Here is a 56,432-nt window from a genome sequence, read left to right as displayed (position 1 = left end):
CAGCAATAATTGTCCGGTGGCCGGCGGATAGGCGCGCAAAGACGCCCAAACACAGGCCTGAAAGGGGGGAAATGGATGGCTCAGACTACCACCGCAGGCCGGGCTTCGGAATGCTTGTCCCCCACTTATTCACAAAAACATCCACAGCTATTGCACAGGCCGGTGAATTGGCGTAGCTGTCAGGGCTTGACGCGAGGGGGTACACCTCTCTAAAATTTCCGGTTCTTTCCGTCCCATTCATACGAGAGGCCCACATGGCCACCAAGCGCACCTTCCAGCCCAGCAACCTCAAGCGTAAGCGCGACCACGGCTTCCGTGCCCGTATGAAGACCGCTGACGGCCGCAAGATCCTGTCGCGTCGCCGCGCCAAGGGCCGCAAAGTCCTGAGCGCCTGATTGCCATGCCGCATCCAGCGGCAGACGCAATCCATTCGACAGTGAATACTGCAGACCCGCGCAAGCGATTCCCTCGCTCTGCGCGGGTTCGCACGCGTGCCGAATATTCAACGGTCTTCAACGGCGCCCGCCGTGTGTCCGATCCGCTGATGACCCTGCACTGGCTGCCGGCAGACCGGCCGGCCAGGCTGGGTCTGGCGGTGTCCCGCAAGGTCGATCCGCATGCCGTCGGGCGCAACCGGATCAAGCGCGTGCTGCGCGACGCCCTGCGTCAGACACGAACCGACATCCAGCCAGGCGACTTCGTCGTCGTGGCCCGTAGTGCTGCGCGTAACGCCAGCAACGACGACATCCGCCAGGCCTTTCTGCGCCTGTTGCGGCGCCTGCGCGCATTGCCCGCGCCGGGCGTGGACGGCACAATGCCGCCGCCTGATGGCATCGCCATTTCTTCCATCACCGAGCCGGCACCGCGTCCCGGCCCCGCTGAGCCTGCCTGCTGATGAACCAGACCCGTGTATTCCTGATCTTTGCCTGGCTGATGGTGGCCGTGCTGCTGTGGATGGAGTGGAGCCGTGAAAAGGCCGTTCCGGCCCCGGCACCGACCACCAGCTCGGCACCGGCCGCCGCACAGAGCGTTCCGGGCGCGACCCCGGGCAGCATCCCCAGCGCAACGGTTCCCGGTGCCCCGGGCCAGCCGGCGGCACAGGCCCAGGCCGCCGCCACGCCGTCCGCACAGCGCGTGACCGTGACCACCGACGTGCTGCGCCTGCAGCTCGATGGCGGCCGTGTGCTGGATGCCGAGCTGCTGCAGTTCCCGCAGAGCAAGGACGAGGGCAGTCCGCCGGTGCGCCTGCTGACCGAAGACCCCGCGCATCCCTACAGCGCGATCAGCGGTTGGGCCAGCGAAGACAAGAACACCCCGGTGCCGGGTGCCGACGGTTTCAAGCTGGTCGGTGATACCCGCGACTTCGTGCTGGCCAAGGGCCAGAACGAACTGCAGATCCCCTTCGTGTGGACCGGCGACAACGGTGTGACCATCAAGCGCACCCTGACCGTGGGCCGCAACGAGTATGCGATCCGCTTCAAGGACGAAGTCAGCAATGCCGGTGCCGCGCCGTGGAACGGCTACGTGTACCGCACCCTGGACCGCACCCCGACGATCCTGTCGCGGAGCATGACCAATCCGGATTCGTTCAGCTTCAACGGTGCCACCTGGTACGACAACGACAAGAAGTACCAGCGTCGTGCGTTCAAGGATTACCTGGACGATGGCGCGCTGAACCAGAACATCACCGGCGGCTGGCTGGCGATGCTGCAGCACCACTTCTTCACCGCCTGGATCCCGCAAAAGGACCAGACCGCGCACTACGTGCTGTCGCAGGTCGCCGGCCGTGACCTGATCGAGGCGCGTGGCCCGGCCTTCACCGTGGCCCCGGGCCAGTCGACCAGCACCGAGGCCCGCCTGTGGGTCGGCCCGAAGCTGGTCAACCTGATCGCCAAGGAAGACGTGCCGGGCCTGGACCGCGTGGTCGACTACAGCCGCTTCTCGATGATGGCGGTGATCGGCCAGGGCCTGTTCTGGGTGCTCAACCAGGTGCACAAGCTGGTGGGCAACTGGGGCTGGGCCATTGTCGGCCTGGTGGTGCTGCTGAAGATCGTGCTGTACCCGCTGTCGGCGACCCAGTACAAGAGCGGCGCCAAGATGCGCCGGTTCCAGCCGCGCATCGCGCAGCTGAAGGAACGCTACGGCGACGACCGCCAGAAGTTCCAGACCGCGATGATGGAGCTGTACAAGAAGGAGAAGATCAATCCGATGGGCGGCTGTCTGCCGATCCTCATCCAGATGCCGATCTTCTTCGCGCTGTACTGGGTGCTGGTGGAATCGGTTGAACTGCGCCAGGCGCCCTGGTTCGGCTGGATCCAGGACCTGACCGCGCGTGACCCGTACTTCATCCTGCCGGTGATCAACGTGGCGGTGATGTGGTTCACCCAGAAGCTGACCCCGGCACCGGGCATGGACCCGATGCAGCAGAAGATGATGCAGTTCATGCCGCTGGTGTTCGGCGTCATGATGGCCTTCATGCCGTCCGGTCTGGTGCTGTACTGGGTGGTCAACGGCGGCCTGGGCCTGCTGCAGCAGTGGTGGATGACCAAGCGCCACGGCAGCGACCCGGTTCCGGCCACCGCCACCACCGCACCGGCCAAGAAAAAGTAAGGCGCGTCTGCGCCGACGGGTGGAGCCGGCCGCTGGCCGGCTGGCCCTGCAAAGCCCGCCGCAAGGCGGGCTTTGCGCATGTGGCGTTAGAATCGCCCGCACACTGTTCCCCCCAGCCTGAGTCCGCCATGCCGCGTGTGCCGTCGTTCCACCTGTTGCTGGCCTCGCTGCTGCTGACCCTGCTCGTCGCCGGGTGTACCAACAACGACACGCAGGCGCCGGCCACCCCGACCCAGGCGAGCGCGCGGGCCGCGGCCGCTGCCGACCCCGCCGCCGCGCCGCTGCTGGATGCTTTGCAGAAGCAGCTGGACGGCTACCGCCGCATCATCGTGCTGCTGGCCGACGAACACGCGCAGTCGCCCACCGACCGTGGCACCTCCACCCGCATCGGCCAGCAGCTGTTCCACGACGGGCTGGAACAGCGCACGGCCATCGCCGCGCAGTTCGACAGCCTGCTGCGCGGTGGCAGCCCGCGGCGCTTCGCCACCCTTGGCAGCGTGCTGGACTACATCGAATCGGCACCGGAGCTGTTCGATGCCGATCGCCTCGCCTTCCGCGAAGTGCTGCGCGACCTGCACGAGCGGGTCGGTGCCGATTCCTCGCTGCCGGCGGTGAAACTGCATCAGCGCATCGGCGAGGACCTGGAGGCGCTCGACGAGATCGAGCGAAACTACAACCAGGAACTGACCCGCATCTTCAGCCGCTTCGAGCGCACCCGCGCCATCGAGCTGAAGCGGGAGAAGTGGGACGACTACATCGCCCACCTGCACAAGGACTACAGCCGCGAGGCGATCCTGCGCGATTACGGCGTGATCGAGCCCTACCCGATGTCGATGAAGGACAACGACCGCGAGATCTTCGGCCGCGACCTGCCGGCCAAGACCGTGGTGCTGACCTTCGACGATGGCCCGCACAAGGCCTATACCGATGAAGTGGTGGCCATCCTCAAGCGCTATGACGTGCCCGGCGTGTTCTTCGAGGTCGGCCGCAATCTTGGCAAGGTCGACGCCGATGGCACGGTCAGCCTCGGGCCGATGGCGAAGATCAGCCGCAGCCTGATGGAAGAAGGCTATGCGGTCGGCAACCACAGCCTGACCCACGCGCAGTTGTCGCGCACCTCCGGCGACGCGCTGCGCCAGCAGGTGCTGGACACCGATGCGCTGCTGAAGGATGTCGACGGCAAACGTGCGCCGCTGTTCCGCTTCCCCTACGGCGCGCGCAATGCCGAAGGCCTGCAGCTGCTCAACGAGGCCGGCCTGAAGTCGATCATGTGGAACATCGATTCAATGGACTGGGCCGACCCGGTGCCGGAATCGATCGTGCAGCGGGTGCTCGACCAGGTCAGCAAGGAACAGCGCGGCATCATCCTGTTCCACGACATCCACGACCGCGCGGTGAAGGCGCTGCCGCAGATCCTCGATCGCCTGATCGCCGACGGCTACCAGTTCGCCGGCTGGAACGGCCGCGACTTCAGCGTCGCCCGCCCCCGCAAGGGCAGTGACCGCGACGCCACGGTCACCACCGGGTACGAGAAATCGTGGGCGATCGTGGTCGGCATCGACAACTACGCCAAGTGGCCGAAGCTTGAGTACGCCAGCCACGATGCACAGGCGGTGGCCGACACGCTGACCGGGCAGTTCGGTTTTCCGGCTTCGCAGGTGATCGTGCTGAAGAACGAGCAGGCCACCCGCAACAACATCCTCGCCGCCTTCCACGACCGGCTGGCCGATGACCGCACCGGCCGCAACGACCGCGTGTTCGTGTTCTTCGCCGGCCACGGTGCTACCCGCCAGCTCGCCTCCGGGCGCGACCTCGGCTACATCATCCCGGTTGATTCGGACCCGAAGGAGTTCGCCACCGACGCGATCGCGATGACCGACATCCAGAACATCGCCGAAAGCCTGCAGGCCAAGCACGTGATGTTCGTGATGGACGCCTGCTACAGCGGCCTCGGCCTGACCCGCGGCGGTCCCTCGTCGTCCGCATTCCTGCGCGAGAACGCCCGGCGCAGCGCGCGTCAGATGCTCACCGCCGGCGGCGCCGACCAGCAGGTGGCCGATGCCGGCCCGAATGGCCATTCGGTGTTCACCTGGGTGCTGCTGCAGGCATTGGCCGGCAAGGGCGACCTCAACGGTGATGGCCTGATCACCGGCACCGAGCTGGCGGCCTACGTGGCGCCGGCGGTATCGGCGGTCTCGCAGCAGACCCCGGCCTTCGGCAGCCTGCCCGGTTCGCAGGGCGGCGAGTTCGTGTTCCAGCTGCCGGACAGCCAGGAATACCTCAACGCCGACACCCGCCAGCTGACCCCCGATGCGATTGCCCTCAACAACAAGGTCGATGCCGCGCAGGACGCGAAGCCCAGCGAAGCACCGGTCACCGTGGCCGACCTGCAGGGGGGCAGGGCGACGCTGGTGGTGCCCAGTGCCGGCCCGGCCTCGGACCGCCAGCGCGCGCAGCAGGCCAACGACCGTGGCCTGCAGCTGTACCGCGAGAAGCAGTACGAGGCCGCCGCCGCGCAGTTCGCCGAAGCACTGAAACTGCGCCCGGACTTCGCCCAGGCGGCCAACAACCTCGGCTTCGTCTACTACCGCCAGCAGCGCTATGCCGAAGCCGCGCGCTGGCTGGAAAACACCCTGAAGATCGATCCCTCGCGTGCGGTGGCCCACCTCAATCTGGGCGATGCGTACTTCCACGCCGGCGACAGGGCCAGGGCCAGGCAGGCCTATACCACCTACCTGGCCCTGCAGCCGCAGGGCAGCGGTGCTGCCCAGGCGCGCGCGCAGCTGGAGAAACTCTGAGCCATGAATGACGCGACCCGTACCGACACCATCGTGGCCATCGCCAGCGCCCCCGGCGCCGGCGGTGTCGGCCTGCTGCGACTGTCCGGCCCGCGCGCCGCGGCCATCGCCATGGCGCTGGGCGCGCCCACGCTGCGCCCGCGCCACGCGCACTACGCGCGCCTGCGCGATGCCGAGGGCGAGGTGATCGACGACGGTATCGTGCTGTGGTTCCCGGCACCGAACAGCTTCACCGGTGAAGAGGTGGTGGAGCTGCAGGGCCATGGCAGCCCGGTACTGCTGCAGCAGCTGGTCGCGCGCTGCATCGCGCTGGGCGCCCGCCAGGCGCGGCCGGGGGAGTTCAGTGAACGTGCCTTCCTCAACGGCAAGCTCGATCTGGCCCAGGCCGAGGCCATTGCCGACCTGATCGCCGCGGGTGACAGCCGCGCTGCCCGCGCCGCGCGCCGTTCGCTGGACGGCGTGTTCTCGCGCCGCATCGACGTCGTGGTCGAGCAGCTGGTGCTGCTGCGCATCCACGTGGAAGCCGCCATCGACTTCGCCGACGAACCGCTGGATACGCTCGGTGGTGCACAGGTGCGGCGCGGCCTGGAACAGGCGCGTGGTGACCTGGCGCTGCTGCGCCGTGATGCCGAACGCGGGCGCCGTCTGCGCGATGGCCTGCATGCCGTGCTGGTCGGCCCGCCCAACGCCGGCAAGAGTTCATTGCTCAATGCGCTGGCCGGCAGCGAACGCGCCATCGTCACCGACATTGCCGGTACCACCCGTGACACCCTGCGCGAGACCATCCGCCTGGATGGGCTGGAGCTGACCCTGGTCGATACCGCCGGCCTGCGTGAGGGCGGGGATGTGATCGAACGCGAAGGCATGCGCCGCGCCCATGTGGAGATCGAGCGCACCGACCTGGCGTTGATCGTGCTGGATGCGCGTGACCCCGCCGCCGGCGAAGCCGCGCTGGGCGAGGCGGTGGCGGCGGTGCCGCACAAGGTCTACATCCACAACAAGTCGGACCTGCTGGTGACCGCGCCGGCGCTGGACGATCCGGATCGGGTGCTGGTCTCGGCCGCCACCGGCGCCGGTCTGGAGGACCTGCATGCGCGCCTGCGCTCGATCGCGTCGGCCGGGGCAGGCGAGCAGGTGGAGGGCGAATTCTCCGCGCGTACCCGCCATGTGGATGCCATCGAACGCGCGCAGCAACATGCGCAGCGCGCCGATGCCGAGCTGGCGCACGAACACCTGGAACTGGCCGCCGAGGAGCTGCGGCTGGCGCACGACGCGCTGGGTGAGATCACCGGGCAGATGAGTGCCGATGACCTGCTGGGCCGGATCTTTTCCAGTTTCTGCATCGGCAAGTAGGGGCATCGCCGAGCATGTGCCCGGCCCTGCAGCTGCGCGCTTCCCCCGCCTGTCATATTGCCGCCGCATACTGACGCCCATCACATACCGCTTTGGGGAAGTCGCAGTGAAGTCGTGGGGTTGTGCGTTGCTGTTGTCGCTGGCCGTGGCACCATCGGTGGCCATGAGTGCTGAATCTTCCACCCCGGCTGCACCCAAGGCATCGGTCTACGGTCATCGCGGCGCAAGCGCGCTGCTGCCCGAGCACACCCTGGCCGCCTACGCGCAGGCCATCGCCGATGGCGCCGACTACATCGAGCCGGACCTGGTGATGACCAAGGACGGGGTGATGGTGGCCCGCCACGAGAACGAGATCGGCGGCACCACCGACGTGGCCGAACACGAGGAGTTCGCCAAGCGGAAGACCCGCAAGGTCATCGATGGGCAGACCGTGGAAGGCTGGTTCACCGAAGACTTCACCCTGGCCGAGCTGAAGACCCTGTACGCGCGCGAGCGCCTGCCGGCGCTGCGCAGCACCGCCTACGACGGCCAGTTCCGCATCGCCAGCCTGGACGAGATCCTGGCCTTCCTGGTGCAGCAGGCCGGCCGCGCCAACCGCGGCATCGGCCTGGTACCGGAGATCAAGCACCCGACCTACTTCCAGTCGATCGGCCTGCCGATGGAAGACAAACTGCTGTCCGCGCTGCGCGGCAACGCCTATACCAACGTCGGCCCGGTCACCATCCAGTCGTTCGAGACCGCCAACCTGCGCTATCTGCGCGGCAGGATTCCGCGGGGCAGCAACATCCGCCTGCTGCAGCTGCTGTGGAAGGGCGACACCCAGCCGGCCGACATCGCCAAGGCCGGTGGCGCGCTGACCTACGCACAGATGATGACCCCCGCCGGATTGAAGGACATCGCCGGCTACGCCGATGGCATCGGCCCGGAGCTGCGCTCGATCATTCCGCTCGATGCCAAGGGCGCCCTGGGGACAGCGACCACGCTGGTGCAGGACGCGCATGCCGTGGGCCTGATGGTGATCCCGTACACCTTCCGCCCGGAAAACCACTTCCAGCCCAGCAACCTGCGCAAGGGCGCCGACAACGCGCGCAATGCCGAGGGATCGATCGCCGAGATGCGGGCCTACCTGGCCACCGGCATCGATGCGTTCTTCACCGATGATCCGGCGCTGGGCCGGCAGGCGGTGGATGGGATGGGCGCGGCGGGGAACTGAAGTCGCAACGCGTCGCCGGGCATGGCCCGGCGCATCCGGCTCAGCCGCGCGGATCTTCCGGGCGCCGGAACGGAACGACCACATAGTCCTGCCCTTCGCGCGGCTGCCACAGCACCGGCACGCGTTGCGGCGGCGGCGGCTCCAGCTCCTCGTCGGCCAACGCTTCGGCCTCGTCTTCCTCGTCTTCCCAGCTGTAGCGCGGGCGCGGCGGCAGCGGGTCGGCCGTGCGGAACAGCAGCGCGGCGATGATGCCGGCGAAGGCTCCGCCCATGTGCGATTGCCAGGACACACCATCGGCGTGCGGCAGGATGGTCATCAGCATGCCGCCGTAGAACAGCATGCCGATCAGGCCGGTGGCGATCGCCGCACGGTCGCGGCGCAGCAGGCCCAGGCCGGCCAGCAGGAACATCAGGCCATGGGTGACGCCGCTGGCGCCCAGGTGCACGCTGCCCGGATTGCCGAGCATCCACGCACCGATGCCCGAGCCCAGCCACAGCAGGGGCAGGGCGCGTACGGTGGCTTTCGGGTAGACGCTGCCGGCCAGCGTGCCGAGGATCAGGATCGCGATGCTGTTGGCGGCGATGTGCTCGACCGAGGCATGCAGCATCGGGCCGCCGATCAGGCCCAGCAGGCCCTTGGCTTCAAGTGGTGCGACCGCCCACGGTCGCCAGTCGAACGTGCCCTGCAGGGCGAACACGGCGACCAGCACCAGCACCGCGGCCAGGCTGACATTGAAGGCGCGCAGGATGCGCGTGCGGTCGTTGCGTTCGACCGGCACGTCGCCGGCGGGCAGGGGCGCGTTGGTGTTCATACCTTCAGCAATGGCGGTGGCGGGCGTGAAACCAAGGCCACCGCTGCGGGAGAGTGGAAACGGCCGGCGGGACAATCCCGCCGGCCGTGCCGTTCAACTGCCCAGGCTCAGGCCTGGCCTTCGCCCTGCTTCGGCGGGTTCTTCAGGCTGAGCACCACGGTGGTGGCGATGATCACCGCCACCACGCCCAGCGACACCGGGGTCGGAATCTTGAACAGGTCGATGATCATCATCTTGATGCCGATGAAGGCCAGCACCAGCGCCAGGCCATACGGCAGCAGGTGGAAGCGGTCCGCCATGCCGGCCAGCAGGAAGAACATCGCGCGCAGGCCCAGCACCGCGAACACGTTGGAGGTCAGCACGATGAACGGGTCGGTGGTGATGGCGAAGATCGCCGGGATGCTGTCCACCGCGAAGATGACGTCGGTGACCGCGATCAGGATCAGCACGGCGAACAACGGGGTGAACCAGCGCACGCCATCGCGCTTGACGCTCATCGCGTTGCCTTCGTAACCCGGCAGCAGGCGCAGGTGCCTGCGCATCCAGCGCAGGGCGGGGTTGGCTTCCAGATCCGGTTCCTGGCCGGCGGCGAACCACATCTTCCAGCCGGTGAACAGCAGGAAGGCGCCGAATACGTAGAGCAGCCAGTGGAACTGGGTGATCAGCACGCTGCCGGCGAAGATCATGATCGTACGCAGCACGATCGCGCCCAGGATGCCGATGATCAGCACCTTCTGGCGCTGCTCCTCCGGCACCGCGAAGTAGCTCATGATCATCAGGAAGACAAAGATGTTGTCCACCGCCAGCGCCTTCTCGACCAGATAGCCGGTCAGGAACTCCAGGCCGACCTTGTTGGCCACCACCTGGCCGGCGGTCTCGTTCAGGTAGTACCAAAGGCCGCCATTGAACAGCAGGGCCAGCGCGACCCAGCCGATGGACCACCACAGGGCTTCCTTGAAGGTGACCTTGTGCGGGCCACCATGGCGCATCAACACGAGGTCGACCAGCAGGGCGATGACCACCACCGCTGCGAAGCCGCCCCACAACCACACGTTACCGATCGTCTGCATTGGGAATGTCCGTTGGAAAGATGAATGCCAGGCCGGACGGCGAGGATCTGCAACGGAGGATCGGAGGGGGATCCAGGGACAGAGCTTCGCCGGTACGGCGAAGGTCTCGCTCGCAGTTCCGGTGGGCTGGAACTGCCGTTGCACCGGAGCCTGCGGGCTCGAAATGACGGCGACAACGTCTGGGAGCTACTCCCCTTCTGGCGCCGATTCTGCGGCCTGGCCGGGCTGCCGTCAAATGGGCCGGCGCCCGCGCGGACCGCCCGCCGCGGAAATCTGAGCCCGGCGCCCGGTTTACAATAGGTGGATGAATACCGCCCTCCCCGTTGTCCGCCTCAAGAACGCGTGGCGCTCCAGCCACCCGTGGATCTTCCAGAAACTGGTCGAAAAGCCGACCGTCCGGCCCAAGCCCGGCGCCATCGTCGACGTGGTCGGCGTGGACGGCGAGTTCATCGGCCGCGGCTTCTACAACGGGCATTCGCGCATTGCCGTGCGCATCCTCGAAACCGACCCGAACGTGCCGGTCGATGCCGGCTGGTTCTCGCGCAAGATCGCCCAGGCGGTGTCGCTGCGCCGTGAGGTGCTGAAGCTCGATGCGGTGTCCGACGCCTGGCGCGTCGTGCACAGCGAGGGGGATGGCCTGTCCGGCCTGGTGGTGGACCGTTACAACGACCTGGTGGTGGTCGAATTCTTCGCCGCCGGCATGTTCCGCCACCGTGAGTGGATCTATGAAGCGCTGCGCGAGCAGTTCCCGGGTTGCCGCTTCCACAGCTTCGCCGACGAGCACGTGCAGAAGCAGGAAAGCTTCGATTTCCACGGCAACACCACCACCGAAGCGTCGGTGATCACCGAGTACGGCATCAAGTTCCGTGCCGACCCGGCCGGTGCGCACAAGACCGGTTTCTTCGCCGACCAGCGCGAGAACCGTGAGTGGCTGAGCCAGCAGGTGGAAGGCAAGAGCGTGCTCGACCTGTGCTGCAACACCGGCGGTTTCGCCGTGTATGCCGCCGCGCGCGGTGCTTCGGAAGTGGTCGGCATCGACATCGATGAGGACGTGATCCAGATCGCCAAGGGCAATTCGCGCCTGAACAACGTGCGTCCGAAGTTCGTCCAGTCCGACATCTTCCCGTGGCTGCGCGACGCCGCCAACCGCGGCGAACAGTACGACGTGGTGATCCTGGACCCGGCGAAGATGACCCGCGACCGCGACCAGGTCATCACCGCACTGAAGAAGTACCTGGACATGAACAAGCTGGCGCTGGGCGTGGTCAAGCCCGGTGGCCTGTTCGCTACGTTCTCGTGCACCGGCCTGGTGGCCGAGGACCAGTTCCTGGACATGCTGCGTCGCGCCGCGTACTTCTCCGGCCGCACCATCCAGATCCTGAAGGTCGCCGGCGCCGGCGCGGACCACCCGTTCATGGCCCACGTGCAGGAATCGCGTTACCTGAAGGCGGTCTTCTGCCGCGTGGTGGATTGACGATGCACGGGGTGCCGACCCACGGTCGGCACCGTCCGGCGCGGCGCTAGGGCCGCGCCGACGCGTCCGTTGCCTGCAGCTGCAGCAGCAGACCGTTGATGACCGCCACCCGCCTGCGCAGGTGCCACCCCAGCGCCGCCAGCCCGCTGCCGGCCAGCAGCAGCGCTGGAATCCCGAGCAGGCTGATGATCCAGCCGTACTCAAACAGGGCCATGCGCAGCGGTTGCTGCCGATGCCATTGCGCACTGCGCGCCGAGGTCGGCAACCCGGCTGCTTTCTCCAGCGCCGCCTGCCACAGCGCGGGCACCGGCACGCCGATGTCCTGGCCGTTGGCCAGCGCCTGTGCCAGTGCATCCCGGTCACTGCCATCGCGGCCGGCCACCATCGCATCCTGCGCGCGCAGGTAACGCTGCCATGCCGGGCTGAACCCGGTGAAGGCGGCGCTTTCAATCACGGTGTGCAGTTTCCCGTACACCAGCGGGCCGCCCTGTCCGGCCTCGTGCGCGGTGAACCCACGCCGCGCGAAATCGGTGCCCGAGGCGGTCATCCACAGCACCGCCGTGCCGAACACCATGGCGTAGGTGAACTGCCGCACGCCCTGGTTGCGCAGTACCCGGCGCAGACCCATGCCCATCCACGCCAGCACCGGCACGGCCAGCAGATACAGCACGACACCACTGCCTGCGCCGCCGTCGCTGAAGCCGGCAGGCACATGCGCCCAGGCCGGCACGCCGCGGTGTGCGTCGGCGCTGAGCAGGAGCAGGGCCAGCAACGGCGCGCACAGCGGCAGGCAGGCCAGCCCCAGCGAGCGCAGCAGCGACCCACGCCGGTACAGCGCGCGCAGCCCCGCGACACCCTCCACGCGGTCCCGCAACGCCGGCGGAATCTGCAACGGGTCGGTGGCGCGCGTGCTCACGCCCGCACCGCCGGTGCCTGCAGCACTGCCTGCAGTGCCCGCTTCAGCTGGTCCTGCGCCTGTGCGGCGCTGGCGACCATCTGCGCGCTGGCGTTGTCGCTGTTGTGCAGCGCCTGGATGGTCTGCCGCCAGATCGGCAACAGGATCTGCACCGTCTCGCTGTAGCGGTCGAGCAGATCGATGGCCGCACTGCGTGCAAGCTGCACCTGCACCCGGCTCATGGAGTGACTGGCCAGCAGCGCGGTCAGGTTGGCCAGGCGGCGTTGCAGACGCTCGACCGGGCGATCCGGCAAGGGCGCGTCATCCACGCCGGTTGCAGCACCCGCTGGCAGTTCCTGCAGGAACTGCACGCCGGCATCGATGTAGGTCTGCAGGCGCACGCCCTGCACGTCATGCTCGATCAGCTGCGCATCCAGTCGATCCACGCTGGCGCGCACGGCGCTGGCCTGGCGCTCGATCTCGGCCAGCAGCTCGACGTTGCTGCCCATGGCGATGCGCCGGCGCAGCCGCTGTTCGATGTCGGCACCGGTCAACCGGTCCCACCAGTGCGCGCGCTGCAGCAGGGCATTGGGATCGTGCTCGGACAGCCGGGTGACCAGCTCGGCCAGCACGCGGGCCAGCGCGTTGGCGCTGCCATCCTGCCAGGCCGGTTCGGCGCTGGCGCGGGCCAGATCCGGAGGGCCGTAACGACCGATGTCGGTGCGACCCGCAAACAGCGCCGGCAGGACCTCGCGCTTGAGCTGTTCGACGCTGAGCGCGCCGGCGGGCACCGACGTTGCTTCCTTCAGCGGGAGCGGCGGTGGCTGGGACTTCGACATCGATGTTTCCATTCCATGGTCGAGGCGACACGCAGCGATGCGTGCGGCGAAGAGCGGTTGCCGGCGAGTGTAATGGAGCGCGCCTGTCATGGCGCAGGCCGGTCATGGAGCAGGCGTGCAACCGGGCAGGCTGGCCGGGGCGGCACTACCGTGTGGGGTCATCCGGGCGCTATGGTCGTGTCCTTCCCATTGCCGGTGGATCACCATGCCCTCGTTGCGTCGCCTGTCCGTCGTGCTTGCCCTGGCGCTGTGCGCGCCGCTGTCCGCCCACGCCATCGAGTTCAGCACGCAGGAACTGGCGCGTGCCAAGGCGCTGCAGCAGCGCCTGGTCACCCTGGACAGCCACCTGGACACACCGGCCAACTTCGGCCGCCAGGGCTTCGACATCGAACAGCGCCACGACCGCAACGCGCTGTCGCAGGTGGATTACCCACGCATGGTCGAAGGTGCGCTCGATGGTGGTTTCTGGGCGATCTACACCGGACAGGGCGACCGCAGCGCCGCCGCGCACCTGGCCGAGCGCGACCATGGCCTGCAACGGCTGCTGGACATCCGCACGATGCTGGCGGCCAACCCCGAGCGCTTCGCGCTGGCGCTGACGGCCGATGATGCCGCGCGGATCAAGGCGGCCGGCAAGCGCGTGGTCTACATCAGCATGGAGAACGCCAGCCCGCTGGTGGCCGACCCCAGCCTGCTCTCGTTCTACCATCGCGCCGGCCTGCGCCTGCTCAGCACCGTGCACTTCGCCAACAACGAGTTCGCCGATTCGGCCACCGACCCCAAGGGCCCCGAGTGGAAAGGGCTGAGCCCGGCCGGCAAGGACCTGGTCCGCGCGGCGGTCAAGCTGGGCATCGTGATCGACCAGTCGCACGCTTCCGACGCGGTGTTCGATGACCTGCTGGCAATGATGCCGGTGCCGTTCGTGCTGTCGCACAGCTCGGCCAAGGCGGTCTACGACCATCCGCGCAACCTCGATGATGCACGCCTGCGCAAGCTGGCCAGGGCCGGTGGCGTGATCCAGGTGAACGCCTATGGCGGCTACCTGATCGACACCGCAAAGACCCCCGAGCGCACGCAGGCCGAGGAGGCGCTGAGCAGGCAGCTGGGTGGATGGGAAGGCATGGGCATCGAACAGGGCGTAGCGCTGCTGAAGGCCGAGCAGGCGCTGGACCACGAGCACCCGGTGCGCCACGCCAGCCTGGACGACTTCTTCGCCCACTTCGAGCACATCCTCAAGGTGGTCGGTCCCGAGCACGTGGGCATCGGCCTGGACTGGGATGGCGGCGGCGGCCTGAGCGACCTGGCCGATGTCAGCCAGCTGCCGAAGATCACTGCCTGGCTGCTGCGCAAGGGCTATACCGAGCAGCAGATTGCTGCGATCTGGGGCGGCAACCTGCTGCGGGTGATGCGCCAGGCGCAGGATTACGCCGCAAAGCAGGGCGGCTGACCGCCCTGCGTGCATCCGGGATTCCGCCGGGCATGGCCCGGCGCTACCGGTGATCCGTTTACTTCGCGATCAGCGCATGGCGGCGGCTGTACAGGAAATACAGCACCAGGCCGACCAGGTTCCACAGCAGGAAGTACAGCTGGGTGGTGTGGGGCAGGCTGAGGAACAGGTAGATGCAGCCCAGCGCCGCCAGCGGGCCCACGATGAAGGCAAACGGCGTGCGGAACGTGCGCGCGCGGTCCGGCTCGCGCACGCGCAGCACCACCAGGCAGATGCCGACCGCAGTGAAGGCGGCCAGGGTACCGGCATTGGCCAACGCCGCGATCTCGTCCAGGCGCGCCACGCCGGCCAGTGCCGACACCACCACCGCAGTGAACAGCGTGGTCGCCACCGGCGTACCGGTGCGTGCGTTGACCTTGGACAGGCCGCGCGGCAGCAGACCGTCGCGGCTCATCACGAAGAAGATGCGGCTCTGGCCGTACAGGAAGGCCAGCAGCACCGTCGGCAGGGCGATGATGGCGATCACGCCGATCAGCATCGCGGCGGTCGGATGGCCGAGCTGGCGCATGATCAGGGCCAGCGGCTCGGCGCTGTGGCCGAACACCGCGTAGCTCATCGCGCCCACGGCGGCCAGCGCCACCAGTACGTAGACGATGGTGCAGCCGATCATCGAACCGATGATGCCGATCGACAGGTCGCGGCCCGGGTTCTTGGTTTCCTCGGCCGCGGTGGAGATCGCGTCGAAGCCGTAGAAGGCGAAGAAGATGATCGCCGCTGCCGCCATCACGCCGTGCTCGACGCCGTCAGGGCCCATCGACTTGGCAAAGCCATACGGCATGAACGGCTGCAGGTTGGCGCTGTCGAAGGCGGGCAGGGCCACGGCCACGAAGATGGCCAGCGCGATCAGCTTGAACACCACCAGGATGGCGTTGAGGGTGGCGCTTTCTTTGGTGCCGGCCATCAGCATCAGTGCCACCAGCCAGGTGATGACGATCGCCGGCAGGTTGATCATGCCGCCTTCCACGTGCGGGCCGGCAGCCAGCCAGGCCGGCAGCTGCACGTTCCAGCCGAACTGGGTGTGGACCCAGTCGAGGAAGCCGACGAAGTAGCCCGACCAGCCGACCGCGACCGTACTCACCACCAGCGAGTACTCCAGGATCAGGCTCCAGCCCACCACCCAGGCGAACACTTCGCCGAGCGCACTGTAGCTGTAGGTATAGGCACTACCGGCGGCCGGCATCATCGTCGACAGTTCGGCGTAGGACAGCGCCGCACAGGCGCAGACCGCGCCGGCGATGGCAAAGGAGATCAGCACGGCCGGCCCGGCCAGGTTGGCGCCCACGCCGATCAGGGTGTAGATGCCGGTACCGACGATGGCGCCGATGCCCAGCGCGATCAGGTGCGGCCAGCTGAGGGTCGGGACCAGGCGCCTGCCGGCTTCATGGACAGTGACGGAATCTAGGGACTTGCGCCGGAGCAGGGACATGCAGGCCTCGGAAGGGGTGACTGATAACGACAAGTCCCCGAGTGTGACCGAACGCAGCGCAGCATTACCACTGACGGGGGTCATGCACGGCTCAGATGCGTCGCCATCGCCGCTGTACTCCGAGCCCGCTGCCGGAATCGGCATAAAGTGAGGCGCCGCCGCGCCGGGCCGCACGCCGGTCGCTCGGATCCAGCACCCGCGCGCCCTGCGTGCTCAGCCGGCAGCGGCCATTGCGCCGTCCGTCGATGCGCTCACCCGTTCAGCCCCAGGCGGATGCCGAAGCCGACCAGGAACAGGCCGGCCACCCGGCGCAGCGCGTCGCTGACCCGTGGATGCTGGATCAACCGGCGGCGGGCCAGGTTGCCGACCCAGATCAGCAGCGAGCAGTAGGCGATGCTGACCACGAAGATGATGCCCGCCAGTGCTGCGAAGGTGGCAATGCCCTGGTGCGCCTTCGGGTCGATGAACAACGGCAGGAAGGCCATGTAGAACAGGATCGCCTTCGGGTTGAGCAGGCTGACCAGGATCGCCTGGTGGAAGTAGCGGCCCGGCTGCATGCGGATCGGGCCGACCCCGGCGTCACCGCCCTCGTGCTTCGGCGTGCGCAGCAGGCCGATGCCCACCCACACCAGGTAGGCCGCACCCAGGTACTGCACGGCGAGGAACACCAGCGGGTTGGCCTTGAGCAATGCGGCCACGCCGGCCAGCGCCAGCCACATCAGGATCTGGTCGCCGACCAGCAGGCCGGCCAGCGCGGTGTAGCCGCCGCGCACGCCACCCCGGCCGGTGGCGGTCAGCAGGGTGAAGGTGCCGGGACCGGGCAGGGCGAGGAACACCAGCACGGCGACCAGAAATGTCCACAGGTCCTGGATGCCCATCCACGGCATGGCGGCGTTCTCTTGCTACGGGGGGCCGTCATTGTCGGCCAGCGCCGGGATTGGCGACAGGGGGCGGGTGAGGCCATTGGGCATGCCGGACAGCAGCGGTTGCAGGTGCTGGCGCAGCTGCCCGTGCAGTTGCCGCACCGCCGGCGAGAACTGCTTGCGGTGCGGGCATACCAGCTGCAGCGGGATGCTGCTGCCAACACCGTCCAGCAGCAGCTGCAGGCGCCCGGCCTGCACGTCCTCGCGCAGGTCCAGCCAGGACTTGTAGGTGATGCCTTCGCCGGCCACCGCCCAGCGCCGCACCACGTCGGCATCGTCGCAGACCAGCGGGCCGCGCACGGGAATCACGCTGCGACGCCCTTCGACCTCGAACGACCAGCGATCATAGGCGCGGCCATTGAGCTGATAGACCAGGCAGTCGTGTTCGCGCAGATCGTCCAGGCGCGTGGGGATGCCGCGCCGCTGCAGGTAGCCCGGCGAGGCCGCCAGCACGCGCCGGTTGCCCTCCAGCAGGGGCAGGGCCACGTAGTTGGCGTCGTCGAAGTGGCCGATGCGGATGGCCACGTCGACCGGATCGCGGAACACGTCGGCGACCTCGTCGGACAGGCGCAGGTGCAGCCGCAGCCGCGGGTGGGCCGCGCGGAACGCGCTCAGCCAGGGCAGCAGCAGGTTGCGGCCGAAGTCCGACGGCGCCGACAGCTGCAGGGTACCGTGCAGCTCGGTGTCCTCGCCCTGCACGCGGGCCTGGCCTTCGCGCAGGGTCGCCAGCACCTCCTGCGCATACGGCAGGTACAGCGCGCCCTCGCCGGTCAGGCGCAGGCTGCGGGTGGTGCGGACGAACAGGCGCAGGTCCAGCTCGCGCTCCAGCCGCGCCACCGCAGCGGCAACCTGGCCGGGCAGCAGATCGGCCTCGCGGGCCGCCTGCGAGAAGCTGCCCAGCGCGGCGGTACGGACGAACAGCTGCAGATCGTCGAAGCGGATCATTTTCATTGCCAGAGTGAAAGTGCTGCCCGATTCTGCGCCTTTCTGCGGCAGCCTGCGCGGCGCACCCTGTCGCCTCCTTCCCCCATTGGACCGCTGCCATGCGCGCCATTGCCTATACCCATGCCGGCCTGCCGATCGACGATGCGCAGGCCCTGATCGACATCGAACTGGACCTGCCGCAGCCCGGCCCGCGCGACCTGCGGGTGGCGGTGCGCGCGGTGGCGGTGAACCCGGTCGACACCAAGGTCCGCCGCAACGTGGCCACCGACGGCCCGCGCGTGCTGGGCTGGGACGCGGTGGGCATCGTCGATGCGGTGGGCAGTGAGGTGACCCTGTTCCAGCCGGGCGATGCGGTCTACTACGCAGGCGTCATTGATCGCGCGGGCAGCAATGCCGAGTACCAGCTGGTGGACGAGCGCAGTGTCGGCCGCAAGCCGGCCCGTCTCGACGATGCCGCCGCCGCGGCACTGCCGTTGACCGCGATCACCGCATGGGAACTGCTGTTCGACCGCCTGCGCATCGCCGAGGGCGGTGGCGAAGGCCAGACCCTGCTGGTGATCGGCGCTGCCGGTGGCGTTGGCTCGATCCTGGTGCAGCTGGCGCGCAAGCTGACGAAACTGACGGTGATCGGTACCGCGTCGCGGCCAGATACCCAGGAATGGGCCTACGCGATGGGTGCACACCACGTGATCGACCACCGACTGCCGCTGGCCGATGGCCTGGCGCGGCTCGGCATCAGCGAAGTGCAGCACGTGGCCAGCCTGACCCACACCGACCAGCACTACGCGCAGATCGTGGAACTGCTGGCGCCACAGGGGCAGCTGGGGCTGATCGACGATCCCGGCCAGCTGGATGTGATGGCGCTCAAGCGCAAGGCGCTGTCACTGCACTGGGAATCGATGTTCACCCGGCCGCTGTACCGCACCGCCGACATGCAGCGCCAGCACGACCTGTTGAACCGTGTGGCCGGACTGATCGACGCGGGTGTGCTGCAGACCACGCTGGGCGAGCACTTCGGGCGCATCGATGCAGCCAACCTGCGGCGTGCCCATGCGCTGCTGGAGAGCCACCGCGCCAAGGGCAAGATCGTGCTGGAAGGCTGGTAACGCCCGGTCGTTCCCGAAGGGCCTGGCCCGCGTTCGGCTGCGGGGGGCGCATGCCGCGCGGCCGGGCATGGGCCAGGCTCCACGACAGCGCTTTCCGAACGTTCCGCCGTCCCCTCCATGCATGGAGGGGGTCTACCGTGCCGACCCCCGCCAACCGCTGCCGGAGCCTGCGCTCACGCCACGCCGTTGTCGACGTGGGTGGTGAAACCCGGCTGCTGTCGCAGGCGTTCGAACCATGCTGCGAGGTGGGGCAACGCGGGCTTGCTGCCCGGCGTGCTGCGCCAGCGTTGGGTCGACAGCCCGAGCACGATGTCGGCGAGCGTGAAGGTGTCGCCCGCCACGTGCGCATGGCCACCGGCCAACTGCGTGTCGAGCACCCCCATCAAGCGGTTCCACTGCACCAGGCTGGCCTCGGCACGGGCATCGTCCGGATAGTCCGGATGCTGGCGCACGCGCGCCATGAACACGTGCCGCCACGCGCTGTTGAGGTCGCTGGCCTGCCAGTCCATCCACTGCTCGACGCGGGCGCGCCCCTGCGCCGCGCTGGGCAGCAGGTCGTCACGGCCCGCGCGGGATGCCAGGTAGCGGCAGATGCTGTTGGATTCCCACAGCACGAAGTCGCCATCGCGCAGGACCGGTACCTGCCGGTTCGGGTTCAGTGTGGCCAGCAGCTCCGCCGGCGGCGCAGGCTCATGCTGCAGGGGCAGATCAAGTCCCGCGCACAACCACAGCACCTTGCGCACATTGATGGAGGTGGGCTTTCCGTACAGAGCGATCATGGGTATTTCCGGGACGGGCCGACCCAGCCTAGCGCAGCGGGGCTAAACTGACCGCATGAATATCGAAGTCCTCATGATCCTGGCGGTGGTCCTGCTGCTGGCGACCCTGGCGGCGTTGCTGCTGCTGTGGCGTCGCACCCCTGGCACTGCCGGATCAGACGATCTGCAGCGGCAGCTGGACCGCGAACGCGAACAGCATCGTCTCGCCCTGGTCGATGCCGGCCAGCTGCGTGGTCGCCTCGATGCGCTGAGTGCGGAACTGGAAAGCGAACGGGGTCGCAGCCAGCAGCACGCACAGGCGGTGACCACGCTGACCGCGCGGGTGGAACGCGAAGCGGCACTGTCGGCCAGTCGCGAAGCGCAGCTGGCCGAACGTGAAGAGGCGCTGGCGCAGGTGCGCGCGGCCGCTGCTGCCACCAGCAGCGAACTGCAGCAGGCGCAGCAGCGCTACCAGCAGCTGCATGGAGAACATGCGCGCGCGGTGGCCAACCTGCAGCACTCCGAACGGGCCAGTGCCGAACTGCGCGGCTATCTCGATACCGCCAAGGAAAAGCTGTCCGGCGCCTTCGCCGAACTGGCGGGCAAGGTGTTCGACGAACGTGGACAGCAGTTCGAGAAGAACGTGCGGCAGGCGACGGTGCAGTCGCGCGCGGACATCGAGGGGCTGCTCAAGCCGTTCGCCGACAAGCTGGGCGACTTCCGCACCCGCGTCGATACCCTGTATGGCGAGGAAGCGCGCCAGCGCGCCAGCCTGCTCGGCGCGGTGGGCGAACTGAAGACGCTCAACCAGGACATGGCGGCGCAGGCATCGGCGCTGACCAATGCACTGAAGGGCAACGCCAAGGTCCGCGGCGATTGGGGCGAGTTGATGCTCGACAACGTACTGCGCGGCTCGGGGCTGGAGGAGGGCGTGCACTACCAGCGGCAGAAGCACGCCGTGGATGACGAGGGTGCGCGCCTGCGACCGGACGTGGTGGTGCAGTTCCCCGACGAACGCAGCGTGGTGATCGACAGCAAGGTGAACCTGATCGCCTGGCAGGAAGCGATGAATGCCGCCACCCCGGAGCAGTCCGAGGATGCGCTGCGCCGGCACGCGGTTGCGTTGCGCCAGCACGTGAAGGATCTGGGCGAGAAGAATTACCCCAAGGCACTGGGCAGCGAGACGCTGGACATCACCATTGCCTTCGTTCCCATCGAGGGTGCCTTGTCGGCCGCACTGGGCGCCGATGGCAGCCTGCAGGCGTTCGCCTTCGACAACCGCGTGGTGTTCGCCTCGCCCAACACCCTGATGGCGCTGCTGCGCGTGGCCGAGCGCCTGTGGACGCGCGACAAGGTGCAGAAGCAGGCGCTGAAGATCAGCGAGGCCGGCGGCCTGGTGCTGGATGCGTTGACCGGGTTCCTGAAGGACTTCAACGCCATGGGCGGCAAGCTGGACGATGCCGCCAAGGCGTACGCCGATGCGCGCAATCGCCTGATCGATTCGCCGCAGTCGGCCATCAGCCGCGCCCGCCGGCTTGCCGAACTGGGCAGCAAGGCCAAGCGCGCGCTGCCGCCGGAACTGACGCCCGATCCGATGCAGCAGCTGGGTGCATCGGAGGACGACGAGGGCGGCAATGTGGGCTGACACGCCCTGTGCACCTGCGTCTGGTTATGCTGGGCGCCCTGTGTCCGTGGCGGGTATCGACATGCGCTTGCGCTCCTGTGCCGTTGTTGTCCTGGCTGCATTGCTGGCCGCGTGCAGCAGCACCGCCCCGGTTGCTGACACGACCGGGGCCGCTCCGTCCCCCGAAGCCACCGCGGCCTACCGCGAAGCACGTGACGTCGACTGCCAGGCGGCCGGTGGCACCCTGCAGCGGCTCGGCCGGCTGCAGCGCGAGCAGTGCGTGATCCCCTATGCCGACGCCGGCAAGGCCTGCAGCCGCAAGAGCGACTGCACGGGCCAGTGCCTGGCCGCGGGCGAGGTGGTGGCCGGTGCTGTGGCGTCCGGCACCTGCCAGCGTGACGCCAGCCAGAACTTCGGTTGCCGCCAACGCATCGATGACGGCAAGGCGCAGGGCACGATCTGCGTGGATTGACCGTCGTGCCGGGCGCGGGCCGGCAGCGGCATGAACACCGCGAAACAACCGCACGGTGGCCGGCCTTCGGCCGGCACGTCGGGCATCGCGCAGCGCTATGCTGGTGGGCCTTTCCCGCCGTAGCCGGAGCCCCCGCGTGAGTACCTCGATCCAGGACATTTCCCTCACCACCATCGACGGCCAGCCGTCCTCGCTTGCCGACTACCAGGGCAAGGTGCTGCTGCTGGTCAACGTGGCATCCAAGTGCGGCCTGACCCCGCAGTACGAAGGCCTGCAGGCGCTGTATGCGGAAAAGCAGGCACAGGGCCTGGAAGTGCTGGGATTCCCGGCCAACAACTTCCTGGGCCAGGAACCGGGCAGCGAGGCGGAGATCCAGCAGTTCTGCCAGCTGACCTACAACGTCGGCTTCCCGATGTTCGCCAAGATCAGCGTGGCCGGTGAGGACACCCATCCGCTCTACCAGCAGCTGACCGCCGCACAGCCGCAGGCGATCGGCGAGGGCCCGCTGCGCGAGCGCCTGGCCAGCAAGGACATTCCGATCCACGCGGCACCGGCGGTGCTGTGGAACTTCGAGAAGTTCCTGGTCGGCCGCGATGGCAAGGTCATTGCCCGTTTCGCCCCGGACGTGGCGGCCGATGACGCGCGCCTGCGCGAGGCCATCGAGGCCGCGCTGGCCGCCTGAGGCAGCAGCCACGCGGCGCATGGTGCCTGCCGCAACGAAAAACCCCGCCGGAAGGCGGGGTTTTTCATGGGCTGCCGGCCGTGCTCAGTTGGTCCACTGCGGCATCGGCATCGCATCCACCGGAATCGGCGAATTGGCATCATCGCTGCCGCGCTCGCGCTTGCCGCGCAGATCGTTCTCGATCTGGTAGTTGCGGCGCTGCATCCACGCGTCGCGGACCAGGGCGTACTCGTCCACGGCGGTGTCGCGCAGATCGTCGATCGCCAGCAGCTGTGCACGGGTATCGACCAGCTGCAGGCCCTGCAGGCCGATGCGGTACTTGTCGGTCTCGATGCGGCGGATCGGCGACAGCGGGATGTCGCCGGCCAGGCCGAACACATCGCGCACGGTACGCGGACCGAAGAACGGCAGTTCCACATAACGGGAGCGGCGCCAGCCCCAGGCACCCAGGGTCTGACCGAAGTCCTCGTTGCGGCGCGGCACCATCGCCTTGCTGGCCGGATCGAACAGGCCGCCGATGCCCAGCGTGGTGTTCATCAGGAAGCGCCCCAGGCTGTCCCAGGCATCGGCCGGGCGGCCCTGCAGCAGCTGGTTGGTGATGGTGAGCGGCGCGCGCAGGTTGCTGAAGAAATTGCTCACGCCGGTGCGTGCGAAGCGCGGCACCACATGGGTGTAGGCGGTGGCCAGCGGCCGTGCGACGCCACGGTCGACCGCGTTGTTGAACGCGTGCACCTTGCGGTTGAACGGTTCCCACGGATCGTAGGCGGTGGTGCTGGTGGTGCTGCCGCTGGCGCCGTACAACGCGTCGAAGTCATCGTCGTCGCCGCTGGCCGACGCCGGGGCGCTGGCGCCTGCCTGGGGGGCGCCGGCTGCTGCCGGTGCCGGTTCCACAGCGGCGGCTGCCGGCGTCCCGCTGTCGACGGGGGTGGCGTCAGCGTCGGTTGCCGGTGCAGCGGTGTCGGCCGGCACCACGGTATCGGCCACCGGTGCGTCGCTGCGCGCCGGCTTGCCGGCACACGCACTGACTGCGGCGGCCAGGAGGATCAGGGGGAAAATGCGCACGACGTTCATGTCAGCTCGCAGCAGAAGTAGCGTTGAAGTCCAGGTCGGGCGACAGCCGATAGGCCGCGCTCAGTTCGTTGTAGCCGGCCGGCGCGCCGGAAATCGCCAGCGGATGGCCACCGTTGCGGGCGCGCGCGGCCAGCTCGGCCAGCAGGGCAAGGCCGGCGCTGTCCACGCGTTCGACTTCCCCCAGTTCCAGCCGCGTCAACTGTGCCGGCAGTGCCTGCAGCTGCGGCCACAGCGCGATCACCGCGGCACGGTCGAGCACCCCGCGCAGGCGCAGGGTGTCGCCTTCCAGCAGTGCCAGCGTCTTACTTGCCATTGCCAGCCGGCCCGGCCTGCATGCTGCCGCTGCGCAGTTCGGTGGCCACCTGCTTGATGCCCTTCTGGCGCAGCGGCGCATCGAACTGGTTGCGGAAGGTCTGCACGTAGGAGATGCCCTCGATGTTCACATCGAAGATCTTCCACTGGCCACCTTCATTGCGCATCCAGTACTCGACCGGGGTCGGCTCGCTGCCGGCGCGCACCAGTTCGGTCAGCACGCGGACGCCGCGGTTGCCCGGCAGCGGGCTCTCGCTCTTCAGGCGGAAGCTCGGCTTGCCCTGGATGTTGAGCAGGGTCGAACCGTAGCGCTGCATCAGGTTGTCGGCCATGGCGCTGGCGAACAGCTTGATATCGGCATCGGCGGCGCCACGGGCATGGGTGCCCAGCACCAGACGTGCGGCATAGTCGCGGTCGAAGGTGCGGTTGAGTTCGCTGTCGATGTAGCTGCGCAGGCTGGCCGGGTTGCTGCTGAACTCGGCGCGGCGCTGCTGCAGGGTGGCCAGGATGCGGGTGCTGGCGTCGATCACCACCTTGCCGGCCTGGCCCTGCGGGGCGGCGGCAGCGGGGGCGGCGGCCTGTGCCTGGGCCAGGAACGGGGTGGCCAGCAGCAGCGACGAGGCGAGCAGGGCCGGGATCAGTTTCATCTTCATGGTTGCGGTTCCGTTGCAGGCGCCTGCGCGCCATCGTTGGGCTTCTGAGCAGCGCCGCCACCGGCGCCGCCACTGAACATGTACTTGCCGACGAGCTGGATCAGGTCCACGGCGGGCTGGGTGAAGACGATCTCCTCGCCGGGCTTGAGCACGTCGGGGTCGCCACCGGGCTGAAGACCGATATAGCTCTCGCCGAGCAAACCACTGGTGAAGATGCCGGCGGAGGTATCGGCCGGCAGATCCTTGACCTTGCTGTCCATGCGCAGGGTCACGATCGATTCGAACTTGACCGGGTCCAGGTCGATGGCTGCGACCTGGCCGACGGTGACGCCGCCGATCTTCACCGGTGCCTGCTTGCGCAGCTGGCCGACCTGCGAGAAGCGGGCCTTCAGTTCGTAGCCCTCGCCGCCCCAGCTCCAGCGCTGGTTGGTCGAGGCCACGGCCAGCACCAGCAGCGAGGCCAGGGCCAGCAGCAGGAAGGCGCCGACGGAGAATTCGAGTCTGGGACCGCGGATGGCCATGTGGATTACCTGATCGAGTCGTGGTGGCCGCGCGCCGATGCGCGCCGCCGGGGAAGGGTTAGGTGAACAACATTGCCGACAGTACGAAGTTGAACATCAGCACCAGCAGCGAGGCGTTGACCACCGCACGCGTGGTGGCCACCGAGGTGCCTTCGATGGTCGGCTCGGCGTGGAAGCCGACGTAGGCTGCCACCAGGGCCGCGGTGCCACCGAAGATGGCCGACTTCAGCATCGCCACGCCGAAGTCGTCCCAGAAGTCCACGCTGCCGCGCAGCGCCGACCAGAACACGCCGTTGTCCAGGCCCAGCACATGCACTGCTTCGAAATAGCTGGCGCTGATCGCCAGCGAACAGAAGATGCCGGTCAGCAGCGGCACGGTCAGCACCGCCGCCCAGAAGCGCGGGGCCACCGCCTTGGCCACCGGGTCGATGGCCATCAGTTCCAGCGCCTTGATCTGGTCGGTGGCGCGCATCAGGCCCAGTTCGGCGGCGATCGAGCTGCCGGCGCGGCCGATGAACAGCAGCGCGGTCAGCACCGGTGCCAGTTCGCGGTACAGCGACAGGCCCAGCAGGGTCGACAGCGCGTCGGCCGCGCCGAAGGTGGTCAACGTGCGGTAGCCCTGCAGGGTCAGGACCAGGCCGACGAAGGCGCCACCGACGGCAATGATCGGCAGCGAGCGCGCGCCGATCTTGTAGATCTCGCGGGTCAGCTCGGCCAGGAAATCACGCGTGGGCAGAGAACCGCGCAGCACGGTGAGCGAGAACAGGCCGGCGCGGCCCAGTGAGCGGGTGGCTTGCACGAACGGCATCAGGCAACCCTCGCGCGCGGTGCGGCGTCGAAGGGAATGGGGCCATCGGGCTGGCCGTGCAGGAACTGCCGCAGCAGCGGATCCTGGCTGGCCTGCAACGCCTCCGGCGTACCCTGGAACACGATGCCGCCATTCGCGATCGCGATCACCTGGTCGCAGATCGGCAGGGTCTCATGCACGTGGTGGCTGACGATGATGCTGGTCAGGCCCAGGCTGTGGTTGAGGCGCTGGATCAGGCTCATGATCACCCCAGAGGCGATCGGATCCAGCCCGGTCAGCGGCTCGTCGTAGATCATCAGCGGCGGGTCCAGCGCCAGCGCGCGGGCCAGCGCCACGCGCCGGGCCATGCCGCCGGACAGTTCGCGCGGCCAGGCATCGGCAGCGGCCAGCAGGCCGACCGCATGCAGCTTCATCTGCACCAGCCGGCGCAGTACCGCAGCCGGCAGGCGGGTGTGGGTGCGCAGCGGCAGCGCGACGTTCTCGGCCACGGTGAGGTCGGTCAGCAGGCCATTGCCCTGCAGCAGCACACCCACGCTCTTGCGCATTTCCAGCAGCGCGCCGCTGTCACGCGGAATCGGCTTGCCGAACAGGGTGACCTCGCCGGCGACCGGGCGCAGTTCGCCGGTCAGCGCCGCCAGCAGGGTCGACTTGCCGCTGCCGGACGGGCCGAGCACAGCGGTGATGCTGCCCTTCGGCACCTGCAGCGATACGTCGCGCAGGATCGTGCGTCCGCTCCGGTCGATGCGGACGTTGGACAACTGCACCAGACTGGAGATGGAAGCCGACATGGGCACCCTTAACGTTTTTTCGACATTGAAGGATCGGGTCAGCCGGCTGAACATAAGCAGACTGGACGGTCCAGTATTGTGGCACGGCACGGCCCCTGCCAGACCGGGACAATCGGCCGGCAGCCCGGAACAATCCGTACCGGCGATGGGCTGACCATTGAATACTGCCTGCCGTGCTGCACACTGTGCATGATGAGTGACCCGGGCAGCGATTTCCGCCTCTACCATTCCAACTCCCTGGACGTGCTGGCCGCGCTGCTGGCGCGCAACGTGCGTGCGCCGGTTGCGGGCCAGCCGTTGCTGGCGCCGGAAGTGGTGCTGATCCCGCAGGTGGCGATGCGGCGCTGGCTGCAAGCGACACTGGCCGCAGAATTCGGCGTTGCCGCCAATCTCGAATTCCTGACCCCCGGTGAGTTCGTGGCCCGCGCACTGAAGGCCAACATCAGCGGCGAGCAGGATGACCTGGACGCGGCCGGCCTGCATTGGAAGCTGTACCAGGCGCTGCGTGATCCGGCGCTGCTGGCGCAGCCACCGATGCGCGCGCTGCAGTCCTATCTTGCCGGCGATGACGCACTGAAGCCGTGGGCGCTGGCCGGGGAGCTGGCCTCGGTCTTCGAGAAGTACCAGGCCTGGCGCCGTGACTGGCTGCTGCGCTGGGCCGCCGGTGCCGATCCGGCCGACCCGCAGGCGATCCTGTGGCGCACCATCACCCACGGCCACGACTATCGCGCGCGCCGCATCCAGGAGTACCTGGACCGTTTCGAAGGCGCCGGACAGCCCTTGCCGAAGGGCCTGCCACCGCGCATGTCCGCATTCGCAACGCTCAACATCTCGCCCGACGTGCTGCGGGTGATGGCCACCCAGGCGCGGGTCGGCGAGCTGCACTTCTACATGCCCACCCCGGTGCAGTCGTACTGGGGCGACCTGCAGACCCTGGCCGAGCGCCTGCGCAGCGGCGCGCCCGATCCCTTCGGTGAAGCGGCCGGTGAGAACCGCCTGCTGGAAGCCTGGGGTGCGGCAGGCCGCGACTTCATGGCGGTGCTGGGCAGTTACGAGGTGGTGCACCCGGCTGGCGAGATCGCCGCCTATTCCGATCCGGAAGAGGACACACGCCCGACCCTGGACGAAGGTGGCCTGTCCGACAGCCTGCTGCACCGCCTGCAGCGCGATCTGTTCCACCGTCGCGCGCTGCCTTCGGGGCCGCTGCGCGACGGGCTGCGCCGTGATGACCCGAGCCTGCAGGTGCATGCCTGCCATACCCGCCTGCGCGAGCTGCAGGTGCTGCACGACCAGCTGCGCAGCCTGCTGCAGGACCCGCGCTTCGATCCGCCGCTGCAGGCGCGCGAGATCGCGGTGCTGGCGCCGGACATCGACCCCTACGTGCCGTACCTGGAAGCGGTGTTCGGCGGCCGTGGCGGCGAGGAGGAGCACATTCCCTATGCGCTGGCCGACAGCAGCCCGCTGGCCGGTGAACCGCTGGCCGATGTGTTCGTCCACCTGCTCGGCCTGCCGGTCTCGCGCTTCGGCCTGAACGAAGTGCTGGACCTGCTGGCCAGTGCGCCGCTGGCTGAAGCGGCCGGTCTGGACGCGGTGGACTTCGACCGCCTGCATGGCTGGTTGCAGCAGGCCGGTGCACGCTGGGGCCTGGATGCGAAGCACCGCAACCAGCACCAGGCACCGGCCGACGATGCCTACACCTGGCAGTTCGCGCTGGATCGCCTGGTGCTCGGTCATGCAACCGGCAGCGAGGCCGACCTGGCCGGTGTCGCACCGTGGATCGAGCTGGAGGGCGGCGCGCTGGAGGCGCTGGACCGGCTGCTGCGCCTGTTGCGCGTGTTGGCGGTCTACCAGCGTCGCCTCGGCGAGCTGCTGACGCCGGCACAGTGGCGGCAGCGCCTGCTGTCGCTGCTGGACGCGCTGCTGCCGACCGCACCGAGCTCGCCCAACAGCCAGCGCGCGCTGGAGCGGCTGCGCAAGCTGCTCAACCAGTTCGCCGACGATGCCGCCAAGGCCGGCTTCGCGGACGGAGTGCCACCGGAGGTGGTGCGCGCGCACTTCGCCGGCGCGCTGGGCGAGGCCGATACGCGCGCGCCGCTGCTGACCGGTGGCATCAGCTTCGGCCGCATGGTGCCGATGCGCCTGCTGCCGTTCCGGGTGATCTGCGTGCTGGGTCTCAACGACGGCGATTTCCCGCGCCGTGACCCGGCGGCCGGCCTCAACCAGCTCACCGCCGAGCTGGATACGCCGCGCCGCCGTCCGGGCGACCGCTCCACCCGCGAGGATGACCGCTTCCTGTTCCTGCAGCTGTTCGCGGCCGCGCAGGACGTGTTCTATCTCAGCTATCTCGGCGCCGATCCGCGCGACGGCAGCGTGCGCGAGCCTTCGGTACTGGTCAGCGAACTGATCGATGCCGCCGCCGCGTATCACCTCGATCCGCCTGCGGCCACCAGCGACTTCACCGTGCGCCACGCACTGCAGCCGTTCTCACCGGCGGCGTTCGGTGATGGCGATCCACGCCGCTTCAGCTATCGCCGGCAGTGGCACCCGGCGGCGGGCCGTCTCACCGGCCAGCGTGGGGGCCTGCAGCCGTGGTTCGATGCGCCCTTGCCGCCGCTCGACGAGGCGGTGGAAGACGAGGTTGCGCTCGATACCCTGCGCCGCTTCCTGTGCGACCCGGCCGGGCAGTTCCTCGCGCAGTCGCTGGGCCTGCGCCTGGCCGACGATGTCGAGGAGGTCGATGACCTGGAACCGCTGGTGCTGTCCTCGCGCGGCCCGGAAAAGCGCAGCGTGCAGGCGGCGGTGGTGCGTGCCACGCTCAGCGGCGATACCGAGCCGTTGTACCCGCGGCTGCGCGCGCGCGGCCTGCTGCCGTCCGGCCCATTGGGCGAGCGCCAGTTCGAGGTGGAGCAGGTGAAGACGCGCCCGTATGCCAGTGCATTGCTGGGCTGGATGCAGGGCGAACCGCTGGAAAGCCGCCGCTACGACGTGGAGATCGATGGCGTGCGCCTGCATGGCCGGGTGGCGGACCGGCACCCCGGCGGGCTGGTGCGTCTGCGCGTCGGCACCCTCAATGGCACTGCGGTGATCCGCCAGGGGCTGGACTGGCTGCTGGCCAACGCGGCCGGCGATGCCCTGCCGCTGGTGCAATTCCACGATGGCGGCGACGCCGGTCCCGGCCCGCATGTGCTGCCGGCACTGAGCGTTCCGGCCGCACGCGCTGCGCTGCGCGCACTGCTGCAGCTGCGCCAGCGTGGCCTGCGTGAACCGCTTCGCTTCGCTCCGTACACGGGCTGGGTGCTGTACACCACGGCCGGCGAGAAGCAGCGCAGCGAAGGCTGGAAGCAGTGGCATGGCAGCGACCGCAGCTGGGGCGAATCCAGCAGCGACGCCTGGCAGCTGCTGCTGCGCGGTGCCGACCCGTTCGCCACCGACGCCAGCTATGCCGACCTGCTGCGCAACAGCCAGGTGGTCTTCAGCGCAGTGCGCGAAGGCCGCACCCTCGGCGCCGAAGCACGCCAGGAGGGCAGCGCATGAACACCGCCATCGCCGAAGACGGCATCGGATTGCCCAGCCGCGACCCCTACCTGGCCCTGCCGCTGCACGGCACCCGCCTGATCGAAGCCAGCGCCGGTACCGGCAAGACCTTCACCCTGGCCACGCTGTTCACCCGCCTGGTGGTGGAGCAGGGCCTGCGCATCGGCCAGATCCTGGCGGTGACCTTCACCGACGCCGCCACCCAGGAACTGCGCAAGCGCATCCGCGAGCGCCTGGCGCTGGCCGCGCGCCTGGTCGATCTGGAACCGGCCGAGGGCGAAGCACCGGATGTGAGCCTGACCCGGGAAGTGCTGCAGCGCCACCTGCAGGGCGGTTCCGAGAGCGCCGCCGCCCTGAAGCGCCGCCTGCAGGTGGCTGCCGACGAAATCGACCTGGCGTCCATCTTCACCATCCACGGCTTCTGTACCCGCGTGCTGCGCGAGCATGCGCTGGAGAGCGGCCACACCTTCGACCCGCCGGAGCTGCTGGCCAGCGACCGCGAGTTGCTGGAGGAGCTGGCCGCTGACCTGTGGCGGGTGCATGCCAACGACGCGGCCACACTGGAGCCCCTGACCTGGCTGTGGTCCAACCCCGATGCGCTGGCTGCCGATCTGCGCGCGCTGCTGGCTGCGCCGCCACTGCACCCGTTGCCACAGCCGCTGGCACTGGCCGATCCGCACCCGGCATTGCAGGCCACCGCCGCCGAACTGCAGCAGGCGCTGCGCGAGCATGGCGAGCAGTTCTTCATCGACCTCTGCGATGCTGTCGACAACAAGTGGATCAACGGGGTGTCCTACAAGCTGGGCTGGCTGCACCCGCTGGGCCGGCAGCTGCTGGCCTGGGCCGAGCGCGCCGACCCTCGCGAGCTGCTGGCCAGCGAGCGCCTGCCGGCACTGCTGCCGGAGGTGCTGGCCGACAAGACCAACAGGAAATTCTCTGATCGCACGCCATCGTCGCCATTGCAGGCGCCGTTGGCGCGCTATGTCGCGCTGCTGGCCGAACGCGATGCCTGGTTGCGTGCCACCGCGCTGGATTTCCTGCACGCGCTTCGCGCCGACGCCGCGCAGCGCCTGCAGGCGTTGAAGCGCACACGCCGGGTACAGACCTACGACGATCTGATCGATGGCGTGGCGGTGGCCCTGGAAGGCCCGCAGCGGCCGGCGCTGGTGAAGCAGCTGCGCGCGCAGTACCGCATCGCGCTGGTCGATGAGTTCCAGGACACCGACGACCGCCAGTGGGGCATCTTCCACAGCGTGTTCGGCGATTCGCCGGAGGTGCGCGAGCTCGGCCTGGCGCCGGCGCTGTTCCTGATCGGTGATCCCAAGCAGGCGATCTACGGATTCCGCGGTGGCGACATCCACACTTACCTGAAAGCCAAGCAGGAGGCGCAGCAGGCGCCGGCGCTGGACCAGAACTTCCGCTCGCGACCGGCGGTGCTGCGCGCGCTGCAGGCGCTGTACGACAACGGTGGCGAAGACGCCTTCCTCGAGCGCGACATCCAGTTCGAGCCGGTGCGTCCCGGTGGCGTGCGCAGCGATGAGGACTACCTGCGCGATGGCCACGCCGCCGTGGCGCTGACCCTACGCGTGCTGCGCAGTGGCGGCGACAAGGCGATGAGTGCCGACGCCTCGCGCGATGCGGCAACCCGGGCCTGTGTGGCGGCGATCCACCAGATCCTGGTCGAGGCGCGTGCGGGCAATGCGGTGTTGCGTGGGCGCCCGGTGCAGCCCGGGGACATCGCGGTGCTGGTGCGCTCGCATCGCGAGGCGACGCTGGTGCAGCGTGCGCTGGCAGCGGTCGGTATTCCCGCGGTGGCAGCCGGAAAGCAGAGCCTGTTCGCCACCAGTGAGGCACGTGATCTGCGCGCGCTGCTGCTGGCGCTGCTGCAACCGGCCGACGAAGGCCGCCTGCGGGCAGCGCTGGCCACGGTGTTGCTGGGCCAGCGGGCCAGTGCGATCGCGGCGATGGAGCGCGAGGGCGACCTGCAACGCGGGTTCCAGGCGCAGCTGCTGCACTGGCGCGAGCGCTGGCAGCGCGGCGGACCGTTCGCGGTGATCGCCGATGTCTGTGCCGCACAGGGCGAGCGCCTGCTGGCCCTGATTGATGGCGAGCGCCGCCTGACCAATTACCTGCAGCTGGGCGAACTGCTGCAGGAGGCATCGGCACAGGCGCTGGGCATGCATGGCCTGCTGGACTGGCTGCAGGGGCAGATGGCCAGCGCTGACCAGGATGACGAGCAGCAGCTGCTGCGCCTGGAATCGGACGCACGGCGTGTACAGATCATCACCCTGCACAAGAGCAAGGGCCTGGAATACCCGCTGGTGTTCCTGCCGTTCGTCGGCATCGACGGTGGCGCACCGAACACCGCCTCGCACTGCACGGTGCACGTGGACGGCCAGCGCCAGCTGCACTGGAAGCTGGACAGGGACGCGGCCTGGGAAGCGGCCAGTGCCCAGCGCGAGCGTGAGCAGCGCGCCGAGGATGCGCGCCTGCTGTATGTCGGTCTGACCCGTGCCGAACACGCGCTGTGGATCGCCGTGGGCGATCTGGCCGGGCTGGGCAGGACACGGCTGGCACCGTTGCTGGGCGACCTGCAGGCGCTGCGCGCCCAGGCCGACGTGCACATCGATGACAGCGAGACACCGGCCACGCTGCCGCAACTGGCGGCCGACGTAGACGGTGAGCTTCCGGCGGTGCGTGCCCTGACCCGGCGCGTACCGCACGACTGGTGGGTGTACAGCTTCACCCAGCTGGCGCATGCCGATGCGGGCGCTGGCAGTGATATCGAAGCGGCCGCCACCGAGCTGCCGGCGCCCGCCGCCGACGAACCCGCGGGCCCGGAGCTGCCGCTGGAGCCGGCGCTGCCAGAACCCGCAGCGGCGGCCGAGGACAGCCCACCGATCGATCCACGCTTCATGGGCAGCCGCTTCGGCAACGTGCTGCACGAAGCGATGGAGAACGTCGACTTCGCGGCCTGGGGCGATTGGCAGCCCGGCCAGCAGGCGCCGGCGGGCCAGGCCGAGGTGCTGCGCAAGGCGCTGCACGACGAAGGCTATGCCGATGTCGATCTGGACGATGGCGTGGCCGTGCTGGTGCCGCTGGTCGGCCATACGCTCACCGTGCCGCTGCCCGAAGGCGGCGCGCTGCACAGCCTCGGCGAAGGCGAGCGGCGTGCGGAAATCGACTTCCATTTCGCCATCGAAGCGACCACGGTGCAGGCGTTGCTGCAGGTACTGCACGCGCATGGCGTCTCCGGCGCCCGCCGGGGATTCGGCCAGCGCCGTCGTCTGGAAGGGCTGATGACCGGCATGATCGACCTGACCTACGTGCGTGACGGGCGCTGGTACGTGCTCGACTACAAGTCCAACCGGTTGCCCGGCTACAGCCCGGACCTGCTGGCCATTGCCATGCGCCACAGCGAGTACGACCTGCAGGCGTTGATCTATACCGTGGCCCTGCACCGCTGGCTGCGCTTCCGGCTGGGCGCGGCCTACGACTACGAGCGTGACATGGGAGGCATCCGCTACCTGTTCTGCCGCGGCCTGGACCGGGCCGGCAATGGCGTGCATGTGGACCGTTTCCCGCTGGCGCTGGTGGATGCGCTCGACGCGCTGTTCGCCGGTGGCGAACAGGCCCAGGCCGAACTGGCCGCGCGTGCGCGTGGAGCCAGCGCATGAGCCTGCTGAAGGAACTGCACGGAAAAGGCCAGCTACGCACCCTCGACCACGCGTTGGCGACCAGCCTGCAGCGGCTGCGCGACGACACGCCTGAGAGTGTGGCGCTGGCGGCGGCGCTTGCGTCGCTGGCGGTGTCGCAGGGCCATGCCGCGTTCGATCCGGCACAACCGCAGCGGTTGCTGGAGGGTGTGCCCGAGTGGCCCGCAGCACAGGACTGGCTGGCACAGCTGCGCGCATCGCCGTGGGTCGCAACGCCGGAGCAGGCCGATGCCATCGCCGCGGATGCACCGCTGGTGCTGGAAAACGGCCTGCTCTACCTGCGCCGTTACCGCGAGTACGAGCGTCAGCTGGCGGCTGGGCTGCAGCGCATCGGCCGGCATCCGCTGCCGGCCCCGGACATGGCCGCGTTGGCGCCGTTGTTCGCGCAGCTGTTCCCGCAGGCATCGGGCAGCGAGGACCACCAGGCACGCGCCGCCGGCGTGACCCTGCGCCACCCGCTGGCGCTGGTCACCGGTGGCCCGGGCACCGGCAAGACCACCACCATCGCGCGGCTGTTGCTGCTGCTGGCCGCGCAGGCCCGGCACGCCGGCCAGCCGCTGCCCGAGGTGGCGCTGGCCGCGCCTACCGGGCGCGCCGCCGAGCGCATGGCCGAGAGCCTGCGCGTCGCCGTGCAACGCCTGCAGGAACAAGGACTGGATACGGCGCTGTGCGCGGCGCTGCCCAGTACCGGCACCACCCTGCATCGCCTGCTCGGGGTGATTCCCGATTCACCGCGCTTCCGCCACCATGCCGACAACCCGCTGCCGGTGGACGTGGTGGTGGTCGACGAGGCCTCGATGATCGACCTGCCGATGATGGCCAAGCTGGTCGACGCGATCGCCAGCGGCACCCGCCTGATCCTGCTCGGCGACCCCGATCAGTTGCCCTCGGTCGAGGCCGGCGACGTGCTCGGCGCGATCCTGCGCGCCAGCGGTGATGGCATCGGCACCCGCGCCGACGACGCCCAAGCGCTGCACGGCCTGCTGGCGCCGGCCACCTTGCAGCCGCAGGCGGCACCACGCGCCTTCGCCGGCCGCCGCGTGCAGCTGCAGCGCGGTTACCGGCAGAGTGATGCGCTGGACCTGGCACCGCTGGCACACGCCGTGCGCGACGGCGACAGCAGCACCGCGCTGCAGCTGCTGCGCGGTGGTTCACTGGCCGGCGTGCACTTCCACGAAGGCGAAGCCGATCCGCTGCGCGGCCAGCGCGAGCACCTGCTCGGCCACTGGCGTGCCCTGGCCGAGGCGACCGATCCGGTACTTGCCCTGCAGCAGGCCGGCCGTCTGCGCGTGCTGACCGCGCTGCGCGAAGGCCCGCAGGGCGCGCGCGGGCTCAACAGCCGCATCGAACAGTCGCTGGCCGGTAACGCCCCTGGCTACTTCCAGGGCCGCCTGCTGCTGGTCACCGAGAACAGCTACCGGCACCGCCTGTTCAACGGCGATATCGGCATCTGCCTGCGCGATGGCAGCGGCGCGATGGTGGCCTGGTTCCCCGGCGACAGCGTCGACCAGCCGCGCGCCTTCCACCCGGCCGCACTGCCCGCGCACGAAAGCGCCTTCGCGATGACCGTGCACAAGGCACAGGGCTCGGAGTTCGATGAGGTGTGGTTGCAGCTGCCGCGCCAGGACAGCCGCGTGCTGTCGCGCGAACTGGTCTACACCGGCCTGACCCGCGCCCGCCAGGTCCTGCACGTGGCCGGCAGCGCAGAGGTGCTGCAGGCTGCGTTGAAACGCCACGCCAGCCGATTGGGTGGCCTGGCCTGGCGGCTGGGTGCGGAAGCGGTGGTCGAACTACCGGCACGCATCGAACAACCTGCGGTGCAGGGCACGTTGTTCTGACGGGGGGGCGATGCGCTTCCGGTAGAGCCGAGCCGTGCTCGGCTGATCGGCCACGGAGTCGAGCAAGGCTCGACTCTACAAGAGCGCGTTCCGAACGTTCTGCTGCTCATCCACGCATGGCGTGGATCTACGCGATCAGTACCAGGCCATCGGGGAACACGATCGCCGCTTCATCGGCACTCACGTCGAAGAAGCCCACGCCATGTTTCTCGGCCAGGTCCTGCACGCGGCCATGCGCGCGCTCGGCCACCGAGTAGGCGAACGCGCCGTAGATCACCTGACTACCGATGCTGTACTCGGTCACCTCGGCACGGTCGTCATCGTCGTTGCTCAGCGGCCCGTTCATCGGCGGGAAGTCCTGCGCCATCTCCGCGAACCATGCCTGCAGCGCCGGGCTGCTGACCGCCGGGTCGTCGTACTCGTGGCGCTCGTTCCACTGCGTCTGCTTTTCGAACCAGGCGATGAAAGCCGCGGTCTCGCGTGGGGCGGCGCTGGTCTCGAACACCATCATGTCGTAACTCATTGAACCGTCCTGTTGTCGGAGCGAAAAGCCGCCGGGCATGGCCCGGCGCTACCGATTGTTGCGCGGCGCCCGGCGCTTCGGTCGCGGTGCATGGTAGCGCCGGGCCATGCCCGGCGGATCGCATTACCCGGAGAGCGCTGCGGCGTCGGCCAGCCCCGGCGCCAGCGCCTTTGCTTCGGGGAACAGCGCGAAGCGCAGGCCGATCAGGCCCATCAGGGCTTCATCGCGGGCCTTGCAGGCGGCCACGCTGCCGACCCGGCCCAGCGAGGTATCCAGCCGCTCGCGCAGCGCCTCGGCCGCCACAATCGGTTTGCGCGCAGCGACCTGCCGCCGGTAGTGCGCGGCGATCTCTTCCAGGATGTGCTCGACCGCTTCGCGGCTGCGCTCGGGCAGCTCCAGTCGTGCGCGACGCAGCTGCAGGATGTTCAGCCCGATGCGTGCTTCGTTGAGCATGTCCACCGAGGCGATGTCGCTGCCTTCCGGCGTCGCCGCCAGGCGCGGTGCCAGCAGGCCGAGCAGGTCCAGCATGCGCGCGGCGAAGCGCTGGCGGTCCTGCTGGCCGCGGCCTTCGGCGGCTTCGGCCAGCGTGGCCCAGCCCTGGCGTACCAGCCGGCGTGCGGTCCACTCGGCACCCACCGAACGGAACAGGCGGGTCATCACCACCGCAAAGCCAATGCCGATGAACATCGCCACCGACGAGTTGACGAAGGTCTGCACGTTGGCGCTGTAGGTATTCTGCAGGCTCAGCAGCGCGGCCAGGTTGACCGTCAGCGGCAGTGCGAACAGCGCGCTCTTGGGATGGTGCAGCAGCAGCCCCAGCGGCAGGAAGACGACCGCCAGCACCAGCGCCAGCAGGCCGAAATCATGCACCGCCGGGAACACACCGAACAGGTACACGCCGGCAACCAGCGAGGCGACCATCGCCCAGACCAGGAACGAGACCATGCTCGGTGCCGGATCGTCCTGCGCGGCGAAGAACGCAGCGGTCACCGCGGCCATCATCGCGCCGTTGCCGCCGCCTTCCCAGCCCAGGCCGATCCACAGCACGCAGTAGCTCATCAGCGCCACGCCGGCGCTGAGCGCAGAGAACAGCGCCATCCCGTAGTCGACGTGCTTGTCGGTGGCGGTGCGCTCGGTGCGGATGCGGTAGTGCGCGCGGTCCAGCGGTGCGGTGCCGTGGTCGATGGCGTGCTGCAGGGTGCGGCAGTCCTGCCACAGGTCCACCAGCTCTTCCAGGCGCAGCAGCAGGCTGGCCAGCTGCAGGTGCTGCAGGTCGCGGTCCACCTGCGGCTTCAGTGCGCTGATGCGTGCGCGCAGGCGTGCGTAGTCGCTGGCACTGGCCGGTGTTTCGATCCAGTCATGGATCTCGTCGACCAGGGCCGGCAGGCCCTCAGGCAAGGCCTGCCCATCGCTGCGCAGCGCACCCAGCCGGTCGGCAATCGAAGAGAGCACCGGCAGCAACAGCAGCATGCGTTCGCGCAGCCGTTCCATCGACACCGCCGCACCGGCGTGGCGTGGATCATCGCGGCGCAGGAACTCGATCAGCGCTTCGAACTGCACCAGGTCGGCGGCCAGGCGGTTGCGCGGTGCGTGTGCGCGGCCGCGCTCGAGGATCTGCCGGCACCAGTGCGCGGCGTCCTCCATCCAGGTGCCGATGCGAGCGCCCAGCATCGGCCGTACCGAGGCCGGGAACAGCAGTGAAGCAAACAGCACCGCCACCACCGTACCCAGGATGATCTCCTCGCTGCGCGCCACCACGGTGTCGAAGATCGTCTCCGGCGAGGTCACCGCAGGGAAGCCGATGAACGCGGTGGTGTAGCCGGCCAGCAGGAACGCGTAGCCGCGCGGGCCACGGTTGAGCAGCGCCAGGAACAGGCAGCCGGCCAGCCAGATCGACATCGCCGCGCTCAGCACCAGCGGGGTTTCCACCAGTGCCGGCAGCATCAGCAGGGTGGCCAGGCCGGCGGCGAGGGTGCCGAGGATGCGATACACGCCCTTGGCCCGGGTCGGCCCCAGCAGCGGCTGGCTGACGATGTACACCGTGCCCATCGCCCAGTAGGGGCGCGACAGGTTGCCGGCCATGGCGATGTACAGCGCGACGATCGAGGCCAGGTAGGTCTTGATCGAGAACAGCCAGGCCTGGCGGTCGGTCAGCGCGTTCATCGCTTACCTCGCTGCCGTCGGTGCCGCGGCGGGTGCGGCGCCGTCCTGCCAGCCGCCACCCAGCACCAGGAAAAGATGGATCTGGTCGCGCGAGACCTGCGCTTCGGCGGCGGCCAGGGTGGCGTCGCTGCTGGCCAGGCTGCGGTCGGCGTCCAGGCTGGACAGGTACGGCGTGCGTCCGCCCTGGTACAGCCGACGGTTCTGCTCGGCGGCCAGCGCGGCCTGCTCCTGCGCCACGCGCAGCGACTGCAGCCGGCGCAGGTCCTGCGCATAGCGATCCAGCGCGGTCTGGGTCTCGCGCAGCGCCTGCAGCACCGTGTGGTCGAACTCGGCCAGGGCTGCATCGGCACCCGCCTCGGCGGCGTGGATGCGCGCATGCGTGCCCGAGGACGGCAGCGTCCACGAGATCAACGGGCCGATCGACCACTGCTGGGTCATCGGCGTGCCGAAGTCTTCCAGCAGGCCGGCGGCACCGGCCGAAGCACCCAGGCGGATATCCGGGTACAGCTCGGCGGTGGCGACACCGATCCGCGCGGTGGCCGATGCCAGCCTGCGTTCGGCCTGGCGCACGTCCGGGCGGCGCTGCAGCAGTGCGCGACCATCCCCGACCGGCAAGGGCTGGGCCAGGCTGGGGGCATGGGCGCAGTCGATCACGCCGGCCGGCAGTTGCCCCGGGGTCTGACCGAGCAGCGCCGCCAGCGAATAGGCCGCAGCCGAACGCTGCGCGCGCAGCGGCGGCAGTGCAGCTTCCAGCAGGGCCACCTGGGCATTGGCGCGGGCCAGTTCCGGCGGCGTGCCGCGGCCTGCGGCGATCAGGCGCTGGGTGACCGCGCGGCTGCGCTGCTGCAGCTGCAGCGAATGCTCGGCCACGTGCAGCTCGTGATTGGCGTGGCAGATCTCCAGGTAGCTGTCGGCGACCTCGGCCACCACACTGACCTGGGCCAGATCGCGCGCCGCCGCCACCGACTGCTCATCGGCACGCGCCGCTTCGGCGCCGCGCTTGAGCTTGCCGAACAGGTCGAACTGGTAGCTGACCGCGAACTTGCCGTCGGCCAGGTTGATCACCGGCAGCTCGTGCTCCTGCAGGAACGATTCGGCCGACAGCTGGGCGCGGCTGATCCCCGCCTCGGCCTCGTACTCGAAGCCACCGGCATCGAGCGCCTGTTCGTACACGGCGGCGGCGCGCCGCAGATGCGCATCGGCGGCCTTCAGCTCCACGTTGTCACGCAGCGCCTGGCTGATCAGCCCGTCCAGCACCGGATCGTTGTACAGCGACCACCAGCGGGCCGGCAGGGGCTGGTTGGCGGCGACCTGCGGGTTCTGCGTATCGATGAACGCCGCGTTGGCCTCCGGGCGCTTGAAGGCCGACCCTTCCGGCAGGGCGTAGTCCGGGCCGACCGTCCTGCACGCGGCCAGGCTGGCCAGTGCGAGGAGCAGGCCCAGGCGGGGCAGGGTCGCGTTCACAGGCCCGCCTGTGCCGGCGTGGTGCCGGCCTTGCCATCGTGCGGATGACGGCTGGTGTCCACGGTCACCGTGGCGGTGCGGCCAGCGATCAGTTCCACGCCCTTGGGCACCTCGTCGATGGCGATGCGCACCGGGATGCGCTGCGCCAGCCGCACCCAGTCGAAGGCCGGGGTCACGTTCGGCAGCAGGGTGCTGCCGTTGCTGCGGTAGCGGTCTTCGATACCGGCGGCGATGCTCTGCACATGGCCGCGCAGGGCGATGTCCTCGCCCATCAGGCGGATGTCCACTGCCTGGCCCGGGGCCACGCCACGCAGGCGGGTTTCCTCGAAGTAGCCGTCGATGCGGAAGGAACCGGTATCCAGCAGCGCCAGCACCGGCTTGCCGGCGACCACGTAGTCGCCCACACGCATGGTGCGGTCGTTGACCCGGCCATCCGCCGGCGCACGCACTTCGGTGCGGGCCAGGTTGAGTTCGGCCAGATCGACCGCCGCCTGGGCGGTAGCCAGCGCGGCCTGCGCGGCCTGCAGCTTGGCCCGGCGCACTTCCGCATCCTCGGCGGCAACCAGATCCTGCAGGCTGCGGTCACGGCCGATCTCGCGCCGCAACTGCGCCACCGAGGCCTGGCGCTCGGCCAGGCTGGCGCGGCTCTGTTCCAGCGCGATGCGGTAGCGCGCCCGGTCGATCACGAACAGCAGGTCGCCCTTCCTGACCGCCTGGTTGTCGGCCACCTGCACGGTTTCCACCAGCCCGGACACGTCCGGCGCCACCTGCACGACATCGGCGCCGACATGGGCGTCGCGGGTCCACGGCTCATCCATGTAGTAGACCCACAGCTGGCGCAGCACCAGCAGGGCAACAATCACGGCGGCGCCGGTCAGCAGCACCGGCAGGGTCTTCTTCACGATCTTGTTCACGATTGCATCCAACGCAGGAGGTGGAACAGCAGGCCCAGCACGATCCCGTACAGGGCCAGGTTGAACAGCGCCGGATGCCATACATGGCGATAGGCGCCGGCACGCTGCAGCAGCGCGTGCAGGCCGCTGTTGACCAGATAGGCCAACACCATCAACCCCAGCAGGGTTGGAACGAACACTCCGTGGAGACTGAATTCACCGGGCATTGGAAGGGGCGGGGGCGAGTGGGGGAGGGAAAACGAAACAACAGCAACGGGCAACAGCCGCTGGCGCGTACACGGCAGCGGCGGATTCCAGCGGCAACGGCCTTACGTGATGCGGTCGGCGGCCTCGGCCAGCAGGCGCCATGCCTTCAGCACGGCGTGCAGTTCATCCATGGACAGCTCACCGAACACGTCCTGGCGCAGGCCGATCAACTGGTCCTCCAGTTCACTGACCAGCGCGTGGCCCTCGTCGGTCAGCCACAACAGGTTGGCGCGGCGGTCGCTGGCATCGCTTTCGCGGCGTACCAGCTGGCTGGCGCAGAGTTTGTCGAGCAGGCGCACCAGCGAGGGACCTTCCATGCCCAGCTGCTGGGCCAGGGCGACCTGGCGGATACCGCCGCCGGAACGGCCGATCATCAGCAGCGGCATGGTGCAGGCCGTGGAGATGCCATAGCTGCCCAGCCGGCTGTCGGCCAGGCGCTGCCATTGCCGCCCTGCGTACAGCAGGCCGGAGCTGAGCTGCATCTGCAGCACGGTGCGCTCGTCGAGGGGTCGGTCCATAAGAGATAGATAGGATACTACTAATTTCATTCCTATCAATAGCGTTTGCTGAATGGGATGGGTGCAGTGCACTGAGGAAGGCGTTGCGCCTGTGTGCTGGTGGTCGGGGTGACGCAGGGCCGGACGGTCCTGCGCAGCCCCCTCTCCCACTCCAGACCGATAGCAGCAACGCGCCGAAACGACCCCGATGAACCGTCCCCACAGGACGACCCACCCCCCGGTCGGGTACGATGCTCGCCCCCCGTTCGGGCGCTGTATGCAATGAGCAAGAACAACGAAAAGGCTGCCCCGCAGGGCGATGTGACCCAGGCCGACGCAGAGGCTGCAGTGCGCACCCTGCTGCGCTGGGCCGGTGAGGATCCGTCCCGGGAAGGCCTGCTGGATACCCCGCGCCGTGTCGCCGAAGCCTATGGCGACTGGTTCAGCGGCTACCGCGACGACCCGCGCGCCTACATGGAGCGCACCTTCGAGGAAGTGGCCGGCTACGATGAACTGATCGTCCTGCGCGACATCGAATACGAAAGCCACTGCGAACACCACATGGCGCCGATCATCGGCCGCGTGCACGTCGGCTACCTGCCGGCCGGCAAGGTGGTGGGCATCAGCAAGCTGGCCCGCGTGGTGGAAGCCTATGCGCGCCGTTTCCAGGTGCAGGAGAAGATGACCGCGCAGATCGCCCAGTGCATCCAGGACGTGCTGCAGCCGGTCGGCGTCGGTGTGGTCGTCGAAGGCGCCCACGAGTGCATGACCACCCGCGGCATCCACAAGCGTGGCGTCAGCATGGTCACCTCGAAGATGCTGGGCAGCTTCCGCGAGGACGCCCGTACCCGCGCCGAGTTCCTGCGTTTCATCGAAGTGGGCGGCAAGCGCTGAGCGCCGTCGCCCCCCGGTGGCGGCCCGTGGTGGCCGCCGCCTTCGCCGTGCCGGTGCCGCGCTGTGGCGCGCGCCGTCGCCACCGCGCCCTTTCGACCGACCTCGCTGCATGAAGCACCGCGAACGCATCACCCGCTACCGCCACCTGCGTGAACAGCCGCAATGGAAGCTGCTCGCTGCCGACCATGCCCCGGAAATCATCGGCCTGCTGCAGGGGCTGCTGATGGAAGGCGATCGCACGTTGCCGGCCTCGGTGCTCAATGAGCGCCTGCAGCGTGCGCTGGACCAGCTCAACGGCCATGAACTGTCGCGTGACCTGCCGCGTACCGCGCAGGCCTACATCGCGCACTGGCTGGCGCAGGGCTGGCTGGAGCGCCGCCTGCCCGACGGGGCCGACCAGGAGCAGTACGAGCTGTCGACCCAGGCGCTGCAGGCGATCCGTTTCGCCGACAGCCTCGAGCAGGCCCGCGTCGCGGCCACCGAAAGCCGCCTGGCCCTGGTGATTGAACAGCTGTCGCAGCTGGCCGCACAGACCGAGGCCGATCCCGATGCACGCCTGTCCGCGCTGCGCGACGAGCGTGACCGCATCGATGCCGAGATCGCCCGTGTGGGCGCCGGCCGCGTCACCGCGCTGGACGGCAAGCGCGCGCTGGAACGCACGCGCCAGATCATCGGCCTGGCCGACGAGCTGACCGAAGACTTCCGCCGGGTGCGCGATGACTTCGAGCAGCTCAACCGCGATTTCCGCGAACGCATCATCGACGACGAAGGCGAGCGGGGTGACGTGCTGTCCAAGCTGTTCGAAGGCGTGGACGTGATCGGCGAGAGCGATGCAGGCCGCAGTTTCCAGGCCTTCTGGCGGCTGCTCAACGATGCCGAGCAGAGCGCCCAGCTCGATGCTGCGCTGGAGACGCTGCTGACCCGCGGCTTCGCCCGGCGCCTGGACCGCAACGAACGCAACTTCCTGCGCGGCTTCACCAGCACCATGCTCGAGCGTGGTGGCCAGGTGCATGACGTGCTGCAGAACTTCGCGCGCAGCCTGCGCGGCTTCGTGCAGAGCCGCGGCTACCTGGAGCAGCGCCGTCTCAACCAGCTGCTCAAGCAGGCGCAGTCCGAAGCCCTGGCCCTGCGCGATGAGTTCCCCGCGCAGCGCTCGATCGGCCGCGATCTGCAGCTGACCACCAGCCGCCTGCGTTCGTGGTCGCAGTGGAAGCTGCACGATCCACGCACGGTCCAGGTCGACGGCAGCGTCGAGTACAACGATGCGGCCAGCATCAGCCTGGAAAGCGTCGGCGATCTGGTCGCCTCGTCGGAAATCGACTTCCGCACGCTGCGGCTCGACCTGCATGAACTGCTGGGCACCCAGCCGCGCTTGAGCATCGCCCAGGCGCTGTCGCAGCGCGAAGCGCCGCAGGGCCTGGGCAGTGTCATCGGCTATCTGTCGCTGGGTACCCGCTTTGGCAACGTGATCGCTGGCGAGCAGGAAATCGCCACCTGGCGCGGTGGCGATGGCCAGGTGCGCCGCGCCCGTATTCCGCTGGTTTGGTTCACCCAGGAGAAACGCCATGAGCTGGCATGAAGACCCCATCGACGCACCGCATGCCGACCTGGCCGAGGATGCCTACGAGGCCGAGCCGGCACCGGTCGCGGCCCAGCCCCGGCGCGGCAACGACGTGTATTACCTGGGCGACACCGGGCGCCTGCCGTTGGATGCGCGTCGCGCGCTGTGCCAGCTGCTGATCGGTCCCAGCATCGACCAGCTGCGCCACGCCAGACTGTGGCCGGCGCTGATCCGCAGCGAGGCCGGCATCCGTTCGGCGCTGTCGGACCTGTTCCTGGAACTGGTGCTCGACCGTGACAGCGGCGTGGCCTTCACCCGCCAGGCCGACACCGAGGACGTCGATGCGCCGGTGCTGCTGCGCACCTCGCCGTTGACCTTCATCGATTCGGTGCTGCTGCTGTACCTGCGCCAGCAGCTGGGCGAAGCCGATGCGCGCGGCAACCGCGCGGTGGTCGCCGAAGCCGAAATGGCCGAAGCCCTGGCCATCTACGAAAAGAACCTGTCCACCGACCGGGCCGGCTTCAACCGCCGTGTCGCCTCGGCAGTGCAGAAGATGAAGGACAACCACATCCTGACCCGCCTGGCCGGCCAGGAAGACCGTCATGAAGTATCACCGGCACTGAAGCTGCTGTTCTCCGCGGAAGATGTTTCCCAGCTCTCGGCGGTGTACCGCCAGCTGCGCGAAACCCCGGCCGCCGAAGCCTGAGAGACCCGAGCACCGCATGGCCATTTCCAAGCACACCCCCGCCCTGTTCAACGACGGCTTGCCGGACCCGCGCCTGCAGCAGTTCCGCATGCGTCGCCTGCAGGTGCACAACTGGGGCACCTTCAACGGCCTGACCGAAGTGCCGATCGCCGAGCGCGGCTTCCTGTTCGTCGGCCGTTCCGGCTCGGGCAAGTCCACCCTGCTCGATGCGATGTCCGCGCTGCTGACGCCGCCGGCGATCGTCGACTTCAATGCCGCCGCGCGTGAAGCCGAGCGCAGTGGCCGCGACCGCAACCTGGTGTCCTACGTGCGGGGCGCGTGGGCCGACCAGCAGGATAGCGGCACCGGCGAGATCGCCACCCAGTACCTGCGCAAGGGCGCAACCTGGACCGCACTGGTGCTGGAGTACCGTGCCGGCGACGGCCGCGTGGTCAGTCTGGTACGCCTGCTGTGGATCTCCGGCAGCGGTACCGCCGCCGCCGACGTGCGCAAGCACTACATGATCGCCGAGCGTCCGTTCGACATCGCCAAGGACCTGGGCGGCTTCGATCTGGACCTGCGCAAGCTCAAGCAGAAGCTGGCCGAAGTGCATCACTTCGACACGTTCTCCGGCTATGCGGAACGCTTCCGCCACCTGCTCGGCATCGACAACGAGATGGCGCTGCGGCTGCTGCACAAGACGCAGTCGGCGAAGAACCTGGGCGACCTCAACGTCTTCCTGCGCGACTTCATGCTCGATACGCCGAAGACCTTCGATGCGGCCGAGCGGCTGGTCAGCGATTTCGCCGAGCTCGATGGCGCGCACCAGGCGGTGGTGACCGCGCGGCGCCAGGTCGAAACCCTGCAGCCGGCGCGCGAGCACTACCGCGAGCTGCAGGCGATGAGCCGCCGCCGCGGCGACGACGAAGCGCTGAAGCTCGGTATCGACAGCTTCCGTGAAAGCCGCCGCCAGCTGCTGATCGAGGCGCGCCTGCGCGAGATGGATACCCGCGACCGCGGCCTGCTGGGCGAGGAAGCACAGCGCCGCGCCGCGCTGGACAACCATACCGAGCGCCTGGCCGAGCTGGAACTGCAGCGCCGCCAGCAGGGCGGTGAACGCATCGAGGAACTGGAACGCGAACAGGGCCGCGCCGAAGCCGAGCGCGACCGCCGCGTGGCCAAGCAGGCGCAGGTCCGTGATGCCGCGCTGAAACTGCAGGCGGCACTGCCCGACGACGCCCACGGCTTTGCCGAACTGGTCGCACGCGCGCAGTCCGAACTGGAAGACCGCCAGCGCGCCTCCAGCGCCCTGGACGATGCCATCAGTGAGCGTCTGGGCGGCAAGCGTGATGATGAGCGCCGCTTCACCGAGGTACGCGGTGAACTGGAGGCGATGCAGCGCACGCCCTCCAGCATTCCCGCGCCGATGCAGAAGCTGCGCGCGCGCCTGGCCGAAGAGACCGGCATCCCCGAAGCCGCCTTGCCGTTCGTAGGCGAACTGATCCAGGTCCGCTCGGAAGAGCAGGGCTGGCAGGGCGCGATCGAGCGCGTGCTGTTCGGCTTCGCGCAGTCCCTGCTGGTCGACGACAGGCACTACAACGAAGTTGCCGAATGGGTGAACCGCACCCACCTGGGCATGCGGTTCACCTACTACCGTGTACGTCGCAACGAGGAAGCATTTGCCCGCGAGCCGTCGGCCAAGTCGCTGCTGCACAAGCTGGAACTGCGCGACCACGTGTTCGAGGGCTGGCTGCGGCGCGAGCTCGGCAAGCGCTTCGACTACGAATGCGTCGACGCCAGGCAGCTGCGCAGTGTCGACCGCGGCATCACCCGCGAAGGCCAGGTCAAGCATCCGGGCGACCGTTTCGAGAAGGATGACCGCAGCGCGGTGGGTGACCGCCGGCGCTGGATCCTCGGCTTCAACAACCGCGACAAGCTCGGCGCCTTCGAACGCGAGGCGCAGGAACTGGCCAAGCGCATCGCCGACTGCGACAGCGACATCGCGCGCCTGCGCAGCCAGCGCGACCTCGACAACGAGCGCCGCCTGGCCTGCCACCAGCTGGTGGGCATCGACTGGAACGAGATCGATGTGGCCGCCCCGCAGCAGCGCCTGGCCGACATCGAAGCCAGCCTGCACGACCTGCGCGAGGGCAACGCCGACCTGGCCCGCCTGGCGCAGCAGATCGACGCCACCCGCGCCGACATCGAACAGGCCCGCCGCACCTACGAGGACACCCGCGTCGAACGCGGCCAGCTGGTGCGTGAACGCGACCGTCTGGACCGCGCGCGCCAGCAGAGCCGGGCGCTGGTGCTTCCCGACCTGGCCGAAGCGCAGGAAGCCGGCCTCGCCGAACGCCTGCAGGAACAGGGACCGCTCAGCCTGGAAACGCTGGAAGCGCACATGCGCCAGGTCAGCAATGCGCTGAACGAACAGCTCTCCTCGTCACAGCAGGACGTCAACCGCATCGAGAACCTGCTGCTCGGCTGCTTCCGCCGCTTCATCCAGCAATGGCCGGAGGAATCGGGCGACTTCACCGTTTCGGTGGCCTCGGCCGAGGATTTCCTCGCCCGCCTCGAGCGCCTGGAGCGCGACGGCCTGCCGCAGCATGAGGAACGCTTCTTCGATCTGCTGCAGAACCAGAGCAAGAACAATCTGCTCGCGCTGCAGCGGCACAGTGCCGAAGCCCGCAAGTCGATCGGCCAGCGCCTGGACGAGGTCAATGCCAGCCTGGAGCAGGTGCCGTTCAACCGCGGCACGCTGCTGACGATCGAACTCAGCGACCGCCGCCTGCCCGAAGTGCTGGAGTTCCACCAGCAGCTGCGCGAGGTGTTGTCGCAGCAGCAGACCGAGCAGCGTGATCTGGCCGAGACCCAGTTCACCGTGCTGCGCCAGCTGGTCAACCGGCTGGGTTCCCAGGAAGGCGAGGACAAGCGCTGGCGCGAGCTGGTGATGGACGTGCGCCTGCACGTTGAGTTCATCGGCGTGGAGCTGGATGCGGAGACGCGCCAGCAGGTCGAGATCTACCGCAGCGGCGCCGGCAAATCCGGTGGCCAGCGGCAGAAGCTGGCCACCACCTGCCTGGCCGCCGCATTGCGCTACCAGCTTGGCGGCGCCGACAGCCAGCTGCCCAGCTATGCCGCAGTCGTGCTCGACGAGGCCTTCGACAAGGCCGACAACGAGTTCACCGCGCTGGCAATGAACATCTTCGACAACTTCGGCTTCCAGATGGTGGTCGCGACGCCGCTGAAGTCGGTGATGACGCTGGAGCCGTTCATTGGCGGTGCCTGTTTCGTCGAGATCAGCGGCCGCCACGACTCGGGCGTGCTGCTGATCGAGTACGACGAAGAAGGCAAGCGTCTGAAGCTGCCCGAGCGCAGCCGTCAGCAGGCCACGGAACCGGAAGAAGCCGAAGCCTGAGGCCCGACCGGGCAGCGCCGGGCCATGCCCGGCGTAGCCCCGAAGGGTCGCGCCGGCCAAGACCTGCCTTCACGTACCGCGGAACGTATCCCACGCCATCCGCGCGATCAGCACCACCACCAGCCCCACGAACAGCTTGCGGATGAAGGGCGTGCCGCCCTTCAGCGCCAGCCGCGTTCCCACCACCGAGCCGAAGATGTTGGCCGCCGCCATCGGCAGTGCGAACAGCCACAGGATGTTGCCGGTCGGCACGAAGAACGAGATCGCCGCCACGTTGGTGGCCAGGTTCACCACCTTCGATGCCGCCGACGCGCGCAGGAAGTCCAGCCCGAAGAAGCGCACGAACAGGAAGATCAGGAAGCTGCCGGTGCCTGGTCCGAAGAAGCCATCGTAGAAGCCGATCGCCGCACCGATGGCCAGCGCCGTGAGCAGTTCCCTGCGGCCGATCTCACGCGGCCGGTGCAGCGCGCCGAAGTCCTTCTTCCACAGCGTGTAGGCCAGCATTGCCAGCAGCAGTACCAGCACCAGGGGGCGCACCGCGTCCTTGGGCAGCAGGCTGACCGCAGTGGCGCCCAGGAACGAGAACACGAAAGCGGTCGCGGCCGCGAACAGCACGGGCTTCCACGGGAAGCGCACGTTGCGCGCATAGCGCCACGCCGCCGCGCCGGTGCCGAACATCGAACTGAACTTGTTGGTGCCGAACAGCATCGCCGGGGTCTGCTGTGGCAAGACCGTAAACAGGCCCGGCAGCTGCACCAGTCCGCCGCCACCGACGGCCGCATCGACCAGGCCGGCGATGAACGCGATCAGCACCAGCCACCACAACTCAGGGGGAACCAGTTCCAGCACGACGATCCAGCACAGGGGGGCGCGACAGCATACGCCTGTCGCCGGGCTCCCGCCCGCGCGACAATGGCGGCATGAAACGAATGCCTGCCGATCCCTGTCCCTGCGGCCTGGCTGCGGACTACGCAGCCTGCTGCGGCCGCTTCCACGCCGGTGAGGCCGCGCCCGACGCCGAGCGCCTGATGCGCTCGCGCTACAGCGCCTACGTGCGCCAGCTGCCGGACTACCTGCGTGCCACCTGGCATCCGGACACCCGCCCGGCCGAGCTGTCGCTGCAGGACGCGCCGGGCCAGCGGACCCACTGGCTGGGGCTGACCGTGCAGGAGCACCGGCTTACCGGCGAGGACAGCGCCGACGTCCGCTTCATCGCGCGCTATCGCATCGGTGGCGGCAGCGCGGTGAAGATGGCCGAGCACAGCCGTTTCCTGCGCATCGACGGCCGCTGGTTCTACCTGGACGCGGTCTGAGCGGTGCCGCCGCGGACGGCCAGCACGCGCTGGCCGCCGTGTGCGCACAGCCGGTTGCGGCCTTCTTCCTTGGCCGCATACAGGGCCTGGTCGGCGGCCTTGACCACCGCCGCCGGGCGCGGATCGATGCGGCTGTCGGCCAGGCCGATGCTCACCGTCACCTGCACCACCACACCACCACCGCCACGGCCGCGCTGCTGCTGGCCCAGTGCATCGTCACGGCTGCGCGTGGCCCGGTCGCGCAGCTGCATCCGGCTGTCCTCGATGGTCCTTCGCAACGCCTCCAGCGCATCCACGCAGGCCGCTGCCGGGCGGTCCAGGAACACCACCGCGAATTCCTCGCCGCCATAGCGGAACGCACGGCCGCCATCGCCCACCCGTGACAACCGCGACGCCACCAGCTTCAGCACGTCATCGCCGGTGTCATGACCATGGGTATCGTTGAACTTCTTGAAATGGTCCACGTCGACCATCGCGATGCTGTAGGTGCCGACGGCCCGCTTCAGGGTCTCGTTGAACGCGCGGCGGCCGGGCAGCCCGGTCAGCTCGTCACCGAAGGCCATGTGGAAGGATTCCTGCACCGTCGCGGCCAGCATCAGCAGCAGCGCCGCCACGCTCAGTGCGGGCAGCAGCGCCGGCTGCAGGAAGATCCGCGGCAGCATCCACCACAGGCACAGCAGCGCCAGCAGCATCGCGGTATGCAGCGGCCGTGGCCGGCGCCATGCCTGCCACCCCAGCGCAGCGGTGGCCAGCAGGAACAGCAGCCCCGGCACCTGCGCCAGCGCGTTCCAGTCACTCGGAATCCAGCCGAAGTGCCGGTTCGACAGCAGGTCGTGCATGCCCTGCGGCTGCTGTGCAGCCAGCAGGATGAAGGCCGCGACCACCACCCCGGTCAGGATCGCCCGCAGCAACAGGTCCTGGCGGCGCCGGCCACGTTCGGGCCACAGGGCATGCACCGCGAACAGCAGCGGCAACCAGGCGGAGATCGCGTGGAAGCGCAGCGGCGTCAGTGCGGTGACACGGCCCGTGCGCAGGTAGTGACCCAGGTCCTGGTGCAGTACCGCAAAGGCCACCGCCACCAGCAACAGCAGGCACAACGTGCGCACCTGGTTGTACAGCAGCGCCAGTCCCGCGCCCAGGCAGGCCAGCAGCCAGGGCAGGATGCGCTGCCCGGCGCGGGCGACGTCATCCCCCTCCAGGCTCGCCCACAGCACCAGCGCGACCAGCACGGCTGGCAGCACGAACAGGTAATGCGCAGGCTGGCGGAGCGGATGAGGGGGCACGCGGAATTCCAGCGCGGTCACGCAGCGGCCGCAGCATTGCCGTTAGCGGCGCGCGCACCGGCATCTTGAACGCGCAGCCATGGATGTGAAAAGAACGGCACCGGGCCATGACATCGCGCTCACCGCTCCCGACCCAAGCTGGGCGCATGGACAGCGCAACCACCGCCGTCGCTGCCCCGCAGCGTGATCTCGCCCGCCACTTCACCCGCGTGCGCACCCGCAGCGTGCAGCTGGCGGCACCGCTCAGCCCCGAAGATGCCCTGCTGCAGAGCATGGCCGATGCCAGCCCGGCCAAGTGGCATCTGGCACACACCACGTGGTTCTTCGAGCGCTTCGTGCTGGCCAGCCAGCGCGGCTACACGCCGTGGGATCCGGCCTGGGACTACCTGTTCAACAGCTACTACAAGAGCCTGGGGCCCGCCCACGCGCGGCCACAGCGCGGGCTGCTGTCACGGCCATCGCTGCAGCAGGTCCAGGACTACCGCCAGCACGTCGATCGACAGGTGCTGTCACGGCTGTCCAAGGGTGATCTGGACAGCGATGCCCTGCAGCACCTGCAGCTGGGCCTGCAGCACGAGCAGCAGCATCAGGAGCTGCTGCTTACCGACATCAAGCACGCGTTCTGGTGCAATCCGCTGCAGCCGCCGTATCGCGAGGACCTTGCCACCCGTGCGGGTGCTGCCAGCGCGCAGGGGTGGGTTGAACAGCGCGAACGCATCGTCAGCATCGGCGCGCCTGCCTGGCCGCACCACGCCGCCTTCGCCTATGACAACGAATCGCCGGTGCACCGCGTCCTGTTGCCCGCGCACGCCCTGGCCGAGCGCCCGCTGAGCAATGCCGAGTACCGCGCGTTCATCGATGCCGGTGGCTACCGCGATCCACGCCTGTGGCTGAGCGAGGGCTGGGCACTGCGCGAGGCCGGGCACTGGCAGCATCCGTTGTACTGGGATGATGCGCTGCTGCGCGAGTACACCCTGGGCGGGTGGCGGGAGCTGGATCCGCATGCCCCGGTCTGTCATCTCAGCTACTACGAGGCCGACGCCTGTGCCCGCTGGTATGGCGCGCGCCTGCCCAGTGAATTCGAGTGGGAAGCCGCCGCTGCCGCGCAGCCCGCCGACGGCCATTTCGCCGATGACGACCAGCTGCATCCACAGGCCGGGCAGGGTACGGGCCTGCGCCAGCTGTTCGGTGATGTCTGGGAATGGACCCACAGTGCCTATGGCGCCTATCCCGGCTTCCAGCCGTTCGCCGGCAACCTGGGCGAATACAACGGCAAGTTCATGTGCGGGCAGTGGGTGCTGCGCGGCGGCAGTTGTGCCACACCGCGCGGTCATGTGCGCGCCAGCTATCGCAACTTCTTCATGCCGCCGGCGCGCTGGCAGTTCTCCGGCCTGCGTCTGGCAAAGGATCTTCCATGAGTACCGTACAGGACGCGCTGCAGGCGCTGACCGACCTCACCCCGGGCCGCCAGCAGATCCTGGCCGATGCTGTGGCCGGTCTCTCCCATGCGTCGCGCCAGCTGCCGTCCAAGTACTTCTACGACGCGCGCGGCTCACGCCTGTTCGAGCAGATCACCCAGACCCGCGAGTACTACCCCACGCGCACCGAACTGGCGTTGCTCGAACGGGTGCTGCCGGACATCGCGCAGGCGGTGGGGCCGCACGTGCACGTGGTCGAACTGGGTAGTGGCAGCGGCCGCAAGACCGCGCGGCTGCTGGCCGCCCTCCGCGACCCGGTGGCCTACACACCCATCGAGATCTCGCGCGCCGCGCTGCTGTCCAGCATCGACCACCTGGCACCGGCGCTGCCGCAGGTGGAAATGCTGCCGGTCTGTGCCGATTTCACCCGGCCGGTGCAGGTCCCGGTGCCGGCGCGCACTGCAGCACGGCGTCTGCTGTTCTTTCCCGGTTCCACCCTCGGCAACTTCGCCACGCCTGAGGCGGTCGAGCTGCTGCGGGCAATGCGCCAGACCATGGGCGCCGACGGCCTGGCCCTGGTGGGGATCGATCTGCACAAGGATCCGGCCCTGATCGAGGCGGCCTACAACGATGCCGACGGCATCACCGCTGCCTTCACCCTGAACCTGCTGGCCCGCCTCAACCGCGAGGTCGGCAGCGACTTCGACCTCGAAGGCTTCCGCCACCAGGCACGCTACAGCACGGCGCGGCTGCGCATCGAAACCGACCTGGTCAGTCAACGCGAACAGGATGTGCATCTGGATGGGCGTACCTTCCACTTCAGCGCCGGCGAGCCGATCCGTGTCGAGTACAGCCACAAGTACACCGACGCCAGCTTCGACCACCTGCTGCAGCAGGCGGGGCTGCAGGTCGCCGCGCAGTGGAATGCCGCCCACCCTGCCTATGGCCTGCGCCTGCTGCGCCCCAGCGCCCCGCCACGGTAGCGCAGGGCCAGGCCTGGCGGCGGTGCCTGTCGCACCGCCCCAGCGCGTTACCATGGTGCCCGCACCGGCAACACGGAGGACGCCATGCCCATTCTGACCACGCTCGGCCTGGCCGCCGCGCTTGCCGTGCCGGTGGCCGCGCCCGCGACGTCGGCGCCGGCCGATCCTGCCTTCGCCAGCTGCATGGCCCGGCTGCAGTCCAGCGCTGCGACCCAGGGCATCACCGCTGAGCGTTTCAGTGCGATCACCGCCGGCCTGCAGCCCGATCCCAGCGTGTTGCCGCTGCTGGATGCGCAGCCGGAGTTCACCACCCCGATCTGGGATTACCTGGCCGCACTGGTCGATCGCCAACGCGTGGAAGACGGCCGCGTCCAGCTGCAGCAGCATCGTGAGCTGCTGCAGCGCGTATCGGCGCAGTACGGCGTTGACATGGCCACCATCGTCGCGGTCTGGGGCGTGGAGAGCGATTACGGCCGGGTATTCGGCAAGCGTCCGCTGCTGCAGTCGCTGGCCACGCTTTCCTGTGCCGGTCGTCGGCAACCGTTCTTCCGTGGCGAGCTGCTGGCGCTGGTCAAGCTGATCGACCAGGGAGACCTGCAGGCGCAGGGCCTGACCGGCTCCTGGGCCGGTGCATTCGGCCACACCCAGTTCATGCCCAGCACCTACGCGCGCATCGCCGTCGATGGCGATGGCGATGGCCGCCGTGATCTGGTCGGCAGCATTCCCGATGCGCTGGCCTCCACCGCCAACTACCTCAAGCGCGCCGGCTGGCGGACCGGCGAACCGTGGGGCATGGAAGTGCGTATTCCGGCCGGCTTCAACGCCAGCCAGGCCGGGCGGACCCAGCGCCGTGGCCTCGCCGACTGGCGGGCGCTGGGTGTTACCGCGCTCGATGGCAGCACGCTGGCGCCTGCCGGTGTTTCCGCCGACGCGCGCGCCGCGCTGCTGCTGCCTGCCGGCAGCAAGGGTCCGGCGCTGCTGGTGTTCCGCAACTACGATGCGATCTACAGCTACAACGCCGCCGAGAGTTACGCCCTGGCCATCGCCACCCTGGCCGACCGCCTGCGTGGCGGCAACGGGCTGGCCACGGCCTGGCCGACCGATGATCCCGGGCTTGGCCGCGACGAACGCCGCCAGCTGCAGACCCTGCTGCTGGCGCGCGGGCACGACATCGGCAGCGCCGATGGCATGATCGGTACGGCCAGCCGTCGCGCGATCCAGCAGGAACAGCGCCGGCTGGGCTGGGCCAACGCCGATGGTCGCGCCGGCCAGCGTATCCTGCGCGCGCTGCAGGCGGGCGCGCAGGCGCCGACGACCGCGGTCCCCACCCGTTTCAGCCTTCCCCCCGCTTACAGTGCCGCGCAGTCGCCGGCCGTCCGGAGTCGATCCAACGTGCAACAGATCCAGGGTGTCAGCAGCGGTCAGTTCCAGGGGCTCGATGCCTGGCTGGTGGAAACCCCCGACGCCACCGCTGCCATCAGCGTGTTTGGTGGCCAGCTGCTCTCGTTCGTGCCCAAGGGCCAGCCCGATGTGATGTGGCTGTCGCCCAAGCGCGCCGCACTGCCCACGCCGATCCGCGGCGGCAGCCCGGTGTGCTGGCCGTACTTCGGCCGCCAGGGGCAGGGCAATGACGTACCGGCCCATGGCTTCGTGCGCACCCTGCCGTGGGAACTGCAGCAGGCACGCCGCCTCGACGACGGCAGCATCGAGCTGACGATGGCGCCGCCGGCACTGGAAAACCTCGGCCTGCGCCTGAGCATGGTCGTCCGTGTCGGTCGTGAGCTGCGCCAGCAGCTGGTCACCGAAAACACCGGCAAGATGCCGGCCAGCATCACCCAGGCCCTGCACAACTACTTCCGGGTCGGCGATGCAGGCAGGGTCGAGGTCGACGGCGTTGACGGCCTGGACTACCTCGACAAGTTCGAGGACTACGCCCAGCCGCGCCGCCAGCAGGGCCCGTGGTCACTGCGCGATCCGCGCGACCCAGGCCGCAGTGACCGCATCTACACCAACGCCGGCGGTCGCTATGTGCTGCGTGATCCGGTGCTCAAGCGTCGTATCGAGATCCGCACCGAAGGCAGCCGCTCACTGGTGGCATGGAATCCCGGTGCCGAAGGGGCCGCGAAGATGGCCGATGTCGGTGAGGGCTGGCGCGACTACGTCTGCCTGGAAGCCGCCAACGCCGGGCCGGATGTGGTCACCATCGCCCCGGGTGGGCGTCACGTACTGCTTCAGATCCTCTCCAGCGCGCCGCTATAGCAGGCTTCCCCCTTGGCACGGATGGCCAGCATGAGCGCCCTCGATCCGCAGACGCCGCCCGGCAGCGACAATCCCTACCTGGCCCCCAGCGCCGAAGCCGACGAAGCTGCCACGCCGGAGGAGGCCGACTACCTGACCCTGGTCGTCGGCCCCAGGGCTGCCACGTACCGGCGTTTCTGGCATGTGGACAGTGCGGTGCCGAAGCCACCGCGTCGCTGGAACTGGCCTGCGTTCCTGTTCGGCACCCTGTGGATGGTCCACCGGCGGATGTACCTGGCGGCCGTGGGCTTCTATCTGGTGACCACGCTGCTGCCCATCCTGATGCTGCTGGCCGATGCCAGCGTGGCGCAGATCGCCTACGCCCTGCTGCCACCGCGCATCGCGCTGGCGATCTTCGCCAACAGCCTGTACCTGCGTCATTGCAGCCGCCTGCTGGCCCAGGTGCAGGCCACGTATGCGGGGCAACCGAACCGGATCCGCGCCGAGCTGCTGCGTCGTGGTGGTACCAAGGCATCGGCGGTGGTGGTCTGCCTCGGCCTGATCTATATGTTCCGGTTCATTACCCAGGGCATGATGCAGCCCTATCTCTGAGCCGGCGCGCGTGGGCGCAGCACCAGCAGGCACAGGCTGCCGGCCACCAGTCCCCAGAACGCCGAGCCGATCCCGCCCAGCGACATGCCCGAGGCGGTCACCAGGAAGGTGACCAGCGCGGCCTCGCGGTCGCGTTCCACCGCCAGCGCACTGGCCAGGCTGTTGCCGATGGTGCCGAACAGGGCGATGCCGGCCACGCACGCCACCAGCTCCGTGGGAAAGGCGGCGAACAGGGCTGCCACCGTGGCACCGAACAGACCGATCACGATGTAGAAGGCGCCCGCCGCCATCGCCGCCGTATAGCGCCGTGCCGGGTTCTCATGCGCGTCGCGGCCCATGCAGATGGCGGCGGTGATTGCCGCCAGGTTCAGCGCATAGGCGCCAAACGGGGCCAGTACGGTGTTGACCACGCCGATCCAGCCGATCACCGGCGACACCGGTGCGTCGTAACCGGAGGCGCGCATCACCGCGAC

At 68.8% G+C, this 56,432-nt stretch carries 47 protein-coding genes (1 of these 47 cut by a window edge); 24 read left to right on the top strand and 23 right to left on the bottom strand.

All coding sequences use genetic code 11. The features are described 5' to 3' along the window. The first annotated feature begins 254 nt into the window (after positions 1-254). The 6 genes from rpmH to Q5Z10_RS21320 all read left to right on the top strand — a co-directional run bounded on the left by rpmH (position 255) and on the right by Q5Z10_RS21320 (position 7,974). Positions 255-395 (top strand): 50S ribosomal protein L34, encoded by a 141-nt coding sequence (gene rpmH, locus Q5Z10_RS21345; RefSeq protein ID WP_006404565.1) that lies wholly within the window; start codon positions 255-257, stop codon positions 393-395. A gap of 5 nt (positions 396-400) precedes the next feature. Further along, on the top strand, positions 401-895 hold the full coding sequence (gene rnpA / locus Q5Z10_RS21340; RefSeq protein WP_303637324.1) for a ribonuclease P protein component: 495 nt from the start codon (positions 401-403) through the stop codon (positions 893-895). Next, complete coding sequence (gene yidC, locus Q5Z10_RS21335) at positions 895-2,610, top strand: membrane protein insertase YidC (RefSeq protein ID WP_303637323.1); 1,716 nt, start codon at positions 895-897, stop codon at positions 2,608-2,610. The genes rnpA and yidC overlap by 1 nt, the downstream gene beginning before the upstream one ends. 128 nt (positions 2,611-2,738) lie before the next feature. After that, the gene (locus Q5Z10_RS21330) at positions 2,739-5,408 is read left to right on the top strand and encodes a polysaccharide deacetylase family protein (protein WP_303637322.1); all 2,670 of its coding nucleotides are present in this window, start codon (positions 2,739-2,741) and stop codon (positions 5,406-5,408) included. 3 nt (positions 5,409-5,411) lie between these two features. After that, positions 5,412-6,761 (top strand): tRNA uridine-5-carboxymethylaminomethyl(34) synthesis GTPase MnmE, encoded by a 1,350-nt coding sequence (gene mnmE / locus Q5Z10_RS21325; protein WP_303637321.1) that lies wholly within the window; start codon positions 5,412-5,414, stop codon positions 6,759-6,761. A gap of 106 nt (positions 6,762-6,867) precedes the next feature. Further along, positions 6,868-7,974, top strand: coding sequence for a glycerophosphodiester phosphodiesterase (locus tag Q5Z10_RS21320; RefSeq protein ID WP_303637320.1), 1,107 nt, complete (start codon positions 6,868-6,870; stop codon positions 7,972-7,974). 40 nt (positions 7,975-8,014) lie between these two features. Here the strand turns inward: Q5Z10_RS21320 and Q5Z10_RS21315 are convergent, their stop codons facing one another. Then, on the bottom strand, positions 8,015-8,785 hold the full coding sequence (locus Q5Z10_RS21315; protein ID WP_303637319.1) for a rhomboid family intramembrane serine protease: 771 nt from the start codon (positions 8,783-8,785) through the stop codon (positions 8,015-8,017). A 107-nt stretch (positions 8,786-8,892) separates the two neighbouring features. Beyond that, positions 8,893-9,855 (bottom strand): TerC family protein, encoded by a 963-nt coding sequence (locus Q5Z10_RS21310; protein WP_303637318.1) that lies wholly within the window; start codon positions 9,853-9,855, stop codon positions 8,893-8,895. Positions 9,856-10,159: 304 nt separating this feature from the next. On the opposite strand from Q5Z10_RS21310, the gene Q5Z10_RS21305 reads away from it, so the two are divergent. Continuing rightward, positions 10,160-11,329, top strand: a complete 1,170-nt coding sequence (locus Q5Z10_RS21305; protein WP_303637317.1) for a class I SAM-dependent rRNA methyltransferase — start codon at positions 10,160-10,162, stop codon at positions 11,327-11,329. A gap of 46 nt (positions 11,330-11,375) precedes the next feature. On the opposite strand, the gene Q5Z10_RS21300 is transcribed toward Q5Z10_RS21305, so the two are convergent. Beyond that, positions 11,376-12,245 (bottom strand): hypothetical protein, encoded by an 870-nt coding sequence (locus Q5Z10_RS21300; RefSeq protein WP_303637316.1) that lies wholly within the window; start codon positions 12,243-12,245, stop codon positions 11,376-11,378. Then, positions 12,242-13,063 carry a protein klaA gene (locus Q5Z10_RS21295; protein ID WP_303637315.1) on the bottom strand — a complete coding sequence of 274 codons (822 nt, stop codon included), beginning with the start codon at positions 13,061-13,063 and terminating at the stop codon, positions 12,242-12,244. Before Q5Z10_RS21295 ends, Q5Z10_RS21300 begins: the two co-directional genes overlap by 4 nt. A gap of 205 nt (positions 13,064-13,268) precedes the next feature. Between Q5Z10_RS21295 and Q5Z10_RS21290 the strand changes: the two genes are divergently transcribed. Beyond that, the gene (locus Q5Z10_RS21290; RefSeq protein ID WP_303637314.1) at positions 13,269-14,510 is read left to right on the top strand and encodes a dipeptidase; all 1,242 of its coding nucleotides are present in this window, start codon (positions 13,269-13,271) and stop codon (positions 14,508-14,510) included. 58 nt (positions 14,511-14,568) lie between these two features. On the opposite strand, the gene Q5Z10_RS21285 is transcribed toward Q5Z10_RS21290, so the two are convergent. The 3 genes from Q5Z10_RS21285 to Q5Z10_RS21275 form a co-directional block, all read right to left on the bottom strand. After that, the gene (locus Q5Z10_RS21285; protein WP_303637313.1) at positions 14,569-15,996 is read right to left on the bottom strand and encodes an amino acid permease; all 1,428 of its coding nucleotides are present in this window, start codon (positions 15,994-15,996) and stop codon (positions 14,569-14,571) included. Between the two features lie 251 nt (positions 15,997-16,247). Further along, positions 16,248-16,883: a leucine efflux protein LeuE gene (leuE, locus tag Q5Z10_RS21280; protein WP_303637312.1), complete on the bottom strand. Its 636-nt coding sequence runs from the start codon at positions 16,881-16,883 to the stop codon at positions 16,248-16,250. 15 nt (positions 16,884-16,898) lie between these two features. Next, the gene (locus Q5Z10_RS21275) at positions 16,899-17,870 is read right to left on the bottom strand and encodes a LysR family transcriptional regulator (RefSeq protein WP_303637311.1); all 972 of its coding nucleotides are present in this window, start codon (positions 17,868-17,870) and stop codon (positions 16,899-16,901) included. 92 nt (positions 17,871-17,962) lie between these two features. Between Q5Z10_RS21275 and Q5Z10_RS21270 the strand changes: the two genes are divergently transcribed. Continuing rightward, positions 17,963-18,970, top strand: a complete 1,008-nt coding sequence (locus Q5Z10_RS21270) for a zinc-binding alcohol dehydrogenase family protein (protein WP_303637310.1) — start codon at positions 17,963-17,965, stop codon at positions 18,968-18,970. A gap of 173 nt (positions 18,971-19,143) precedes the next feature. Here Q5Z10_RS21270 and Q5Z10_RS21265 read toward each other — a convergent pair whose 3' ends face one another. Further along, on the bottom strand, positions 19,144-19,749 hold the full coding sequence (locus Q5Z10_RS21265) for a glutathione S-transferase family protein (protein ID WP_303637309.1): 606 nt from the start codon (positions 19,747-19,749) through the stop codon (positions 19,144-19,146). Between the two features lie 55 nt (positions 19,750-19,804). On the opposite strand from Q5Z10_RS21265, the gene Q5Z10_RS21260 reads away from it, so the two are divergent. From Q5Z10_RS21260 to Q5Z10_RS21250, 3 genes are all read left to right on the top strand, one after another. Further along, positions 19,805-21,373: a DNA recombination protein RmuC gene (locus tag Q5Z10_RS21260; protein ID WP_303637308.1), complete on the top strand. Its 1,569-nt coding sequence runs from the start codon at positions 19,805-19,807 to the stop codon at positions 21,371-21,373. A gap of 61 nt (positions 21,374-21,434) precedes the next feature. After that, complete coding sequence (locus Q5Z10_RS21255; RefSeq protein ID WP_303637307.1) at positions 21,435-21,824, top strand: hypothetical protein; 390 nt, start codon at positions 21,435-21,437, stop codon at positions 21,822-21,824. A gap of 136 nt (positions 21,825-21,960) precedes the next feature. After that, positions 21,961-22,506: a glutathione peroxidase gene (locus Q5Z10_RS21250; RefSeq protein WP_303637306.1), complete on the top strand. Its 546-nt coding sequence runs from the start codon at positions 21,961-21,963 to the stop codon at positions 22,504-22,506. A gap of 84 nt (positions 22,507-22,590) precedes the next feature. On the opposite strand, the gene Q5Z10_RS21245 is transcribed toward Q5Z10_RS21250, so the two are convergent. From Q5Z10_RS21245 to Q5Z10_RS21220, 6 genes are read right to left on the bottom strand one after another with little or no spacing between them, the layout of a single operon-like run. Then, positions 22,591-23,577, bottom strand: coding sequence for an MlaA family lipoprotein (locus tag Q5Z10_RS21245; RefSeq protein WP_303637305.1), 987 nt, complete (start codon positions 23,575-23,577; stop codon positions 22,591-22,593). 1 nt (position 23,578) lies between these two features. Beyond that, on the bottom strand, positions 23,579-23,890 hold the full coding sequence (locus tag Q5Z10_RS21240) for an STAS domain-containing protein (protein WP_303637304.1): 312 nt from the start codon (positions 23,888-23,890) through the stop codon (positions 23,579-23,581). Next, the gene (locus tag Q5Z10_RS21235; protein ID WP_303637303.1) at positions 23,880-24,542 is read right to left on the bottom strand and encodes an MlaC/ttg2D family ABC transporter substrate-binding protein; all 663 of its coding nucleotides are present in this window, start codon (positions 24,540-24,542) and stop codon (positions 23,880-23,882) included. Before Q5Z10_RS21235 ends, Q5Z10_RS21240 begins: the two co-directional genes overlap by 11 nt. Next, a complete protein-coding gene (gene mlaD, locus Q5Z10_RS21230) occupies positions 24,539-25,063 on the bottom strand; it encodes an outer membrane lipid asymmetry maintenance protein MlaD (RefSeq protein ID WP_303637302.1) in 525 nt (174 codons plus the stop codon). The genes Q5Z10_RS21235 and mlaD overlap by 4 nt, the downstream gene beginning before the upstream one ends. 58 nt (positions 25,064-25,121) lie before the next feature. Then, positions 25,122-25,871 carry an MlaE family lipid ABC transporter permease subunit gene (locus Q5Z10_RS21225; protein ID WP_006404088.1) on the bottom strand — a complete coding sequence of 250 codons (750 nt, stop codon included), beginning with the start codon at positions 25,869-25,871 and terminating at the stop codon, positions 25,122-25,124. After that, positions 25,871-26,659: an ABC transporter ATP-binding protein gene (locus Q5Z10_RS21220; RefSeq protein WP_303637301.1), complete on the bottom strand. Its 789-nt coding sequence runs from the start codon at positions 26,657-26,659 to the stop codon at positions 25,871-25,873. Before Q5Z10_RS21220 ends, Q5Z10_RS21225 begins: the two co-directional genes overlap by 1 nt. Before the next feature lie 189 nt (positions 26,660-26,848). On the opposite strand from Q5Z10_RS21220, the gene recC reads away from it, so the two are divergent. The 3 genes from recC to recD are packed head-to-tail and all read left to right on the top strand — an operon-like array spanning position 26,849 to position 35,747. After that, on the top strand, positions 26,849-30,193 hold the full coding sequence (gene recC, locus Q5Z10_RS21215) for an exodeoxyribonuclease V subunit gamma (RefSeq protein WP_303637300.1): 3,345 nt from the start codon (positions 26,849-26,851) through the stop codon (positions 30,191-30,193). Further along, positions 30,190-33,870, top strand: a complete 3,681-nt coding sequence (gene recB, locus Q5Z10_RS21210; protein ID WP_303637299.1) for an exodeoxyribonuclease V subunit beta — start codon at positions 30,190-30,192, stop codon at positions 33,868-33,870. The genes recC and recB overlap by 4 nt, the downstream gene beginning before the upstream one ends. Continuing rightward, positions 33,867-35,747 carry an exodeoxyribonuclease V subunit alpha gene (gene recD, locus Q5Z10_RS21205; protein WP_303637298.1) on the top strand — a complete coding sequence of 627 codons (1,881 nt, stop codon included), beginning with the start codon at positions 33,867-33,869 and terminating at the stop codon, positions 35,745-35,747. The genes recB and recD overlap by 4 nt, the downstream gene beginning before the upstream one ends. A gap of 127 nt (positions 35,748-35,874) precedes the next feature. Here the strand turns inward: recD and Q5Z10_RS21200 are convergent, their stop codons facing one another. From Q5Z10_RS21200 to Q5Z10_RS21175, 6 genes are all read right to left on the bottom strand, one after another. Next, a complete protein-coding gene (locus Q5Z10_RS21200; protein ID WP_303637297.1) occupies positions 35,875-36,270 on the bottom strand; it encodes a hypothetical protein in 396 nt (131 codons plus the stop codon). Positions 36,271-36,393: 123 nt separating this feature from the next. After that, positions 36,394-38,433, bottom strand: a complete 2,040-nt coding sequence (locus Q5Z10_RS21195) for an FUSC family protein (protein ID WP_303637296.1) — start codon at positions 38,431-38,433, stop codon at positions 36,394-36,396. Positions 38,434-38,436: 3 nt separating this feature from the next. Continuing rightward, positions 38,437-39,897, bottom strand: a complete 1,461-nt coding sequence (locus Q5Z10_RS21190; RefSeq protein WP_303637295.1) for an efflux transporter outer membrane subunit — start codon at positions 39,895-39,897, stop codon at positions 38,437-38,439. After that, positions 39,894-40,811 (bottom strand): efflux RND transporter periplasmic adaptor subunit, encoded by a 918-nt coding sequence (locus Q5Z10_RS21185; protein ID WP_303637294.1) that lies wholly within the window; start codon positions 40,809-40,811, stop codon positions 39,894-39,896. Before Q5Z10_RS21185 ends, Q5Z10_RS21190 begins: the two co-directional genes overlap by 4 nt. Beyond that, positions 40,808-41,017 (bottom strand): DUF1656 domain-containing protein, encoded by a 210-nt coding sequence (locus Q5Z10_RS21180; RefSeq protein WP_025875651.1) that lies wholly within the window; start codon positions 41,015-41,017, stop codon positions 40,808-40,810. The genes Q5Z10_RS21185 and Q5Z10_RS21180 overlap by 4 nt, the downstream gene beginning before the upstream one ends. Positions 41,018-41,119: 102 nt before the next feature. Continuing rightward, positions 41,120-41,575 (bottom strand): MarR family winged helix-turn-helix transcriptional regulator, encoded by a 456-nt coding sequence (locus tag Q5Z10_RS21175; protein ID WP_303637293.1) that lies wholly within the window; start codon positions 41,573-41,575, stop codon positions 41,120-41,122. Between the two features lie 261 nt (positions 41,576-41,836). Between Q5Z10_RS21175 and folE the strand changes: the two genes are divergently transcribed. The 4 genes from folE (at position 41,837) to Q5Z10_RS21155 (ending at position 48,112) form a co-directional block, all read left to right on the top strand. After that, a complete protein-coding gene (gene folE / locus Q5Z10_RS21170) occupies positions 41,837-42,448 on the top strand; it encodes a GTP cyclohydrolase I FolE (RefSeq protein WP_303637292.1) in 612 nt (203 codons plus the stop codon). Positions 42,449-42,557: 109 nt separating this feature from the next. Next, positions 42,558-44,027, top strand: a complete 1,470-nt coding sequence (locus Q5Z10_RS21165; protein ID WP_303637291.1) for a DUF3375 domain-containing protein — start codon at positions 42,558-42,560, stop codon at positions 44,025-44,027. After that, positions 44,014-44,715, top strand: coding sequence for a DUF4194 domain-containing protein (locus tag Q5Z10_RS21160; RefSeq protein ID WP_303637290.1), 702 nt, complete (start codon positions 44,014-44,016; stop codon positions 44,713-44,715). Before Q5Z10_RS21165 ends, Q5Z10_RS21160 begins: the two co-directional genes overlap by 14 nt. Before the next feature lie 16 nt (positions 44,716-44,731). Further along, on the top strand, positions 44,732-48,112 hold the full coding sequence (locus Q5Z10_RS21155; protein WP_303637289.1) for an ATP-binding protein: 3,381 nt from the start codon (positions 44,732-44,734) through the stop codon (positions 48,110-48,112). A 69-nt stretch (positions 48,113-48,181) separates the two neighbouring features. On the opposite strand, the gene Q5Z10_RS21150 is transcribed toward Q5Z10_RS21155, so the two are convergent. Continuing rightward, positions 48,182-48,961, bottom strand: coding sequence for a sulfite exporter TauE/SafE family protein (locus Q5Z10_RS21150; RefSeq protein ID WP_303637288.1), 780 nt, complete (start codon positions 48,959-48,961; stop codon positions 48,182-48,184). Between the two features lie 71 nt (positions 48,962-49,032). Between Q5Z10_RS21150 and Q5Z10_RS21145 the strand changes: the two genes are divergently transcribed. Beyond that, positions 49,033-49,425: a YchJ family metal-binding protein gene (locus Q5Z10_RS21145; RefSeq protein ID WP_303637287.1), complete on the top strand. Its 393-nt coding sequence runs from the start codon at positions 49,033-49,035 to the stop codon at positions 49,423-49,425. Here the strand turns inward: Q5Z10_RS21145 and Q5Z10_RS21140 are convergent. Beyond that, positions 49,407-50,708, bottom strand: a complete 1,302-nt coding sequence (locus Q5Z10_RS21140; protein WP_303637286.1) for a GGDEF domain-containing protein — start codon at positions 50,706-50,708, stop codon at positions 49,407-49,409. The two genes, Q5Z10_RS21145 and Q5Z10_RS21140, sit on opposite strands and share 19 nt — an antisense overlap. A 146-nt stretch (positions 50,709-50,854) precedes the next feature. Between Q5Z10_RS21140 and egtB the strand changes: the two genes are divergently transcribed. From egtB to Q5Z10_RS21120, 4 genes are all read left to right on the top strand, one after another. Then, positions 50,855-52,126, top strand: a complete 1,272-nt coding sequence (egtB, locus tag Q5Z10_RS21135; RefSeq protein ID WP_303637285.1) for an ergothioneine biosynthesis protein EgtB — start codon at positions 50,855-50,857, stop codon at positions 52,124-52,126. Next, complete coding sequence (egtD, locus tag Q5Z10_RS21130) at positions 52,123-53,109, top strand: L-histidine N(alpha)-methyltransferase (protein ID WP_303637284.1); 987 nt, start codon at positions 52,123-52,125, stop codon at positions 53,107-53,109. Before egtB ends, egtD begins: the two co-directional genes overlap by 4 nt. 84 nt (positions 53,110-53,193) lie before the next feature. After that, positions 53,194-55,368: a lytic murein transglycosylase gene (locus Q5Z10_RS21125; RefSeq protein WP_442758929.1), complete on the top strand. Its 2,175-nt coding sequence runs from the start codon at positions 53,194-53,196 to the stop codon at positions 55,366-55,368. Between the two features lie 30 nt (positions 55,369-55,398). Next, a complete protein-coding gene (locus tag Q5Z10_RS21120; protein WP_303637283.1) occupies positions 55,399-55,959 on the top strand; it encodes a DUF2628 domain-containing protein in 561 nt (186 codons plus the stop codon). Here the strand turns inward: Q5Z10_RS21120 and Q5Z10_RS21115 are convergent. Further along, on the bottom strand, positions 55,950-56,432 hold the end of the coding sequence (locus Q5Z10_RS21115) for a benzoate/H(+) symporter BenE family transporter (RefSeq protein WP_303637282.1). Its footprint extends 711 nt past the window's final position; the window shows 483 of its 1,194 coding nt (coding positions 712-1,194); its start codon lies off the right edge, out of view — the gene reads right to left on this strand; the stop codon is at positions 55,950-55,952. The two genes, Q5Z10_RS21120 and Q5Z10_RS21115, sit on opposite strands and share 10 nt — an antisense overlap.

Origin of the sequence: Stenotrophomonas sp. 704A1 (assembly GCF_030549525.1) — a bacterium.
GTDB lineage: Bacteria > Pseudomonadota > Gammaproteobacteria > Xanthomonadales > Xanthomonadaceae > Stenotrophomonas > Stenotrophomonas tuberculopleuritidis.
This window is presented reverse-complemented; position numbering and strand designations above follow the sequence as displayed.

What these genes read in the sequence shown, in the direction of transcription:
- egtB (WP_303637285.1), top strand. Translation starts at nt 50,855, where the DNA reads ATGGACAGCGCAACCACCGCCGTCGCTGCCCCGCAGCGTGATCTCGCC.
- Q5Z10_RS21245 (WP_303637305.1), bottom strand. Translation starts at nt 23,577, where the DNA reads ATGAACGTCGTGCGCATTTTCCCCCTGATCCTCCTGGCCGCCGCAGTC.
- Q5Z10_RS21235 (WP_303637303.1), bottom strand. Translation starts at nt 24,542, where the DNA reads ATGAAGATGAAACTGATCCCGGCCCTGCTCGCCTCGTCGCTGCTGCTG.
- Q5Z10_RS21260 (WP_303637308.1), top strand. Translation starts at nt 19,805, where the DNA reads ATGAATATCGAAGTCCTCATGATCCTGGCGGTGGTCCTGCTGCTGGCG.
- Q5Z10_RS21175 (WP_303637293.1), bottom strand. Translation starts at nt 41,575, where the DNA reads ATGGACCGACCCCTCGACGAGCGCACCGTGCTGCAGATGCAGCTCAGC.
- Q5Z10_RS21200 (WP_303637297.1), bottom strand. Translation starts at nt 36,270, where the DNA reads ATGAGTTACGACATGATGGTGTTCGAGACCAGCGCCGCCCCACGCGAG.
- egtD (WP_303637284.1), top strand. Translation starts at nt 52,123, where the DNA reads ATGAGTACCGTACAGGACGCGCTGCAGGCGCTGACCGACCTCACCCCG.
- Q5Z10_RS21160 (WP_303637290.1), top strand. Translation starts at nt 44,014, where the DNA reads ATGAGCTGGCATGAAGACCCCATCGACGCACCGCATGCCGACCTGGCC.
- Q5Z10_RS21155 (WP_303637289.1), top strand. Translation starts at nt 44,732, where the DNA reads ATGGCCATTTCCAAGCACACCCCCGCCCTGTTCAACGACGGCTTGCCG.
- mnmE (WP_303637321.1), top strand. Translation starts at nt 5,412, where the DNA reads ATGAATGACGCGACCCGTACCGACACCATCGTGGCCATCGCCAGCGCC.
- Q5Z10_RS21225 (WP_006404088.1), bottom strand. Translation starts at nt 25,871, where the DNA reads ATGCCGTTCGTGCAAGCCACCCGCTCACTGGGCCGCGCCGGCCTGTTC.
- recD (WP_303637298.1), top strand. Translation starts at nt 33,867, where the DNA reads ATGAGCCTGCTGAAGGAACTGCACGGAAAAGGCCAGCTACGCACCCTC.
- mlaD (WP_303637302.1), bottom strand. Translation starts at nt 25,063, where the DNA reads ATGGCCATCCGCGGTCCCAGACTCGAATTCTCCGTCGGCGCCTTCCTG.
- rnpA (WP_303637324.1), top strand. Translation starts at nt 401, where the DNA reads ATGCCGCATCCAGCGGCAGACGCAATCCATTCGACAGTGAATACTGCA.
- Q5Z10_RS21180 (WP_025875651.1), bottom strand. Translation starts at nt 41,017, where the DNA reads ATGCCCGGTGAATTCAGTCTCCACGGAGTGTTCGTTCCAACCCTGCTG.
- rpmH (WP_006404565.1), top strand. Translation starts at nt 255, where the DNA reads ATGGCCACCAAGCGCACCTTCCAGCCCAGCAACCTCAAGCGTAAGCGC.
- Q5Z10_RS21165 (WP_303637291.1), top strand. Translation starts at nt 42,558, where the DNA reads ATGAAGCACCGCGAACGCATCACCCGCTACCGCCACCTGCGTGAACAG.
- Q5Z10_RS21145 (WP_303637287.1), top strand. Translation starts at nt 49,033, where the DNA reads ATGAAACGAATGCCTGCCGATCCCTGTCCCTGCGGCCTGGCTGCGGAC.
- Q5Z10_RS21285 (WP_303637313.1), bottom strand. Translation starts at nt 15,996, where the DNA reads ATGTCCCTGCTCCGGCGCAAGTCCCTAGATTCCGTCACTGTCCATGAA.
- Q5Z10_RS21305 (WP_303637317.1), top strand. Translation starts at nt 10,160, where the DNA reads ATGAATACCGCCCTCCCCGTTGTCCGCCTCAAGAACGCGTGGCGCTCC.
- folE (WP_303637292.1), top strand. Translation starts at nt 41,837, where the DNA reads ATGAGCAAGAACAACGAAAAGGCTGCCCCGCAGGGCGATGTGACCCAG.
- Q5Z10_RS21220 (WP_303637301.1), bottom strand. Translation starts at nt 26,659, where the DNA reads ATGTCGGCTTCCATCTCCAGTCTGGTGCAGTTGTCCAACGTCCGCATC.
- recB (WP_303637299.1), top strand. Translation starts at nt 30,190, where the DNA reads ATGAACACCGCCATCGCCGAAGACGGCATCGGATTGCCCAGCCGCGAC.
- Q5Z10_RS21195 (WP_303637296.1), bottom strand. Translation starts at nt 38,433, where the DNA reads ATGAACGCGCTGACCGACCGCCAGGCCTGGCTGTTCTCGATCAAGACC.
- Q5Z10_RS21295 (WP_303637315.1), bottom strand. Translation starts at nt 13,063, where the DNA reads ATGTCGAAGTCCCAGCCACCGCCGCTCCCGCTGAAGGAAGCAACGTCG.
- Q5Z10_RS21330 (WP_303637322.1), top strand. Translation starts at nt 2,739, where the DNA reads ATGCCGCGTGTGCCGTCGTTCCACCTGTTGCTGGCCTCGCTGCTGCTG.
- Q5Z10_RS21120 (WP_303637283.1), top strand. Translation starts at nt 55,399, where the DNA reads ATGAGCGCCCTCGATCCGCAGACGCCGCCCGGCAGCGACAATCCCTAC.
- leuE (WP_303637312.1), bottom strand. Translation starts at nt 16,883, where the DNA reads ATGCCGTGGATGGGCATCCAGGACCTGTGGACATTTCTGGTCGCCGTG.
- Q5Z10_RS21315 (WP_303637319.1), bottom strand. Translation starts at nt 8,785, where the DNA reads ATGAACACCAACGCGCCCCTGCCCGCCGGCGACGTGCCGGTCGAACGC.
- recC (WP_303637300.1), top strand. Translation starts at nt 26,849, where the DNA reads ATGATGAGTGACCCGGGCAGCGATTTCCGCCTCTACCATTCCAACTCC.
- Q5Z10_RS21270 (WP_303637310.1), top strand. Translation starts at nt 17,963, where the DNA reads ATGCGCGCCATTGCCTATACCCATGCCGGCCTGCCGATCGACGATGCG.
- Q5Z10_RS21290 (WP_303637314.1), top strand. Translation starts at nt 13,269, where the DNA reads ATGCCCTCGTTGCGTCGCCTGTCCGTCGTGCTTGCCCTGGCGCTGTGC.
- yidC (WP_303637323.1), top strand. Translation starts at nt 895, where the DNA reads ATGAACCAGACCCGTGTATTCCTGATCTTTGCCTGGCTGATGGTGGCC.
- Q5Z10_RS21265 (WP_303637309.1), bottom strand. Translation starts at nt 19,749, where the DNA reads ATGATCGCTCTGTACGGAAAGCCCACCTCCATCAATGTGCGCAAGGTG.
- Q5Z10_RS21125 (WP_442758929.1), top strand. Translation starts at nt 53,194, where the DNA reads ATGCCCATTCTGACCACGCTCGGCCTGGCCGCCGCGCTTGCCGTGCCG.
- Q5Z10_RS21275 (WP_303637311.1), bottom strand. Translation starts at nt 17,870, where the DNA reads ATGAAAATGATCCGCTTCGACGATCTGCAGCTGTTCGTCCGTACCGCC.
- Q5Z10_RS21310 (WP_303637318.1), bottom strand. Translation starts at nt 9,855, where the DNA reads ATGCAGACGATCGGTAACGTGTGGTTGTGGGGCGGCTTCGCAGCGGTG.
- Q5Z10_RS21240 (WP_303637304.1), bottom strand. Translation starts at nt 23,890, where the DNA reads ATGGCAAGTAAGACGCTGGCACTGCTGGAAGGCGACACCCTGCGCCTG.
- Q5Z10_RS21255 (WP_303637307.1), top strand. Translation starts at nt 21,435, where the DNA reads ATGCGCTTGCGCTCCTGTGCCGTTGTTGTCCTGGCTGCATTGCTGGCC.